The sequence below is a fragment of the Bordetella genomosp. 13 genome, assembly GCF_007679965.1.
Classification (GTDB): Bacteria; Pseudomonadota; Gammaproteobacteria; order Burkholderiales; family Burkholderiaceae_B; genus Bordetella.
This window is the reverse complement of the sequence record NZ_VEHL01000001.1, coordinates 505,546-560,812: the sequence shown is the minus strand read 5'-3', so window position 1 is coordinate 560,812 and position 55,267 is coordinate 505,546. Positions and strand designations below refer to the sequence as shown.

54 protein-coding genes (1 of these 54 cut by a window edge) are annotated in these 55,267 nt (G+C 69.0%); 25 read left to right on the top strand and 29 right to left on the bottom strand.

All coding sequences use genetic code 11. The features are described 5' to 3' along the window. Window positions 1–13: 13 nt before the first annotated feature. The 5 genes from FS845_RS02655 to FS845_RS02635 all read right to left on the bottom strand — a co-directional run bounded on the left by FS845_RS02655 (window position 14) and on the right by FS845_RS02635 (window position 3,274). A complete protein-coding gene (locus FS845_RS02655) occupies window positions 14–514 on the bottom strand; it encodes a SycD/LcrH family type III secretion system chaperone (RefSeq protein WP_144630580.1) in 501 nt (166 codons plus the stop codon). Between the two features lie 43 nt (window positions 515–557). After that, window positions 558–854 (bottom strand): hypothetical protein, encoded by a 297-nt coding sequence (locus FS845_RS02650; protein WP_144630579.1) that lies wholly within the window; start codon window positions 852–854, stop codon window positions 558–560. 56 nt (window positions 855–910) lie between these two features. Beyond that, complete coding sequence (locus tag FS845_RS02645) at window positions 911–1,534, bottom strand: hypothetical protein (protein ID WP_144630578.1); 624 nt, start codon at window positions 1,532–1,534, stop codon at window positions 911–913. Between the two features lie 167 nt (window positions 1,535–1,701). Beyond that, window positions 1,702–2,325 carry a hypothetical protein gene (locus FS845_RS02640; protein ID WP_144630577.1) on the bottom strand — a complete coding sequence of 208 codons (624 nt, stop codon included), beginning with the start codon at window positions 2,323–2,325 and terminating at the stop codon, window positions 1,702–1,704. A 97-nt stretch (window positions 2,326–2,422) separates the two neighbouring features. After that, entirely contained in the window at window positions 2,423–3,274 is an 852-nt protein-coding gene (locus FS845_RS02635; RefSeq protein WP_144630576.1) for a hypothetical protein, read from the bottom strand. A 284-nt stretch (window positions 3,275–3,558) separates the two neighbouring features. Between FS845_RS02635 and sctW the strand changes: the two genes are divergently transcribed. The 8 genes from sctW to FS845_RS02595 are packed head-to-tail and all read left to right on the top strand — an operon-like array spanning window position 3,559 to window position 9,951. Further along, on the top strand, window positions 3,559–4,659 hold the full coding sequence (gene sctW, locus FS845_RS02630; protein WP_144630575.1) for a type III secretion system gatekeeper subunit SctW: 1,101 nt from the start codon (window positions 3,559–3,561) through the stop codon (window positions 4,657–4,659). Next, the gene (locus FS845_RS02625) at window positions 4,656–5,048 is read left to right on the top strand and encodes a hypothetical protein (protein WP_144630574.1); all 393 of its coding nucleotides are present in this window, start codon (window positions 4,656–4,658) and stop codon (window positions 5,046–5,048) included. The genes sctW and FS845_RS02625 overlap by 4 nt, the downstream gene beginning before the upstream one ends. Before the next feature lie 12 nt (window positions 5,049–5,060). Beyond that, window positions 5,061–5,468, top strand: a complete 408-nt coding sequence (locus FS845_RS02620) for a hypothetical protein (protein ID WP_144630573.1) — start codon at window positions 5,061–5,063, stop codon at window positions 5,466–5,468. Next, entirely contained in the window at window positions 5,465–5,827 is a 363-nt protein-coding gene (locus tag FS845_RS02615; protein WP_144630572.1) for a hypothetical protein, read from the top strand. The genes FS845_RS02620 and FS845_RS02615 overlap by 4 nt, the downstream gene beginning before the upstream one ends. 8 nt (window positions 5,828–5,835) lie before the next feature. Beyond that, a complete protein-coding gene (gene sctV, locus FS845_RS02610; RefSeq protein WP_144630571.1) occupies window positions 5,836–7,929 on the top strand; it encodes a type III secretion system export apparatus subunit SctV in 2,094 nt (697 codons plus the stop codon). Window positions 7,930–7,939: 10 nt separating this feature from the next. Next, window positions 7,940–9,379 (top strand): type III secretion system inner membrane ring subunit SctD, encoded by a 1,440-nt coding sequence (sctD, locus tag FS845_RS02605; protein WP_144630570.1) that lies wholly within the window; start codon window positions 7,940–7,942, stop codon window positions 9,377–9,379. A gap of 20 nt (window positions 9,380–9,399) precedes the next feature. Beyond that, window positions 9,400–9,675, top strand: coding sequence for a hypothetical protein (locus FS845_RS02600; RefSeq protein ID WP_144630569.1), 276 nt, complete (start codon window positions 9,400–9,402; stop codon window positions 9,673–9,675). A 9-nt stretch (window positions 9,676–9,684) separates the two neighbouring features. Beyond that, window positions 9,685–9,951: an EscF/YscF/HrpA family type III secretion system needle major subunit gene (locus FS845_RS02595; protein ID WP_144630568.1), complete on the top strand. Its 267-nt coding sequence runs from the start codon at window positions 9,685–9,687 to the stop codon at window positions 9,949–9,951. A 105-nt stretch (window positions 9,952–10,056) separates the two neighbouring features. Here the strand turns inward: FS845_RS02595 and FS845_RS02590 are convergent, their stop codons facing one another. After that, entirely contained in the window at window positions 10,057–10,497 is a 441-nt protein-coding gene (locus FS845_RS02590; RefSeq protein ID WP_260986112.1) for a type III secretion system chaperone, read from the bottom strand. Window positions 10,498–10,651: 154 nt separating this feature from the next. Between FS845_RS02590 and FS845_RS02585 the strand changes: the two genes are divergently transcribed. Continuing rightward, window positions 10,652–11,584 (top strand): hotdog domain-containing protein, encoded by a 933-nt coding sequence (locus FS845_RS02585; protein ID WP_144630567.1) that lies wholly within the window; start codon window positions 10,652–10,654, stop codon window positions 11,582–11,584. 19 nt (window positions 11,585–11,603) lie between these two features. Here the strand turns inward: FS845_RS02585 and FS845_RS02580 are convergent, their stop codons facing one another. The 7 genes from FS845_RS02580 to FS845_RS02550 are packed head-to-tail and all read right to left on the bottom strand — an operon-like array spanning window position 11,604 to window position 18,880. Beyond that, entirely contained in the window at window positions 11,604–12,353 is a 750-nt protein-coding gene (locus FS845_RS02580) for an aspartate/glutamate racemase family protein (RefSeq protein WP_144630566.1), read from the bottom strand. A 16-nt stretch (window positions 12,354–12,369) separates the two neighbouring features. Continuing rightward, window positions 12,370–13,389, bottom strand: a complete 1,020-nt coding sequence (locus FS845_RS02575) for a Bug family tripartite tricarboxylate transporter substrate binding protein (RefSeq protein ID WP_260986111.1) — start codon at window positions 13,387–13,389, stop codon at window positions 12,370–12,372. Continuing rightward, window positions 13,370–14,536, bottom strand: coding sequence for an FAD-dependent monooxygenase (locus FS845_RS02570; protein ID WP_144630565.1), 1,167 nt, complete (start codon window positions 14,534–14,536; stop codon window positions 13,370–13,372). The genes FS845_RS02575 and FS845_RS02570 overlap by 20 nt, the downstream gene beginning before the upstream one ends. Continuing rightward, on the bottom strand, window positions 14,533–15,006 hold the full coding sequence (locus FS845_RS02565) for an acyl-CoA thioesterase (protein ID WP_144630564.1): 474 nt from the start codon (window positions 15,004–15,006) through the stop codon (window positions 14,533–14,535). Before FS845_RS02565 ends, FS845_RS02570 begins: the two co-directional genes overlap by 4 nt. Next, a complete protein-coding gene (locus FS845_RS02560) occupies window positions 15,003–16,682 on the bottom strand; it encodes an AMP-binding protein (RefSeq protein ID WP_144630563.1) in 1,680 nt (559 codons plus the stop codon). The genes FS845_RS02565 and FS845_RS02560 overlap by 4 nt, the downstream gene beginning before the upstream one ends. Before the next feature lie 20 nt (window positions 16,683–16,702). After that, window positions 16,703–17,599, bottom strand: a complete 897-nt coding sequence (locus tag FS845_RS02555; protein WP_144630562.1) for a VOC family protein — start codon at window positions 17,597–17,599, stop codon at window positions 16,703–16,705. A gap of 21 nt (window positions 17,600–17,620) precedes the next feature. Beyond that, window positions 17,621–18,880: an alpha/beta hydrolase gene (locus tag FS845_RS02550; protein ID WP_144630561.1), complete on the bottom strand. Its 1,260-nt coding sequence runs from the start codon at window positions 18,878–18,880 to the stop codon at window positions 17,621–17,623. 182 nt (window positions 18,881–19,062) lie between these two features. On the opposite strand from FS845_RS02550, the gene FS845_RS02545 reads away from it, so the two are divergent. Then, window positions 19,063–19,779, top strand: coding sequence for a TetR/AcrR family transcriptional regulator (locus FS845_RS02545; RefSeq protein WP_260986110.1), 717 nt, complete (start codon window positions 19,063–19,065; stop codon window positions 19,777–19,779). Between the two features lie 132 nt (window positions 19,780–19,911). On the opposite strand, the gene FS845_RS02540 is transcribed toward FS845_RS02545, so the two are convergent. From FS845_RS02540 to FS845_RS02520, 5 genes are all read right to left on the bottom strand, one after another. Then, window positions 19,912–20,619 carry an ABC transporter ATP-binding protein gene (locus tag FS845_RS02540; protein ID WP_144630559.1) on the bottom strand — a complete coding sequence of 236 codons (708 nt, stop codon included), beginning with the start codon at window positions 20,617–20,619 and terminating at the stop codon, window positions 19,912–19,914. A 70-nt stretch (window positions 20,620–20,689) separates the two neighbouring features. Continuing rightward, window positions 20,690–21,496 (bottom strand): ABC transporter ATP-binding protein, encoded by an 807-nt coding sequence (locus FS845_RS02535; protein WP_144630558.1) that lies wholly within the window; start codon window positions 21,494–21,496, stop codon window positions 20,690–20,692. After that, window positions 21,489–22,352: a branched-chain amino acid ABC transporter permease gene (locus FS845_RS02530; protein ID WP_144630557.1), complete on the bottom strand. Its 864-nt coding sequence runs from the start codon at window positions 22,350–22,352 to the stop codon at window positions 21,489–21,491. Before FS845_RS02530 ends, FS845_RS02535 begins: the two co-directional genes overlap by 8 nt. Window position 22,353: 1 nt before the next feature. Further along, entirely contained in the window at window positions 22,354–23,235 is an 882-nt protein-coding gene (locus tag FS845_RS02525; protein WP_144630556.1) for a branched-chain amino acid ABC transporter permease, read from the bottom strand. Between the two features lie 198 nt (window positions 23,236–23,433). After that, on the bottom strand, window positions 23,434–24,588 hold the full coding sequence (locus FS845_RS02520) for an ABC transporter substrate-binding protein (RefSeq protein WP_144630555.1): 1,155 nt from the start codon (window positions 24,586–24,588) through the stop codon (window positions 23,434–23,436). 399 nt (window positions 24,589–24,987) lie between these two features. On the opposite strand from FS845_RS02520, the gene FS845_RS02515 reads away from it, so the two are divergent. Next, entirely contained in the window at window positions 24,988–25,302 is a 315-nt protein-coding gene (locus FS845_RS02515) for a hypothetical protein (protein ID WP_144630554.1), read from the top strand. Window position 25,303: 1 nt separating this feature from the next. On the opposite strand, the gene FS845_RS02510 is transcribed toward FS845_RS02515, so the two are convergent. From FS845_RS02510 to FS845_RS02490, 5 genes are all read right to left on the bottom strand, one after another. Next, window positions 25,304–26,287 (bottom strand): spore coat protein U domain-containing protein, encoded by a 984-nt coding sequence (locus FS845_RS02510; protein WP_186332129.1) that lies wholly within the window; start codon window positions 26,285–26,287, stop codon window positions 25,304–25,306. Next, a complete protein-coding gene (locus FS845_RS02505) occupies window positions 26,284–28,623 on the bottom strand; it encodes a fimbria/pilus outer membrane usher protein (RefSeq protein WP_144630552.1) in 2,340 nt (779 codons plus the stop codon). Before FS845_RS02505 ends, FS845_RS02510 begins: the two co-directional genes overlap by 4 nt. A 12-nt stretch (window positions 28,624–28,635) precedes the next feature. Then, a complete protein-coding gene (locus tag FS845_RS02500) occupies window positions 28,636–29,355 on the bottom strand; it encodes a molecular chaperone (protein WP_144630551.1) in 720 nt (239 codons plus the stop codon). Window positions 29,356–29,371: 16 nt separating this feature from the next. Next, the gene (locus FS845_RS02495) at window positions 29,372–29,899 is read right to left on the bottom strand and encodes a spore coat U domain-containing protein (RefSeq protein WP_144630550.1); all 528 of its coding nucleotides are present in this window, start codon (window positions 29,897–29,899) and stop codon (window positions 29,372–29,374) included. A 227-nt stretch (window positions 29,900–30,126) separates the two neighbouring features. Continuing rightward, entirely contained in the window at window positions 30,127–30,693 is a 567-nt protein-coding gene (locus FS845_RS02490; protein WP_186332128.1) for a YcxB family protein, read from the bottom strand. 185 nt (window positions 30,694–30,878) lie between these two features. Between FS845_RS02490 and FS845_RS02485 the strand changes: the two genes are divergently transcribed. Next, the gene (locus tag FS845_RS02485) at window positions 30,879–31,343 is read left to right on the top strand and encodes a hypothetical protein (RefSeq protein WP_144630548.1); all 465 of its coding nucleotides are present in this window, start codon (window positions 30,879–30,881) and stop codon (window positions 31,341–31,343) included. Window positions 31,344–31,467: 124 nt separating this feature from the next. Here FS845_RS02485 and FS845_RS02480 read toward each other — a convergent pair whose 3' ends face one another. Both FS845_RS02480 and FS845_RS02475 read right to left on the bottom strand, forming a co-directional pair. Next, window positions 31,468–32,229: an SDR family oxidoreductase gene (locus FS845_RS02480; RefSeq protein WP_144630547.1), complete on the bottom strand. Its 762-nt coding sequence runs from the start codon at window positions 32,227–32,229 to the stop codon at window positions 31,468–31,470. A gap of 26 nt (window positions 32,230–32,255) precedes the next feature. After that, window positions 32,256–33,059: an SDR family NAD(P)-dependent oxidoreductase gene (locus FS845_RS02475; protein ID WP_144630546.1), complete on the bottom strand. Its 804-nt coding sequence runs from the start codon at window positions 33,057–33,059 to the stop codon at window positions 32,256–32,258. A gap of 123 nt (window positions 33,060–33,182) precedes the next feature. Here FS845_RS02475 and FS845_RS02470 point away from each other — a divergent pair, with 123 nt between their 5' ends. Continuing rightward, complete coding sequence (locus FS845_RS02470) at window positions 33,183–34,130, top strand: GlxA family transcriptional regulator (protein ID WP_144630545.1); 948 nt, start codon at window positions 33,183–33,185, stop codon at window positions 34,128–34,130. A 15-nt stretch (window positions 34,131–34,145) separates the two neighbouring features. Here the strand turns inward: FS845_RS02470 and FS845_RS02465 are convergent, their stop codons facing one another. Beyond that, window positions 34,146–34,913: a DUF899 domain-containing protein gene (locus tag FS845_RS02465; protein WP_144630544.1), complete on the bottom strand. Its 768-nt coding sequence runs from the start codon at window positions 34,911–34,913 to the stop codon at window positions 34,146–34,148. Between the two features lie 119 nt (window positions 34,914–35,032). Here FS845_RS02465 and FS845_RS02460 point away from each other — a divergent pair, with 119 nt between their 5' ends. Both FS845_RS02460 and FS845_RS02455 read left to right on the top strand, forming a co-directional pair. Then, a complete protein-coding gene (locus tag FS845_RS02460; protein ID WP_144630543.1) occupies window positions 35,033–36,253 on the top strand; it encodes a helix-turn-helix domain-containing protein in 1,221 nt (406 codons plus the stop codon). Window positions 36,254–36,262: 9 nt separating this feature from the next. Beyond that, window positions 36,263–36,892, top strand: coding sequence for a DUF6923 family protein (locus FS845_RS02455; RefSeq protein ID WP_144630542.1), 630 nt, complete (start codon window positions 36,263–36,265; stop codon window positions 36,890–36,892). A gap of 31 nt (window positions 36,893–36,923) precedes the next feature. On the opposite strand, the gene FS845_RS02450 is transcribed toward FS845_RS02455, so the two are convergent. Beyond that, window positions 36,924–37,820 carry an AraC family transcriptional regulator gene (locus FS845_RS02450; protein WP_144630541.1) on the bottom strand — a complete coding sequence of 299 codons (897 nt, stop codon included), beginning with the start codon at window positions 37,818–37,820 and terminating at the stop codon, window positions 36,924–36,926. Between the two features lie 152 nt (window positions 37,821–37,972). Between FS845_RS02450 and FS845_RS02445 the strand changes: the two genes are divergently transcribed. The 7 genes from FS845_RS02445 to FS845_RS02415 all read left to right on the top strand — a co-directional run bounded on the left by FS845_RS02445 (window position 37,973) and on the right by FS845_RS02415 (window position 47,100). Then, window positions 37,973–38,728: an SDR family oxidoreductase gene (locus FS845_RS02445; protein ID WP_144630540.1), complete on the top strand. Its 756-nt coding sequence runs from the start codon at window positions 37,973–37,975 to the stop codon at window positions 38,726–38,728. Window positions 38,729–38,954: 226 nt separating this feature from the next. Continuing rightward, entirely contained in the window at window positions 38,955–40,292 is a 1,338-nt protein-coding gene (locus tag FS845_RS02440) for an NtaA/DmoA family FMN-dependent monooxygenase (RefSeq protein WP_144630539.1), read from the top strand. A gap of 35 nt (window positions 40,293–40,327) precedes the next feature. Continuing rightward, a complete protein-coding gene (locus FS845_RS02435) occupies window positions 40,328–41,971 on the top strand; it encodes an ABC transporter substrate-binding protein (protein ID WP_144630538.1) in 1,644 nt (547 codons plus the stop codon). Beyond that, window positions 41,968–42,957 (top strand): ABC transporter permease, encoded by a 990-nt coding sequence (locus tag FS845_RS02430; RefSeq protein ID WP_144630537.1) that lies wholly within the window; start codon window positions 41,968–41,970, stop codon window positions 42,955–42,957. Before FS845_RS02435 ends, FS845_RS02430 begins: the two co-directional genes overlap by 4 nt. 49 nt (window positions 42,958–43,006) lie before the next feature. Then, window positions 43,007–43,888, top strand: coding sequence for an ABC transporter permease (locus tag FS845_RS02425; protein WP_144630536.1), 882 nt, complete (start codon window positions 43,007–43,009; stop codon window positions 43,886–43,888). Continuing rightward, window positions 43,885–45,705, top strand: coding sequence for a dipeptide ABC transporter ATP-binding protein (locus FS845_RS02420; RefSeq protein WP_144630535.1), 1,821 nt, complete (start codon window positions 43,885–43,887; stop codon window positions 45,703–45,705). Before FS845_RS02425 ends, FS845_RS02420 begins: the two co-directional genes overlap by 4 nt. 15 nt (window positions 45,706–45,720) lie before the next feature. Continuing rightward, a complete protein-coding gene (locus tag FS845_RS02415; RefSeq protein WP_186332127.1) occupies window positions 45,721–47,100 on the top strand; it encodes an LLM class flavin-dependent oxidoreductase in 1,380 nt (459 codons plus the stop codon). Window positions 47,101–47,116: 16 nt separating this feature from the next. On the opposite strand, the gene FS845_RS02410 is transcribed toward FS845_RS02415, so the two are convergent. Further along, window positions 47,117–48,058 (bottom strand): LysR substrate-binding domain-containing protein, encoded by a 942-nt coding sequence (locus tag FS845_RS02410; protein WP_144630533.1) that lies wholly within the window; start codon window positions 48,056–48,058, stop codon window positions 47,117–47,119. A 101-nt stretch (window positions 48,059–48,159) separates the two neighbouring features. Here FS845_RS02410 and FS845_RS02405 point away from each other — a divergent pair, with 101 nt between their 5' ends. Both FS845_RS02405 and FS845_RS02400 read left to right on the top strand, forming a co-directional pair. Continuing rightward, on the top strand, window positions 48,160–51,726 hold the full coding sequence (locus FS845_RS02405) for an ATP-binding cassette domain-containing protein (RefSeq protein WP_144630532.1): 3,567 nt from the start codon (window positions 48,160–48,162) through the stop codon (window positions 51,724–51,726). 196 nt (window positions 51,727–51,922) lie between these two features. Next, on the top strand, window positions 51,923–52,999 hold the full coding sequence (locus FS845_RS02400) for a WG repeat-containing protein (protein ID WP_186332126.1): 1,077 nt from the start codon (window positions 51,923–51,925) through the stop codon (window positions 52,997–52,999). Between the two features lie 70 nt (window positions 53,000–53,069). On the opposite strand, the gene FS845_RS02395 is transcribed toward FS845_RS02400, so the two are convergent. After that, window positions 53,070–54,089, bottom strand: a complete 1,020-nt coding sequence (locus tag FS845_RS02395; RefSeq protein WP_144630530.1) for a LacI family DNA-binding transcriptional regulator — start codon at window positions 54,087–54,089, stop codon at window positions 53,070–53,072. A gap of 216 nt (window positions 54,090–54,305) precedes the next feature. Between FS845_RS02395 and FS845_RS02390 the strand changes: the two genes are divergently transcribed. Further along, window positions 54,306–55,267 carry the 5' portion of a Bug family tripartite tricarboxylate transporter substrate binding protein gene (locus FS845_RS02390; protein ID WP_144630529.1) on the top strand. The gene runs 7 nt beyond the window's last position, so the window shows 962 of its 969 coding nt (coding positions 1–962); the start codon lies at window positions 54,306–54,308; its stop codon lies beyond the right edge, outside the window.

The window sequence follows — 55,267 nt, the reverse complement described above, 5'->3', positions numbered from 1 at the left end:
TGGGTTCTCGTGCTTATTGCATCCGGGCCCGGACGGCCTGCAGCATCGCCGCGGCGCGCGCCCGGGTGGCGGAATGCGCCTCGCCCTGCGCAAGCTCGACGGCCATGGCCAGCGACTCGGCGGCTTCGGGAAGGCGCCCCAGCGCCAGCAGGCATTCGGCGCTGTGGTAGGCCGGCGCAGGGTCGTCCAGGCGCATCATCGCCACGATCATGTACTGCCGCAGCGCGTCCTCGTAGCGGCCCAGCATCTGGGCCGCCCCGCCGAACGCCATCTGGTAGCGCGCGTCCATGTGGTTGTAGGCCGTGACCTGGGCGAACGCCTTCATGGCATCGGAGTACTTGCCCTGCTGGTACAGGGCGTGGCCGTATGCGTACAGGGCCTCGCATTCGTCCTCGGTGATGTCCATGGCCTGGCCCAAGGTACCGCCGCTGCGCCACAGGGCGGCCAGTTCGTCGACCATCCTGGCCGCGTCCTGCGGGGTCAGGTCCGCGCCGGTATCCGGGTTCGTGCTCATGTTCTACGCCTTGTCGAAGTCGTTTGCGGGGCGGAGGGACGCATCAAACCATCGGGCGCGGACGGCGGGCGCCGCCGCCGCTGCGCGCGGCGTTGGCGAAGCTGGCGCGCGCCAGTTCCTCGCCCACTTCGCGGTCGATGTCCTCCAGGTCCTTGCGGAACTGGGCTTCGGCCTCGGCGGCTTCCTTCGGGCCGAGCTGGCCGGCCAGCACGGCGCGGGCCTTCTCGGGGTCGAGGCCCTGCGAGAGGAAGAATTCGTTGCTGGCATCGAGGCTGCGTTGCGCCTCGGCCACCAGAGCCTCGGCTTCGCGGATGATCTGTTCGGGGGTCTTCTGCGACATGATGTTCCTGGATATCGATGAGTGATCTGAAAACCGAATCGAGCCGTGGGGCCGGCTCAGCGCATGTTGCCGATGATGCTGGAGCGGCTGTCCTGCATCTTCTTGACGAAGTTGGTCATGACGTCGAACGCCTCGTTGCGCTTGTTCGACAGGCTTTGCAGGCGCAGCATGTCCATCTGCTGCGAATTGCTTTCCGCGTCGATCATCCCCTTGATCTTGGTGATGGCGGCGTCGATCTCGCCCTTGGTAGTGCCGCCCGCGAACACGCTGGTGCCGGTGATCAGCTTGCCTTCGTTGCCGTCCTTCGTCTCGCCCGTGTCGGGGGTGCGCTGGCCGGTGCGGCTGGTGAAGCCCAGGTCGGACAGGCCGGCTTCCTGGACGGCGTCGTTCAGCGGCAGCTCGATGCTGTTGATTTTCTCGGCGTTCCAGCCGCCGATGGTGTCGCCGGCCTTGGCGTCGGAGTTGAACTGCGACTGGGCCTTGGTCAGCGTGCTCAGCACGTTGTTCAGCTTGGCGATCTGGTCGTTGCGGCTCTGCACCGACTTGATCTGGTCGGCCAGCTGGGCATCCAGCAGGCGGGTGCGCTCGCCCTGCACGGCCATCAGGGCCGTCTCGATATCCATGCTGGAGATATCGATGTTGGAAACCAGCATGTTGCCGCTGACGCCGGAAGTGCTCATGGTGGATCTCGCTTATTGAGGTCTGGATCGCGCACGAGGCGCGGTTCGGTCATGACTGCGGGGCCGCCGGCTTTTCCCTTCATGGGGCCGGCGCCCCGCAACTGTCTGGTAAGTAACGGCCGCGCGGTTCGGGTTCCCTGCGCGCTGCGCTGTTTTTGCCCGCGCCCTCAGCGCATGTTGCCGATGATGCTGGAGCGGCTGTCCTGCATCTTCTTGACGAAGTTGGTCATCACGTCGAAGGCCTCGTTGCGCTTGTTCGACAGGCTCTGCAGGCGCAGCATGTCCATCTGCTGGGAGTTGCTTTCCGCGTCGATCATGCCCTTGACCTTGGTGATCATGGCGTCCAGGTCGCCCTTGGTGGTGAAGCCGCGCAGCCCACCGTCCAGCATGACGGCATTGCCGTTCTCGTCGACGCTGTTGGTCAGGGCCGGGCCCACCGTCTGCAGGCCGGGCGAGGTGATGCCGGCTTCGATCAGCGAGGTGTTGACCTGGCGCTCCAGGGGCCAGCTCTGGTCCTTGCGCCAGGCCTTGTCGCCGGTGCTGTCCAGGTTGTCGGTGGCCTTGGCGTCGCCCGGGAACAGGCCGGCGGCCTGCGTCAGGCCGCTCAGCACGTTGTTCAGCTTGGCGATCTGGTCGTTGCGGCCCTGCACCGCCTTGATCTGGTCGGCCAGTTGGGCGTCCAGCAGGCGCGTGCGCTCGCCCTGCACGGCCATCAGGGCCGTCTCGAGGTCCATCGACGAGATGTCGATGTTGGAAACCATCATGTTGTTGCCGACGCCGGAAGTGCTCATGGTGATCTCGCTCTCTGGTCTTGAAGGGCCGTACCGGCCCCGGAGTGTCTGGTGAGTAACGGCGGCACGCGCCGAGTTCCCTGTGGCGGCGGGCGCCTCAGCGCATGTTGCCGATGATGCTGGAACGGCTGTCCTGCATCTTCTTGATGAAGTTCGTCATCACTTCGAAGGCCTCGTTGTTCTTGTTGGTCAGGCTCTGCAGGCGCAGCATTTCCATCTGCTGGGAATTGCTGACGCCGTCGACCTGGCGCTTGAGGTCGTCCACAGAGGTGCGCAGGTCCTTCGCCTTGGCCGTGTTGTCGGCGATGCTCTTGTCCGCGTTCTCGATGCTGGCCTGCAGCGTGGTCGCACGGGCGTCCGCGGCGGCCTTCTGGCTTTCCAGGCCGCTGATCTTGCTGCCCAGTTCGTTCACCCACGTCTGCACCGTCTTGCCCTTGGCGTCCATGGTGTGGTTGCCGTCGACGTTGCGCGGCGCATCGGCGCCGGTGGGGATGGTCAGGCCGGCGGCCTGCACCTGGTCCCAGGTCTTCCAGGACAGCGCGCCGTCATCGCCCTGGCCATACGACAGGCCGTAGAAACCCTCGGGATCGGGACACTTGCTGGCGCTCAGGCGGGACTGCAGGTCCTTCAGCTCGGCGATCTGGGTGCCCAGCGAGGCCGATTCCGCCTGGGTGGCGGACAGCGAGGCGGTGTCGGCCCCCTTCTGGCTGGCCAGCGCGACGTTCTGCTGGTCCAGCTCATTGGCCTGGGTCTGATTTGCCGTGATCTGATTATTAAGATCGGCGATCTGCTTGTTTTTCGCGTTGACCGAGTCCAGTTGCGAGCGCAGCGAGCTCTCCAGCAGCTGGGTGCGCTGGCTCTGCACGGCCATCATGGCGGTTTCCAGGTCAACGGACGACAGGTCGATGCTGCCGATCTGGCCGGTATTGCCTACAGCGAAGTTGCTCATGTTCGATTCCGGTTGCATGGGGTGGAGGGGCCCCGGGCGGCGCCCGCGCAGGGCTGCCTGGCAGCGCATGACGGTTGAGTAACGCGTCCCGGGCAACGGTTCCATCGCCCGCGACCAGCGGCGCGTCCCATCTGCGCGGCCCGCCGTGGCGGCGGGCGGCCAGCGTGGCCCGGCCAGCGTGGCGAAGACCCGGGGCATTCCTTTTTTCGCCGGACGACGGAACCATTCCGTCCGAGGCGTTACTACCGCATGACCGGGCACGCCGCCCCCACGCCCGTTTCGCCATGAATCGCATCGACGGACCGCTCTCGAACGGATTTACCTCGCTCGCCGCGCAGGCCAACGCCGGCCAGGCGCAGTCGCGCGCGGGCACGCTGATGGGCGAGACGGCCGTGCAGGTCGAAGGCGAGTTCTCCTTGGCCGACTCGGCCGAGGAGCTCAGCCTGCACATGGCCGAGAAGACCGAGGACAAGCACCACTCCGAACGCAAGGTCAAGGGCGACCGGCCGCTGGAACTGCTGGACACCAGCGAGATCGTCGACGCGCTGTCGCACGGCAAGGACGGCGACGCCCAGCAGAAGCTGGAAGAACTGGTCAAGAAGCTGATGACCGGCCAGGGCTCGCCGCGCCAATTGGCCGGCCAGGCGTTCGGCGACATCTCGCAGCAGTACCTCGGGCTGCAATACGCCCTGCGCCAGGGCGAACGCGACGGGGCCGATCCCGCCATCCTCGAGGCCATCCGCGATGCGCTGGCCGACATGGAGATCGAGAGCGGCCCCGAGATCCGCGCCGGCCTGAACAGCTTGCAGAGCGCCGGCGAGTTCGCCGACGACGCGGCGGGGGTGCAGCAATTCCAGAGCACCTACCGCGACCTGGTGCTGGGCGAGCAGACCTTGTCCAAGACGCTGGACCTGGCGCTGGAGCGCTTCGGCGGCGAAGACGTCGGCCGCGGCCTGGCCCAGCTGACCGCAGCGCTTGGGCACGACCTGGCCGCCGCGCGGCCGTCCACCGATGCCAACCGCCTGCAGGCGCTGGTCAGCGACCTGTACCACCTGGAAGTGGCGGCCACGGTGCTCGACAGCTGCCACGAGCTGTCGGGCAAGCTGCAGCAGACTACCGGGCGCGGCCTGGACGCCACCCGCCTGATGCGCGACCTGGTGTCGGTCAGCAACGAGAAATGGGTGTCCGAGTCGCGCTTCACCAGCATGGCCATGCAGCACGGCGTCTCGTCCATCGAGGGACGCATCTCATTCCACGCCGGGATCAAGACCATGCTGCGCGAGCTGCCGGTGCAGATCTACCCCGACAGCGACACCCGGCTGTCCATCATCAATGCCTCGCAAGCCGCGCTGGACATTGCCATCGACGAGGAAGACCAGCAATGAGCAGTCCGGAACTCACCCTGCGCCAGTTCGGACAGGCGGCCGGCTTCGACGACCTGTCGTTCGACGCGCGCGGCCACGCCGTGCTGCAGGCCGGCTCCGGCCGCCAGATCGGCGTGGAACGCACCGCCGGCCGCGACGTGATGGTCTACCTGACGCACCCGCTGGACTACGACGCCGGCGCGTGGCTGCTGCGCGCCTGGAAACGCGCCCACCACAGCCGCCTGGAAGACTGGCCGGTGCAGGCCGCGCTGCGCGAATCGCCCGACGGCCAGCGCCGCCTGGTCGCGCTGGTGCGCGTGCCCGAGTCCGAATTCACGACGCTGCGCCTGAACCAGGCCCTCGAAACCCTGTCGCGCTGGATGGATGCCGTGCGCGACGACGCCTATTGACGAGGACCGACCATGTCCGACCTGCGCATCAACGGCCTGGCCTTCGACCGCGGCATAGACGATATCGTCTATGCCGGCAAGGACACGGGCACGCGCCAGCTGCCCGACCGGCAGGACCTGCCACCCTCGGCCGACGGCGTGCGGGCCCAGCTCAGCCAGCTGCTGGACAAGCCCAACACCGACCGTTTCCTGGACGAGGCCCTGAAACCCGCCATCGGCAACCGAGAACTGCTCAGTCCGGGCAGGTTCTCGCAGGCCCTGGCGCAGGCGCAGCAGGCGCTGGCGGACGCCGCCGAACGGGCCCAGCAGAACGGCGACGATGCCGGCAAGGTCCTCAACCGCGCCGTGCGCCTGCTGAAGGAAGAAGCCGGCCTGCGCGAGCTGATCGCCATGTATCGCAGCGTGCTGTACCAGGGATGAGCGCCGCCCCCGCCCTGAGCCCGGACGGCGCCGAACTGATCGGCCTGCTGTCCTATATCTATCTGGAAAACGACCGCCCCGAAAAGGCGGCCGTGCTGCTGGCCGCGCTCGAGGCGCTGGAACTGGCCGCGCCGCGCCAGCGCGTCACCCTGGCCCTGGCGCAGCTGCGCGCCGGCAAGCCCGACACCGCCCTGGCCACGCTCGAGCGCGTGGCCCTGCAGGGCGGCATGGACGCCGCCTTCCACCTGGTGCGCGCCCAGGCCCTGCTGGCGCTGGAGCGCCGCCCCGAGGCAGCCGCCGCGATGCGCGCCTACGTGGCGATGCGCGGCGCCGGCGCAACCCCCAATACCCCTCGCTGAAGGCATCGATGCAAGCCCTCAACCGCGCCGTCGCCGTCGTCACCAGCCGCAACGACATCGTCCTGGCCGTCCTGATCGTGGCGATCATCTTCATGATGATCCTGCCGCTGCCCACCACGCTGGTGGACGTGCTGATCGGCGCCAACATGACGCTGTCCGCGATCCTGCTGATGGTGGCCATGTACCTGCCCTCGCCACTGGCGTTCTCGTCGTTCCCGTCGGTGCTGCTGGTGACCACGCTGTTCCGCCTGGGCATTTCCATCGCTACCACCCGCCTGATCCTGCTGCAGGGCGACGCGGGCCACATCATCGAGACCTTCGGCAACTTCGTCGTGGGCGGCAACCTCATCGTCGGCCTGGTGGTGTTCCTGATCCTGACCATCGTGCAGTTCGTGGTCATCACCAAGGGCGCGGAACGCGTGGCCGAAGTGGCGGCGCGCTTCTCGCTGGACGCCATGCCGGGCAAGCAGATGTCGATCGACGCCGACCTGCGCGCCGGCACCATCGACATGGACGAGGCCCGCAAGCGCCGCACCATCGTCGAGAAGGAAAGCCAGCTGTACGGCGCCATGGACGGCGCCATGAAGTTCGTCAAGGGCGACGCCATCGCCGGCCTGATCATCGTGGCCGTCAACCTGCTGGGCGGCATCCTGATCGGCACCATGCAGCGCGGCCTGTCGGCCGGCGAGGCCGTGCAGGTCTATTCCATCCTGACCATCGGCGACGGCCTGATCGCGCAGATCCCGGCCCTGTTCATCGCCATCTGCGCGGGCATCATCGTCACGCGCGTGCAGACGGGCGACGGCCCGTCCAACGTGGGCAAGGACATCGGCGCCCAGATCCTGGCCCAGCCGCGCGCCCTGCTGATCGCCGCGGCCATCGCCGTGGGCATGGGCCTGATTCCCGGCATGCCCACGCTGACATTCGTGGCGCTGGCCGCGGTGGTGGGATCCATCGGCTTCGTGCTGATGCGCGGCACGCGCAAGGTGGTGGACGAGAAGACCGGCGAGATCACCGAGATCCCCGCGCTGCAGGCCGACGGCAAGCCGCCCGCGGCCAAGGCCAGGACCGACGGCAGCGCCGAGTTCGCGCCCACGCTGCCGCTGATGATCGACGTGGCCGCCGCGCTGCAGAAGCACTTCGACGCCAATGAACTGAACGAAGAACTGCTGAAGATCCGCCGCGCGCTGTATTTCGACCTGGGCGTGCCCTTCCCCGGCATCCAGCTGCGCTTCAACGAGGCCCTGCCCGAGGACAGTTACCACATCATGCTGTCCGAGGTGCCGGTGTCGCAGGGCAAGCTGCGGCCGGGCCACGTGCTGGTGCGCGACACCGAACAGAACCTGCAGGCGCTGCAGGTGCCGTACGAAACCGACAAGCGCTTCCTGCCCGGCGTGCCCACCATCTGGGCCGACGCCAAACTGTCGCCCACGCTGGCCGGCGCGGGCATCCCGTTCCTGGACGCGAATCAGATCCTGACCTGGCACCTGGCCTTCGTGCTGAAGAAGTATTCGTCGGACTTCATCGGCATCCAGGAAACGCGCTTCCTGCTGTCGGCCATGGAAGACCGCTATCCCGACCTGGTGAAGGAAGCGTTGCGCGTGATGCCGGTGCAGAAGATCGCCGAGATCATGCAACGCCTGGTGTCCGAGGACATCTCGGTGCGCAACCTGCGCGCCGTGCTCGAGTCGCTGATCGAATGGGGCCAGAAGGAAAAGGACTCGGTGCTGCTGACCGAGTACGTGCGCGTCTCGCTCAAGCGTCACATCAGCTACAAGTACTCCAGCGGCCAGAACATCCTGCCGGCCTACCTGCTGGCGCCCAACGTCGAGGAGACCGTGCGCGGCGCGATCCGCCAGACCTCGGCGGGCAGCTACCTGGCGCTGGACCCCTCGGCCAGCAAGAAGCTGGTCGAGAACATCAAGCGCGCCGTGGGTGACCTGTCCGGCACCTCGCGCAAGCCCGTGCTGCTGACCTCCATGGACATCCGGCGCTACCTGCGCAAGATGATCGAGCAGGACCTGTACGAACTGCCCGTGCTGTCCTACCAGGAGCTCACCCAGGAGATCAACGTGCAGCCGCTGGCGCGGGTGGACCTGTGAGGACGGAACGATGAGCCCGCAAGGCCACGCCAAGGCCGCCCCCTCGCCGGACGTGCTGGAACTGCGCGTGCTGTCCGGCCTGCACCGCGAAGCCAGCTGCGTGGCGGAGGACGGCGCGCTGCTGGGCGCGGATCCCGCCTGCGACGTGGTACTGGCCGACGAAGGGCTGGGCGCGCAGGCGGCGAGGCTGCGCATCGGCGCCAATGGCTGGGACCTCGCGCCCGGCCAGGGCGCGCCGGCCGGCGCCGCCGAGCCCGCCACGCCCTTCAACCAGCCGATGCCGCTGGGCCCGGTGTGGGTCACCGTGGCGCGCCGCTCCGACCCCTGGGCGGCGCAGCCGGTCGCGGCCAACGATGGCGATGCGTCCGGCGCGGCGCTGATCGGGGTGTCCGTGGCCGCTGCCGCGGCGGCGGGTGCTCCTGCGGATGGCGACCCGGCGGACGGCGCGCAGGCAGGCGCCTCGGCGGCAGGTCCCGCATCGACCGGCTCGACAGGCAGCGCCGCCGCCGATGGCCGCCCCGCCATCCCTGCCCTGCCCCGCCCCCGCAAGCGCGACAACTGGCCCCTGGTGCTGGGGCTGGCCGCCGTGGTGCTGACCATCGTCGTGGCGATCTGCATGGCGTGGCTGCTGCCGTCCACGCCCAGGAAGGCGCTCGAGCGTCCCGACCCGCGCCAGGCCGCCGAGCGCTCCATCGGCCAGATCACCGCCGCGCTGGAGCGCCTGGGCCTGGCCTCGCGCCTGCACGTGGCCATGTCGCGCGACGGCACCGTGCTGGTCAGCGGCTGGGTGCGCAACGCGGCCGAGCAGGACCGCGTCGCCTCGGCCCTGTCGCAGATCTGGCCCATGCCGGCGATGCGCGTCAGCGCCGAGGACGCCGCCGTCAACAGCGCCACGGCCACGCTGAAGGCCTTCGGCGTGCGCTATGCCGCCCGCTACGACGGCGACGGCCGCATGACCATCCTGGGCATCGCGGCCAGCGCGCGCGAGCGCGCCTCGGCGCTGGACGCCGTGCGCGCCCAGCTGCCGGGCATGACGGTGCTGGGCAACGACATCGCGCTGGCGCCCGACGTGGCCGACGCCCTGGCCGCGCGGTTGGCCGAGGCCGGCCTGTCGGGCATCGCGCTCGCCTGGAAAAGCGACCGCCTGGAAGCCGGCGCGGGCGGCCTGGACGACGAGCAGCTGGCGCAGCTGCAGGACGTGGTGGCGCGCTTCAACGCCACGCACCTCGACGTGGTGGCCCTGGCCAGGCCCGCCGCAGCCAGCCGCCAGTTCGCCGACAGCGTGCCGTTCGGCATCCGCAGCGTGGTCGGCGGCCCGCAACCCTTCGTGGTGCTGGAAGACGGCAGTAAATTGCTGGTCGGCGGCACGTACAGGCAGTACCGTCTGACCGCGGTCGAACCCAGGCGCCTGGTCTTCGACGGCCCGCGTCCGGCCATCGTGCTGCGCTGACCTCCCTCTCCGGATCCGACATGACCCTAGCCCTGACCGATCTCGAATCCCGCCTGGCCTCGGCCGACGGCGTGGCCCTGCGCCACGCGCTGGCCGGCCGGGCGGCCGCGCTGGAATCGCGCCTGCGCGCGGCCATCGCCGCGGGCCTGCCGCGCGAGCAGTTCCCCGCCTTCGAGGCCGCGGCCAATGCCGCCGCGGCCGCGCAGTCCGTCCTCGCCTCCCAACCCCCGGCGCAAGACGCGGCCCAGCCGGCCTCGCTCTTCGCATCGGCTTTCCCGTCGTTCCCCCCTCGCTAAGGAGCCGCCATGGCGCTCAACGGTATCTCCGGCTCTGCCGGCCTGAACTTCAACAACGTCAACAACACCGTCTACGACAGCATCCGCACGCAGGAAACCAACCTGCGCCAGACCCTGTCGACCATCAGCACCGGCGCCGACGGCAGCGTCTCGCAGGCCGACATGCTGGCCATGCAGCAGCAGATCTCGCAGTGGACGATGATGGTGGAAGTGCAGAGCACCATCACCAAGTCGATCTCGGATTCGCTGAAGGGCGTGATCCAGAAGTCGTCCTGATCGCTTCACGCCGGGCGGCGTGAAAAAACGAAAGGGCCTTGCGCGGCACGCCGCGCAAGGCCCTTGTCTCGTCAGGCTATTCCGCCGGCCTTGAACGACGATGCGTCAAACAGGCAGGAACATCGCCGGATTGAAGGAACTGGGCGCCGGCGCGGCCGGCTCGCGCGCCAGCCTTTCGGTCCAGGCATCGGCCTGGTTCAGCAGGGATTCCACCGCGCCCAACAATCCGACGGCGCTGCACTCGGGCAGCGGCAACGCCAGCTGCATGTGCACCTTGCCGTCAGGGCAGCGGCACACCACCGCGCCGCGGCCGGCCTGCATGAAGTTCGCCTTGGCCATCAGGTCGGCGCATCCCTGCGCATTGCCCGCTTCGGGCAGCACGCACGACAGCAGCACCTGGCCGCGCGCGCCCATGTGGATCAGCTGCACCACGTGCCGCCCGTCGAAGACGAGCTGGCAGAGCTCCGCGCTCGTCGGGGCCAGGCCGGGCATGCCCAGGGCATGGCCGAACTCGGAGACTATCCGCGCAAAGGTCGGATCAGGCACAGGACAACTCAGGATGGGCAAAAGGAGGGGTTCCAGGATTGTAGAGGCATATCTCAACATTGCAGGCATTTGTTTCATATCAGGATAGCCGCAGTGGTGTAACAATGCAGGGGCTTGAACATCACCCGTTTCCCTGCACGCGCTGCCTCTCTCAATGTCCGACGCCTCTTCCCTCATCCTGCGCCAGGTCCTGCGCGGCCTTGCCCTGAATCGCGAACCCGGCTGGAACTTTCCCGGCAACTTCTTCGAACTCTCCTTCGACGAATTGGGCACCACCGACGCGCGCCTGTCGCTCCAACCCGGCCCCCATTGCATCCTGCCCGACGGCCAGGCCAGCATCGCCGCGGTCTGCATCCTGGCCGACGTCGCGCTGGCGATCGCCATGCGCGGCCACGCCGGCTATGCCATGCGCATGGCCACGGTCACGCTGGCGCTGCAGTTCACCGGCGCGCCGCGCCGCGGGCCACTCGAGGCCGTCAGCCACTTCGACGGCCTGCACGACGGGCTGGCGCGCAGCCAGGGCCTGGCGCGTGCCGAGTTGACGGCCGGCGGGCAGCCGCTGTGCACCGTTCACGGCAGCTTCCAGATGCTGGACGACCGCAGCGACCTGCCGCCCATCCCGCTGCGCAAGCGCGGCGTCTCGCCCGAGCCGCAGATGTTGACGCCCGACATGCTCGATACGCACGAACGCGCCATCTACGAGCATGCGCGACAGGCCGTGGAACCCGGCGCCGAAGGCTTCGAACAGCGCTTCTGGGGCATCCGGCCGCACGCGCATCCGGGCGGCGCCACCGGCATCCTGGAGAACGGCCCGCACGTAGGCAACCGCGTCGGCCATACCCAGGGCGGCCTGACCTTCGCGCTGGCCGCGCAGACCGCGCAGGCCGCGCTGGGCGACGACTGGAACATGGTGGGCATCTCGACCTGGTACGTGCGCCCCGGCACGGGCGCCGCGCTGCGCGCCGCCGCCGAGATCGCGCATCAGGGCGGCACCACGGCGGTGGTGAAGGTCGATGTGAAGGACGAGGACGGCCGCCTGGTGCTGGCCGCGATGGCGAACCTGTCGCGCAGGGCTGCGCAGGCGTAGGCCTGCGCCTACGGACAGTTCAACGGGGCGCCAGCAGCGCCCCGGCGCCAGGGACCACGGGCTCCAGGCCCAGCAGATCCAGCATGCGCCACACCGTGCAGGCGGCGGTCGACACGACGGGAACGTCCATCGTGTCCTGCACGATCCGCAAGGCGGCCAGGGAAGGCATCTGCACGCAGGCGGACAACACCACGGCATCGACCCCTCGCGTGTCCAGCCGCTTCACGTCTTCCACCAACTGCATCGGATCGCGCCGACCGACCTCGAGGTTGTCGGGAATCTCGAAGCTCATCGCATCGACGACTTCGATGCCTTCATGCTCGATGTAGGCGACGACCTGATCCGTCAAAGGCCGCATATAGGGCGCCATGAGGGATATCCTGCGCGCGCCGATGCTGTGCAGGCCCTCGATCAGCGCGCCCGCGGACGTCATCACGGGCGCCTGGCACTGGTTGGCGCGCGCCGCCTCGCCCAGCTCCAGCTCGGTACGGCGATGGGTTCCGGGACCCATCGCCATGATCGCCACCAGGCATGCCGTACTGATCACGTCCATGCGCGCATCGGCGAGCTCCGCCGCGCAGCGCAGTCCTTGCCGATTCATGGCTTCGAGTTCTTCGCGGGTCACCTTGTGCATCCGCATGCGGCTGCTGTGGAAGGTGAACGTGTCCGGGCGTATGGCCTCGCGCGCGCGGAGCATCGCCGGAATCTCGGTTTCCATGGTGGTATTGGAGCTGGGGACGATCTGGCCGATTCGATAAGGGCGTGCCATCGGAGGTTCCTTGCAGTCAGTCGAGGGAAATCTTGGCCTGCTTTACGATCTCGGCGTATCGGGCGGAGTCCTGTTGCTGCGCCAGACCGACGCCTGCCGCGTCCACCGGCCACGCGTCGAAACCGAACGTCCGGAAGCGCTCCTGGACGGCGGGAGCCTTCACCGCCTGCGCGATGGCGCCATTGAGCTGCCGCACGACGCCATCGGGCGTGCCGCGCGGCACGAACGCCGCCACCCAGGTCTTGAGCTCGAAATCCGCCGGGCCGCCCGCCTCCGAGACGGTCGGCACCTCGGGATACCGCTCGAGCCGCCCGGGCGCCGCCAGCGCCAGCAGCCGGACACGCTTGGCCTGGTACAGGTTCTGCACCGTGGCCGCCGTGCCGAAGGCCCAGGCCACCTCGCCATTGGCCACGGCGGTATACAACTGCGGCAGTTCCTTGAACGGCACATGCGTCATCGTGGTGCCGGTCTTCTGCTGCAGCACGGTCGAGCCGATGTGCGCCACGCTGCCGACGCCCCAGCTGCCGTAGGTGAGCTGGCCGGGCTGCTTGCGGGCCGCCTCGACCAGGTCGGACACATTGCGCCATGGCGAGCTGGCCGACACGACGATGAAGAAATTCGTCGTGTATATCGGAGCCGCCGGAACGAAATCGCGCTCGGCATCGAAGGGCATCTTGCTGTAGAGGTGCCGTTGCAACGTCATGTGCGTGTTGTCGACCACGGCGATCGAATAGCCGTCCGCGGCCGATCGCTTCACATCCCCGATCGCCAGCCAACCGTTGGCGCCCGGCTTGTTCTCGACGATGAATGGCTGCTTCCATCTGGCGGCAAGCTGCTCGCCGATCATGCGGACGATGGCATCCGGGCCACTGCCTACCGAATACGGCAGGACGGCCCGCACGTTGTGACCGGGATAGTCCGCGGCCTGCGCATGGGACGCGCTCGCGCAGGACATCAGGCCAATGAACGCGACGACCAGAGTTTTCTTCATGTCTCCCCCACTTTCGAATGGGTAGTTATCGGATGGCTTGAGCATCCTTGCGATGGGCCTGGCGCTCGATGCGAGCGTCGTAGGCCGCCGTGAAAACGGGATCGCGTTTCCGCAGGTCCTCGTGACTGACTTGCCCGGTGCGCCGCATGTAGTCGTAGGCGAACGACACAGGATCCAGATGCATCCTGTCGGCGACGTTCTCGTACCAATCGAGGCTGCGGGACGCCGCTGCCTGGAAATTCGTGGAGGACGTGCGGCGCAAGGATTCGAAGACCGCGAACGCGGCGGGCACGTCGTCCGGGCATTGCTTGAGCCCCTGGTGCAGCGCGATCGCGTCCTGCATGGCCATGCGCGTGCCCGATCCCAAGGAGAAATGCACCGTGCGCAGCGCATCCCCCAGCAGCACGATATTGCGATGCGTCCAGTGCTCGTTGCGCACGACCTTGGCCTCGAACCACAGCGAACGATTGCCCAGCAGTTCATTGGCGCCGAGGTCGTGCCGGAACACGTCGGCGCAGTAGCGCCGGCTTTCCTGCTCGCTTGCGTCGTTCAGGCCGGCGCGGCGCCAGGTGTCGGGATCCACCTCCACCAGGAAGGTGCTGAGCTCCGGGCTGTACTGGTAGCTGTGCGCGATGAAGACCCCATGCCCCGTCTGGCGGAAAATGAGCGAGACCGGATGGAAGCGTTGCCGCGTGCCGTACCAGGCAAACTTGTTGCGGCGCTGCTCGAAGCTGGGCTGGAAGTGCTCAGCGAACTGTGTCCGGACAAGGCTGTTGGAACCGTCGGCCGCCACCAGCATGTCGACCTCTTGCGCCAGGCGGTCCACATCGTCTATCCGGCGGTCATGCTGGATGCGCACGCCTGCCTCCAGGCAGGCGCCTTCCAGCACCTGCAGCATGTCCAGGCGCGCCGTGCGCGAGAAATGGTTTCCCTGTACCTGGATGCGTTCGCCGCGATGCACGATCTCCATGTAGTCGCACCGCTCATGATGCGCCACGAAGGTCTTGAAGAACTCCGGATCGGCTTCGCGCAGGAAGCCCAGGCCGATGTCCGAGAACACCACGCCCCAGCCATACGTCGCCCCTCGGGGGTTCTGTTCGTAGATCTGGATGTCGCAGTCGGGGTTGTGCTTTTTCGCCAGCAGGGCGAAATACAGGCCGGCGGGGCCGGCGCCTATGATGGCGATCTTCATCGATCGGGACTCCGGGTGGCGGCGGCCTGACAGGCCGCCTGGTAGGCAAGCAAGGCGTCGCGCATGGCGCCCGGCACCGGGATGGCGCGGCGCTCGCCCCGCGCCACGCAGATCGGGGTCAGCCGGGCATCGAACGCCGGTCTGCCCTGCACGCTGCCGGCGATCAGCAGGGTGTAGGTATGCTGGCGCACCTGTTCGACGGTGACGGTCATGTCGAACACGTCGTCGGGCCACAGCGTTGCCTGGAAGTCGAACGTCAGCCCTCGGGTAGGCGTACCGAAACCGTGCTCGTCCTTGGTGCGTTGCGGCGTGTCGCCCAGCAGTCGCTCGTAGAAGAGCTCCGCGGCCGAGATGACGTACTCGCCGAACGTGACGGTGTACACGACACCGGCCGGATCGCAATCGCCCCATTTGACGCGCCTGCGGATGACGAGCGGCGTCGCGCTCACAACGTATTCGGTGGCGATCATCGGCGCGGCCCCGCAGCGTGTGCCGCCTCGTCATTGAGCATCTGCGCGATCGTCATGCGTAGCGCCGCCTTGTCCAGCTTGCCGACCTTGGTCACGGGAAACGCATCGATCGTCTCCACACGTTCGGGGCATTTGTATTTGGCCAGTCCGCGGGCCACCAGGAAATCGAGCAACTCCTGCACGGTGGGAGCCGACCTGCCCGGACGCGGCACGATGAAGATGCAGCCCTTTTCTCCATACAAGGGATCCGGCATGGCCACCAGGCGAGCCTCGGAGACCGCCGGATGCGCGCCGACCAGGGCCTCGACCTCCTCGCAACCGATCTTCTCGCCCCCCCGATTGATGTTGTCGCGAAGACGCCCCTGAAAGGTGAGGTATCTGCGGCCGCCTTCGATGGACTGGGTCATCATGTCGCCCGTCCGGTAGTAGCCGTCAGAGGTGTAGGCCTGCTCATTGGCCTGCGGCGCATCGAAGAATCCGGGCAACGTCGCCGGGCCACGGAAACAGAGCTCACCCATCCGGCCCGGCTCGACCTCGTTCTCCGTTCCAGGCTCCAGCAAGCGGATCTGGTCGTGCGGGCTGCCCGTCCAGCCTTGGGTCCGGTGGCGGACGTGGGCAGGCGCACTGGGAGGAGAGCCCAGCAGGAGCCCCTCGGTGATGCCGAAGAGATTCGAGCAGGGAACGTTGAGGTGCGCCTCGAGGCGATCGGCCGCGCTCATCGTGGTGAACAGGCGCAACGAGGAAAGATCATGGCGGGCGAGCTGGTCGTACGCCATCAGCTGCGGCGCGATCGGGCCGATCGAGATCGCTCGCGTCACCCGGTGCGTCTCGATGAGCTCGAGCATGCGGACCACGTCCACGCGCGGCATCAGCACGGCCGACAGCCCCATGGAGATCACGGGCATCAGCACATAGACCTGTGCGGCGTTGTGCAGCAAGGGAAGCGCCCAGATCATCCGGTCGTCCTCCCGCAGCTGGTACATGTCGGCGCAAGCCCGGGCATGCGCCAGATACTCGGTATGGAAACGCGGAATGATCTTGGGCACGCCCGTGGTGCCGCCGGAAAGCTGGAACGCCAGCACGTCCTCGGCGCCGGGCGGCTGTCGGGCCAGGCGCGCACGGGCGTGCGCCAGGGGCATGCCGTCGATCAGCGCCTGCAGCGAGACGCCATCCGACGCCGCGCCCCTGGCCACCACCAGATGTTGCAGGCTGCCGTGCGCGTCCATCATCTCCCTGGCGAACGCCACGAGATCGAAGGCGCTGAAGTCGGCCTGCACGAAATATCCACGCGCCCCCGCCTGACGGACCAATTGGCCGATTTCAAGCGCGCGATGCTGGGGCAGCGAGCACACCGGCACGATGCCGGCCTTGTAGCAGGCCAACAATGCAAGCACGGTCTCCAGGGTCGTCCCCATCTGGAAGATGACGCGGTCTCCCGGGCTCAGGCCAAGCTCCAGCAGTGCCGCGCCCAGTCTTTCGCTGCGCTGGTCCAGGTCCGCGAAGCCTACGCTGCCTTCATCGGTGATGATGGCTGGCAGGTCCCCGCAGCGCTGCGCCGTCTGCCGCAATGCCTGCCCGACGGTTTGCGGCCGCCACGCGCCGGATTCGAAATAGGCATGGGCCTGTGCGTCGGAATGGTAGATCACGCCCTCTATCGGGAAGCGTATGTCTCTCATGTGTTGTCTCCTGGCCCACCTCAGGCTGCCGCGGGTTCGATTCTCACGTGGTCTCGGTCCATGACAGTGATGGTGCCGGTCACGCCACCGGTGAACAGGCCATACCAGACGGCGGGTTTCAAGCCCAATGCCTTGCGGCGAAACTCGATGGGACCCTCGCTCTGGATGCAGTCGAAATGGTCGCGCGACACGACCGCGCAGTCGTCCCGCGACGCCGCGTCACGCACGAACGAAGCGAATTCGTCCACGCGCGGCACGAAGATCCGCACGCCGGGTTCGCAATCTTCCGCGGAAAGGATCGATGCTTCGAGCAGCGCGGCCTTGCGCGCCCAGACGTCGTCGATGTGGGTGATGCGCCCGCCCGCCGCGAACGCCGCGTCTTCCGCCTCCATCGCCGCCTGCAGCGTCAGGGCCGCATCCACCGCGTCGACGTGCGCCAATGGCCGCAGCTTGCGCGTGAACTCGATGAAGTAGCCATTGGGATCGCGTACGTAGATCGATTCGATGACCTCATGGCGGGTTTCCGCCGACACCTCCAGCCCGGCCTGTTCGAGGCGCTGCTTCCAGGCCTTGATTTCTTCCTCGCTCTGGGCCAGCCACGCGGTGTGCGTCGCATCGCCCACGTGATCGTCCGGCAGCGGACGCATGGCGCGCCGCTGGCCGACGGCCGCGGGCTCGTCGCAGCCCAGGTAATAGAAGAAGGCGATGGTGCTGCCATTGCCGCTGTCGAAGAAGAAATGCAGGAAGTCGGGATGGCTCGCCGGCCCCCATCCGCGTGCGGAAATGACGTGGACCAGGGGCAACCCCAGGATGTCCCGATAGAAGTGCACCGTCTCGCGCAGGCGCCAGGTCGGCCGGGCGGTGTGATCGACGCCATGCAGCCGCAGCGCAGGGGGCGTAACTTGGTAGGCATTCATGCGGTCGCTCCGCGGTAGGGGTTACAGGAAACGGGACGCCAGCCAGTCGGCCAGCGCCCGGCCGGCCTGGTAGCGGCCGGGCTCGTCCTGGTCTTGCAGGGCACGGCCATGGTGGTCGCCCTTGATGCGCAGGTGCTGTTTGTCCCCTGCGGGTATCGCGTCATGGATGGCACGGACATCGGCCGGAAAACAGGCCTGGTCGCCCGTGTACTCGATGATCAGCGTAGGCTGGGAGATCGATGGGGCCGTCCTGGCCAAGGCCGCGTTCGACGCCAGGCCCGACCAGGTGGAAAGCCAGCTCTCCGGCGTGCAGAAGCGCGCGAATCCGACCGCGCCGAAGTTCGAGGCGTAAGGATCCCTGCCCCAGAGCGAACCGGGATGCCGGTCCGAGGGATCCAGGCTCAGGTCCAGGCAACGCAGGTCCGCGTCCGTGCGCCAGACGGTCATCACAGGGGTATGCGCCGCCCGGCGACGCTGCTCGGCCGAGATGTCCATGCCGCTTTTGACCTGCTCTCGCGCCTGCAGGCGCGCCGCGATGATCTCGCGCGCCGTCGCATCCAGGCGCGCCACCCGTTCACGCTGGGCCTGGCGATAACGGCCGATGAATTCGGAGGTGTAGCGAGCCTGGCCGGAAGGCTGGTAACCGTTGGCCGGGCTCAAGGGATCGAGCTCGGGAACCACCGACAGGGCATCGCCTTCGTCGGCCACGGACGGATCGATACACCCCATCAGCAAGGCGCCCTGCCCAGGGTGCGGACCTACCAGCACCATGCCGTGAACCGCGGGCATGTCCAGCTCGTCCAGGCCGGTGCGCTTGCCGCCCGGTGTCCGGGCGATGCGCTGCGGACCTTGCAGCGCCGCCTGCTGCGCGTACAGACCGTACAGGCCGGCACCACCGGAATTGCCCAGCAGGACGATCCGGCCAAAGCCCTGCTCCCTCAGGAAGCGCATGCCCGCGGCGACGTCGTGCAACGCGGTCTCGTGCTCCAGCCGCAGGTCGTTGCCGACCGAGCGCGCCCCTTGCGACCACGCCGCGCACCCGGCCGCGACGATGTCGGGGATGAGGTAGTGGCACGCCATGAACTCGCGGGGGTGCATCACGCAGACCACCGTGTCGGGCCGCTGCCCGGCAGGCAGGTAGAGGGAGCCGGACGTCGCCGCGCCATCCCCGGTGCGCAACACGACGTTGCGGGTGGAGGCGCCAGCCGGCAGGTCGCGGGGATTCCAGTCGGTGTTGAGGAACCCCGCGTTAACCCGGCCCGAATGCTTTTCGTGTGTCATGCCCGTGTCTCCCGCAGCGCGGTCTCGATCTTGGATTTGACGTATTAGACAAATTTTCGACGCTACTGTCAATTTAATGTCGAAAATTTGACGCTACCGTCAATTCGGCGAAAATGTCGGTCCATTGAATGCGGCTGGACGGCGGTCGACGCAGCCCCGCCAGCGAACGAGGACATGCCATCGTGACCGATGTATCGAACAAGCCGACTTTGAAGGGGGACGCGCTTCGCGGCGCGATCCTCGATGTGGCAGCCAAGCTGTTCATCGAACGAGGGTCGGCCGGGACCAGCATCCAGGACATCGCGGAACGCCTGGGGTTGAGCCGCACCGCGGTCTATTACTACTTCAAGAGCAAGGACGCCATCCAGCGCGCCTTGACCGAAGAGGTCCTGGACGACGCTCGCAAACTGGCGGGCGACACGGTGGCGCGCGACGACCTGGACCCCGTGTCGGCGCTGCGGGCGCTGGTGACGCAGCATGCCGAATTGATCCTGTCGAGGCCCGCCGAGTTTCGCGTCGCGGACCGTACCGAGGCCGACATGACGCGCAAGCAGCGCACTACCGTGCACGGCGCACGCCGCAACGTGCTGGAGAACTTCAGCAGCGTGATCGAGCGTGGCATCCGGGAAGGAAAGTTCCGGATGGTCGATGCCCACGTCGCCGCGTTCAGCCTGATCGGCATGTGCAACTGGTCCGCCTGGTGGTACAAGCCGGACGGCCGCTTGAACGGTTCGGAAGTGGCCGCCATCATGGCCGAAATGGGCGTCAACGCCTTGCTCAGGGACGAGGCGCGCCGATCCGGTGAACCCGCCGATGCCAAGGAATGCCTGCGCCTCGTGCGCGAGGACCTGGACTATCTCGAGAAGGTGCTGTTCGTCGCCGATCCGCCGGGCGTCTGACACGCTCCGCCTGGGCGTCCCGGCGGCTTGCCCCGACAAGAAAAAACCCCCGGCGCACGGAGCGATCTCCGGCGTTCGGGGGTTCGTACCCACGGGGCGGCGGACCGTGCCGCTGCCCGCACGAGGCGGGCGTCAGGCGCCCAGATAGGCTTCCAGCACGCGCGGGTGGTTCAGCAGCTCGCGGCCGCCGCCCGACAGCGCCATCGCGCCGTTCTCCAGCACGTAGCCGCGTTGCGCGATCTTCAGCGCCTGGCGCACGTTCTGCTCGACCAGGAACAGCGTCAGGCCATCGTTGTTGATGGCGCGCAGCGATCGGAAGATCTCCTGCACCACGATGGGCGCCAGGCCCATCGAAGGCTCGTCCAGCAGCAGCAGGCGCGGCTTGGCCATCAGCGCGCGGCCGATCGCCAGCATCTGCTGCTCGCCGCCCGACAGGTTGCCTGCGATGCCGGACAGGCGCTCGTTCAAGCGCGGGAACAGGTGCAGCACGTATTCCAGCTCGGTCGCGGCCGCCTTCAGGCCGCGGCGGTAGGCGCCCAGCTCCAGGTTCTCCCGCACCGTCATGGTGGTCAGGATGGCGCGGCCTTCCGGCACCTGCACGATGCCGCGCGCCACCACGGCGTGCGGCGCCAGGCCGGTGATGTCCTCGCCTTCGAAGCGGATGCGGCCGGCGCGCTTGGGCAAGAGGCCCGACAGCGCCAGCAGCGTGGTCGACTTGCCGGCGCCGTTGGCGCCGACCAGCGCGGTGATGCCGCCGGCCTCCAGCGTCAGGTCGATGCCGCGCACGGCCTCGATGTGGCCGTAATGGACTTCCAGTCCCTGGACTTCCAACATGCTCATTGGTGTACCCCCTTGGCGCTGCGCGCCATCCCCCCGAGGGGGAACCCGCGCTTGGGACGGTCCGGCGCACTCATCGCACTTCCCCCATGCCAGCGGCAGCGTGCGCAGCCTCTTCCTCGTCGTCGTCCTCGCGGCCCAGGTAGGCCTCGATCACCTGTTCGTTGTTGCGGATGTCCTCGGGGCCGCCGCAGGCGATGATCTTGCCGAAGTTCAGCACCGCGATGCGCTCGCATAGCCCCATGACGAAGCGCATGTCGTGTTCGATCATCAGGATCGTGTAGCCGCGGTCGCGGATGGCCAGGATCTCGCGCATCAGCTCGGCGCGCTCGCCGGTGTTCATGCCGGCCACCGGCTCGTCCAGCAGCAGCAGGCGCGGCTCGGTGGCCAGCGCGCGTGCCAGTTCCAGGCGGCGCTGCTCGCCGTACGACAGGTTGTCGGCCAGGTCGTTGGCCTTGTGGTCCAGCTTCATCCACGACAGCAGTTCCAGCGCGCGCTCGCGGGCGCGCGCCTCGTGCTGGCGGTACTTCGGCAGGCTCAGCAGCAGGCTGCCGAAGCCGTAGTCCATGTGCCGATAGGCGCCCACCACCACGTTCTCCAGCAGCGTCATCTCCTTGAACAGGCGGATGTTCTGGAACGTGCGGGCGATGCCCATGCGCGTGATTTCATGCGGCTTGCGCCGCAGCAGGTTGGCGCCTTCGAACGTGATGTCGCCGGCCGTCGGGGCCAGCAGCCCGGTGATCAGGTTGAACACCGTGGTCTTGCCCGCACCATTGGGACCGATCAGGCCGAAGATCGCGCCCTGCGGCACGCTCAGGTTGACGTCGTGCAGCACGTGCAGGCCGCCGAAGCTCTTGGAAATGTTCTTGAGCTCAAGCATGGCGGCCTCCCTTGCGCATCCAGCGCGAGAAGCGCGCCGGATCCCAGATGCCCTGGGGCAGGAACAGCACGATCAGCACCAGGATCAGTCCGTTGACCACCAGGCGGAAATCCGCGAACCCGCGCAGCATTTCCGGCAGGATGGTGATGATGAAGGCGCCCAGCACCGGGCCGGCCAGACCGCCGATGCCGCCCAGGATCGCCATGGTCAGGATCTCGACGCCGCGATCGAAGCCGTACTCGTTGGGGCCGATGAAGAAGGTCAGGTGCGCGTTCAGCGCGCCGGCCAGGCCCGCGATGGCGGCGCCCGCCACGAAGGCCAGCATCTTGCTGGAACGCAGGTCGATGCCCATCAGCGAGGCCGCCGTCTCGTCGCCACGGATGGCGTCGAACGCGCGGCCCACCTTCGAGCGGCGCACGCGCCACAGCACCAGCAGCACGATGACCACGGCCAGCGCCACGTGCCACCACTGCGTGAGCTGCGGAATGCCGTTCAGGCCCAGCGCGCCGCCGGTCAGCGACTCGGTGTTCAGGATCGCCACCCGCACGACCTCGCCGAAGCCCAGCGTGGCCATGGCCAGGTATACGCCCGACAGCCGCAGCGTGGGCAGGCCGATCAGCGCGGCCACCAGCGCCGGCGCCAGCATGCCGCCGGCCAGCGCCACCGGAAACGAGGCCTCGTAGTTCATGGTGAGCAGGGCCGCCGCGTAGGCGCCGATGCCCATGAAGGCCGCGTTGGCCATGGCCAGCATGCCGCAGGTCAGCGTCAGCCAGATGGACAGCGCCAGCAGCGAGTTGGTGCCCAGCGTCAGCACCAGGTTGCCGTAGATGGCCCAGAAGTTTTCAAAACCACCCATGTCATGCCTTCCGTTGCGCGACTTTGCCGAACAGGCCTTGCGGGCGCAGCAGCAGGATCAGGAACAGCAGACCGAACGCGACCGCATCGCGCATGGTCGAGCCGATGTAGGCCACCGACAGCACCTCGGCGAAGCCCAGGAACAGGCCGCCCAGCATGGCGCCGCGGATGTCGCCCATGCCGCCCAGGATGATGACCGCGATGCCCTTGTGCAGCATCGGCTGGCCCATCAGCGGGAACAGCGCGTTCGAATACAGGCCGATCAGCACGCCCGCCAGGCCGCCCAGGCCGGCCGCCGCGAACGACGTGATCAGGAACAGCTTCTCGACGTCGATGCCCAGCAGCCAGGCTGCCTTGGGCGACTCGGCCACGGCGCGCATGGCGCGGCCGAACTGCGTGCGGCGCATGATGATCATCAGCGCGGCCATCAGCACGACCGACAGCAGGATGATGCACAGCTCGATGACCGTGACGTGCAGGCCCGCGATCTCCAGCACCTCTTCCGGCACCGTGCCCATCGGGAAGCGCAGGTTGCCGGCGCCGAACAGGGCCTGTGCGCCGTTGTTCAGGATGATGGCCACGCCGATGGTGGCGATCATGGGGATCAGGTGGGGCGCATTGCGCTTGCGCAACGGCTTGAGCACCAGGAAGTCGACCAGGGCCCCGACCAGGCCGGCCACCACCACGGAGGCGATCAGTCCGGCCCACAGCGGCAGGCCCGCGTGGCTGATGACGACCAGCGCGGCATACGCGCCCACCATGAAGACCGCGCCGTGCGCCAGGTTGATGACGCCCAGCACGCCGAAGACCAGCGTGAAGCCGAGCGCGAACAGCGCGTACACGCAGCCCAGCGACAGGGCGTTGACGAATTGTTGTTCAAGCATGGGAATTCCGGAGGAAAAACAGCGGCGAAAAAACAGCCAAGCGGCAGAAGGCCCCGCACCGCGCTTCGGTTCGCTACTCCCGCGGGAGCGCTTTTTTACCTTGGAAGCGGCGGTATCTCAAAATGCCGCAGGGCGGCGCTTCCGCCGCCCAGACGTTGTCCACCCGCCGTCCGGCAGCGGGTGGGCGTGGTTACCGCCTTACTTCTCGATGACGTACTTGCCGTCCTTGGTCACGCTGACGATCGGCGCCTGCTGGGCGTCGTAGCCGGCGGGGTTCTTGCCCGAACGGTCCATCGCCTGGCGGAACTGGAACGCGCCGGTGGCGCCGGTCCACTTCACGTCCGGCAGCGCATCGCGCAGCGCGGTGCGGTCCTTGGGCAGGTCGCCCGACAGCTTGATCTTCTTCAGACCCTGGCTGACGATGTACATCGCGTCGTAGGCCTGGGCCGAGAACTGGTCGGGCGCGGCGCCGTACTTCTTGGTGTAGGAGTCGATGAACTTGGTGTTCTCGGCCGTCTTGTTCTCGATGGACCAGGGGCTGCCGATCCACAGGTTGTTGGACGCGCCGCCGGGAGCCAGGTCGAAGATCTTGACCGAGTTCATGCCGTTGCCGCCGATGACCGGGATGTTCATGCCCAGCTGGCGGGCCTGCACCATGATCGGGCCGCCTTCGGCCAACAGGGCCGACAGCACCAGGGCGTCGGGGTTGGTGCCCTTGATCTTGGTCAGCTGGGCCTTGAAGTCGACGTCGCCCTTGGCGAAGGTCTCGGTGGTCGTCACCGGCACCTTCTGGTCTTCCAGGGCCTTCTTGAAGTTGTCGTAGCCGCTCTTGGTGAAGACGTCGTCGTTGCCGTAGAGCACCGCCACGTTCTTCATGCCGGTCTTGCGGCGCACGGTGTCCAGGGTGGCCGGCAGCACGTCGGCTTCGGTCACGGAATTGCGGAACACGTAGTTGCCGATGGAGGTGATGCCGTCGGCCGTGTTGGACGTGCCGAAAGCCACGGTCTTGGCGGCCTGCGCGATCGGGTCGGCGGCCTGGGCCGAGTTCGACAGCGTGGGACCGAACACCATCAGGACCTTGTCCTGGAAGATCAGTTTCTTGAAGACGTTGATGGCTTCTTCTTTCTTGCCCTGCTCATCTTCGACCACCAGCACCAGCTTGTCGCCGTTGATGCCGCCGGCGGCGTTGATCTCTTCGGCCGCCAACTGGAAGCCGTTGCGGATCGAAATGCCGTACTGCGCGGCGCCGCCGGACAGGGCCTCGGCAACACCCAGCTTGATGTCGGCGGCCTGCGCGGCGCCCATCGCGCCGAGAGCCGCCAGGGCCAGGGCGAGTTTGGTCATGGATCTCATGGAAGCGTCCTTTGGATAATGGGTGTCTCGGTATTTTTTCGCCGGCCGTGACGACGGCGGCGTGCAGCTGCCGGCCCTGAAGCCCGGGCTGCGGGAGGGGTGATATTACTCTCCTTTTGTAGCCGACCGAAACAAGAACCCCGAAGACCGTTGCAGGAAGCCACTTCCCGGGCCGCGCCGCCCGCAACGCCATGGCTGGCGCGGCTTTCCGCCGGGCCGTATGCGCCGGGCTTCATGGAAAACCCTAGGCCGCACCGCCGATATTGGGGCCGTGTCCGCCACGCAACGGCCGAACACGTAACCCGGGGATTCTGGGAGAATCCCGCCATCGCGGCCGCCATCCGCGCAGCGTCTCCCCGCCCCGCCCTCCCCGTCATGTCCACGAACCGCAGCATGCCCATGCATGCCCTACGCTGCCTGTGCCTGGCCGCCCTGGCCGCGGCATCGGCCGGCTCCGCCGCGTCCCGGGCCGCCACCTTCCCCACCAACGCCGTCATGCAGGTGCAGTTCACCATCGCCAGCGTGTGCGCCGTGGCGCAGGCGGCGCAGGCCGACGCGCCCCGCGTGGCCTGCCTGCATGGCGATCCCGTCCACGTCGCCGCCAACCACGGCCAGCCGCAGCCCGCCACCGCTCTGCCTGCCGACGACGCGGACCCTGCGTCCGGCGATGCGTCCAGCACGGCCACCCAGGACGTCTGGATCGTCACCTTCTAGCTCAGAAATAGACCGTGGCCAGTACCGTGTCGGTGTAGGTGCCCGGCACCGGCGCGGCCTGGGGCTGGATGCTCCCGTACACCGTGATCACCTCGTCCAGGCCGGTGCCCGTGCGCGTCACGCGCGACGTGCCCAGCGTGCCGTCGCCCCACGGCGTCGTGCGCGCGGGGTCCAGATACAGCTGATACGGCACCAGCTGCTGGCCGCCCTGCCGCATCATGTTGCGCGCGGCCACGGTGCCGTTGCCGCCGCCGTTCAGCGCGATGGCATAGGCATCGTTGTTGGTGCAGCGCACGCTCAGCGACGCGGTCGCGTTCACCGTCGTGGCCAGCAGCCCCTGCGATCCGAAGTTCATCGGCGAGGCGCTGATGGTGCAGTCGTTGATGACGTTGGCGGAGATCTGCGGCGTGAAGGTGTAGGTCGAGGGCGCGGTGGCGCAGCTCGGCTGCGGCGTCAGGATGCCCCAGTAGCCGTAGCGCATGGTGGCCACCAGGCTTTCGGTGTAGACGGTCGTGGCATTGTTCACGGTCGGCACCGTGGTCTGGTTGGGCGTCACCTGGGCATTGATCGTCACGATCCGCGTCGCGCTGGTGCCCAGCACGGGCTGCGTCATCGTGAACGAGATCGGCGTGGTGCCCGTCGCCGTCGAGCCCCACAAGGGGCTGTAGTTGGCGTTGGCGCTGTCGGCCACGCGGTATTGCAGCCGGTTGCCGCCGTTGCCCAGGGTGCGCGGATTCTGGCTGGCCGAGGCCGACCCCGTGGCCAGGTTCAGGCATACCTGCGTGTTCGGCTCCAGGTTCAGCAGCCCCCAGTTGCAGGTGACCGAGATCGTGCCCGAGCTGGTGAAGGCCACGTTGCGGATCGGGCTGACCGACGGGATCACGATGGGCGTCATGGTCGCGGTGCAGGTCTGCGCCTGCGCCTGCCGCGCATGGCCGGCCAGCGCGGCGCACAGCGCCAGCAGCAGCCATGCGTGGCGCCTCATGGCCGGCCCGCCGTGGGCACGCAGTCCAACGGACCTATCGTGGGCAGCGATCCATCGGCCGGCCGCTGGTAGCGGAAGCTCGCGACGCATGCGAGGTCCTTGCCCTCGACCCGCACGGTGTTCCGCTCGACCAGGCCATCGACGAACGCGATGCCGTCGTAGCCCACCACGGTCTCCTTGCCGCTCTGCTCGTGGCGCACGCGGCTGCCCACCGCCGGCGGCTTGCCGCCGGGCCCGCGCAGGATGATGGACGCGGCCGAGTAGCGGTTCATCTCGAAACGCGCCAGCACGCCCGACAGCGCCTGCGGCACGACCTCCTGCCGCGTGCTGCCGATGCGCGCGTCGGCGGGCAGCGCCAGGGTGTCGATGGAGATTTCGTTGCGTTGGTACGCATTCAGGTTGGGCACCACCAGATAGCCGCTCGAACCGGTATGGCCGATGCGGCGGTTCTGGCTCAGCACCGGCACGCCGGCCACGCCGTCCGTCGACACCAGCGCGAAGCCGTCGTAGATCTGCCGCGAGGCCTCCACGTGGCCATCCATCACCACCACGCCGCCGCTCATGTCCAGCGACAGCTGCGTGCGTCCGTCCAGCTGCTGCGCGGTGGCGGTCGCCTGCCCGTAGCGGCCCAGGTACTGGCCCCAGGCCTGGCGGTAATCGACCACGCCCGCGCTGCCCGCCTGCACGCCCCAGCCCCAGCCGCCGCCGTAGTCCGGCGTGCGCGTCGCGCCCACGTTGTACGTGTCGCGTCCGCCCTGCCGGCCCGCGGTGGCGGTCGCGGAGATCCCATCGTCCAGGCCGATGCTCACGCCGAGGAAGAAGCCCGAGGAGTCCGGGCGATTGAAATCCTTGAACGCGTTCAGGTTGAGCGTGATGCGCTGGCCCGCGTTGACGGCATACGACAGCGAGCCGATCTCGGACTTCTCGATGCCCGGATAGCGCAGCCCGATATAGCTCACCGCCACCGTCTGGCTGCGCCCGATCGGCATGGACAGCGTGATGCGGTCGTTGGCGTCCGGGACCGGCGTGCCGTCGCCGCTGGCCAGGTCGCCGTAGTCGGCGATCTTGCGCAGCGCGCGCACGTCCAGCGAGAAATCCGGCCGGATGTACTGGTAGCCCACGCCCGCCTGGGCGCCCTGGAAATCGCCCGTGCTGGCGGCCAGCGAGGCGTCGATCACTCCGGCCGATCCGAGCCGCACCATGGCGCCGCCGCCCAGGTTGTAGACGTCGCGGGAAGCCTCGGCATGCGCCTCGACGGTCAGCGCATCGCTCACGCCGTAGCGGTACGTGCCGCTGCCCGCGGGCCGGGGCTGGTAATCGAACGAGCGCAGGCCGTAGTTCCTGCGCAGGAAACCCACGTCCACCGAATAGCCCGACAGGCCTTCGGACAGCAGCCGCGAGTCGATGTAGATGGGCAGCGAGGTCGAGATGGGGCGGCCCAGCGCGTCGCGCGTCACGATGCTGGCCACGCCCGCCCCCGTGATGCCGGGCACGTTGTTGACCACGAAAGGGCCGCTGGGCACGTTGCCCGAATACTGGCGGATGTTGTTCACGTAGACGTCCACCGCCGAAGGCACGGCGGCGGAACCGCTCAGCAGGGGCAGCGGGAACGTGACCAGGTCCGGGCGCAGCGAGAAGTTCTTGCGCCATTGCAGGCCGCCCAGGCGCACCGAGCGCGACCAGTCCAGCGAGCCGGATATCATGTCGCCGACCTGCGTGGTGCGCAGCGTCTGGGCGTCCGAGGAGGCCCAGTACGTGTCGAACCGCGTGTAGCGCCGCAAGGGGCCATACAGGTAGCCGATGCCGGTGTTGCTGAACGCGCCCGAGGGCGCGAACCAGCGCGCCTCGTTCCACACGGCCAGGCTGCCGTCCCTGCCCGTCAGCGCGTAGGCGTCGTAGTTCAGCAGCAGGCCGCGGCCCGAGGTGGCGGGCGGCGTGGGCTGCAGGCCGCGCGTGTCCAGGCCGAACGGCTTGCGCAAGCGGTCCGGCGCCTCGATGCTGACGCTCTGCGTGGCCGCGTCGTAGCGGTAGCGCAGCCCGGGAATGGCGTCGAGCGCGACGTCGCCGCCCTGCCGCACTCCCGTGCCGTCCAGCTTGATGCCCAGGCTGTCCAGGTCCGACGGCAAGGCATACAGGCGGCCGTTGGCCTCGCGAAAGCGCGATATCAGCGTGGTGGCCTGTCCATTGATACTCACGGTCAGATATACCTCATGGGCGGCGGGATATGGCGAGGGCTGTGCTGCCCGCGCCTGCCCGCCGCTCGCCAGCGCCAGCCACAGCGCCACGCCCCATGCATTGCCCCGTCGCACGCGGCCGTTGCGGGTCGGCGCTCGCATCGCGGCCGGCCGTCAGCGCCTGCGTTCGGCGGTCACCGGCGCCTCGATGGGACTGGCGTTGATCCGCGCCTGGATCTTCATCGCGCCCGCCAGCGCCACGTCGTTGCCCAACGGGATGCGCCAGCGCCGCGTGCGGCCCGCCAGCGCATAGCCCATCAGGCCGCGATTGAGCTCGTAGGCACGGCCGCCAGCCAGCAGTTTCACGGCGCTGATCTGGGCGCGGCGATTGCCGCGATTGGCTACCTCGAGCTGCCAGCCGTCCGGGCCCGGGTGCAGCGTCCAGTTCAACTCGGGTCGCCCTTCGGCGGCCGGATTGACGAAGATCGGGACGGAGTAGCGCAGGCGCACGGTGACGCCGCTGGCAGGCAGCTGCGAGGGCGGCGCGATCTCGTCGACCAGCATGCGGTAGGTCTGCTCCGAAGACGCCGCCTGCGGCTTGACGCGCAGCAGGCGGATGATCTGCTGCCCACCGGGCGGCACCTGGATCAACGGCGGGCTGGCCATCAGGTCCGCGGTGGCCGACAGCTTGTCGTCGTCCAGCGTCTGGTCCCAGCCGAACACCCGCACCTGGCCGTACAGCGGCTCGCTGCCCGCGTTGGTCAGCGTGATCGCGGTGGCGGTCTCCTCGGCGCGCAGGTCTATGGTGACGGGCGATATCTGAAGATTCGCCGCGCCCGCGGAAAGGCTGGCCGCCGCCAGCCCGGCTGCCAGCCATGCAGTCGGTCTGCTCATCCTGTGCAGACGCGGGTCAGAAGTAGACGGTCGCGGTGACGCTGGTCTGGTAGGTGTCCGGACGCGGCGTGGACTGCGCGGCCACCTGGCCGTACACGGTGATGGTCTGCGCCGTGCCGGTTCCGGTGCCGGGCACGGTATTGGTGTCCTGCGTATTGCCCCAGATCACCGTACGGCCTGCGTTCTGGTACAGCTGGAAGCCGACCGTGGTGGCGGTGTTGCCGGTGCCCGTGCCGGCCAACAGCCGGGCGGCGATGGTGGACCCGGTGACCGTGCCCGCGTCCAGGCCGATGTTGTACGGCGTGGTGTTGGTGCAGGTGACGGTGAGCGTGCTGGTCTGGTTGACCGGCGTGGCCAGCACGCCGGTGGAGCCGAAATTCAGCGGCGCGGCGGCGATGGTGCAGTTGGCCGCGATGGTGAGCGTCACCGCCATGTTGGCGGTGGCCGTGCCGTTGGTATACACCGCCGCGTGGGCGGCGGGGCCCAGCGCGGCCGCGTAAGCGCCGGCCAGCGCGAGGACAGCGATCTTGCGCACAGATTTCATGGTCGTCTCCTACGGCGAAGCGTGGGAGCGGATATTCGCCATCCGCGTTGCTAGAGGCTCTCGGATGCTGCTGTTCTACAGCTTGTATCTTTTATCCGTGACTTCGCGCCTTGTGCTTGTTCTGTGCGCAAGTGCAAATCTGGCACAAATTTTCCGCCATTGGAATAGTGGATTGCGCCCTTATGGTTTCAATATTTCACACGGCGCCGCGATCGCCGCCGGCCGGTTCACGAAGGATCGCGGGGCGTCAACCCGTACCGCGCCCGCGCCGCGTCGACCCTGGCGCGCGCCAGGGCAAGCGCCTCCTGGCGCGCCGCTTCGGACGGAATGGCGCGGCGCGGCAGCAGGATGCCCTCGCGCCGGGAGATCACGAACAGCAGCAGCGCCGGCGTCTCGACGATCCGCTGCACGCCGGCCCAGGCCACGCGCGTGTTCACGTTGTCGTTGCCGGCCCATATGCCGTCCTGGCCCAGTTCCACCGCCACGTCCTGGCCCGCCAGCGCGGTGCGGCCATAAGCCGGTGCGCAGAACAGCCATCCCAGCACCTCGGCGCGAAACCAGATCAACAGCAGGCAGCCCACCAGAATGGCATAACCCGACCAGGGAAACCCGCCGGTGGCCAGCAGCCGCAGGCCCGGCAGGCGCTGGTGGGGCTCGAGCGTCCACATCATGAATCCGACCATGCACACGAGCCAGGCCACGCACCAGGCCAGCCGCCGCGGCATCGACGGCCGGGCCAGCGCGATGCAGGCACGCACGAAATCGACCCGCTCGTATCGATAAGTGAACCGCACGTCCAAACCCTCCCGATGGCCAGCGATTTTTGCGTATTCGTCCTGTCGCACCTGTAACAGTCCGCGAAACTTCGTGGCTGATACCATCGCCGCACGCTGAAGCCAGGCCTGCGCGCGCGGCGCCGCCGTGACGCCGACCGGCCCGAATCCTCACGAACCGTCCTCGTCGGACAGGAGGCCCACGCATGACCCGCCGTACCACGCTCGCCTGGACTGCCGCCGCTGTCGCGCTCTGCGCCGCATCCTCCGCGTTCGCCCAATCCGACCGCGAGGTCGTCGAGACCACCGTGTCCCGCAGCGCCAACGTGTGCCCGGGCCACAGCAAGGACCGCACGACGCCCACCGTGAAGCTGGTGCCCGTGGGCGCGCTGCGCGTGCTGCTGGATCAAGGCTTGGTCATGTGCCCGGATCGCCGCCTGGATGCCGAAGCGCCCGCAGCGTGGTACGGACAGTACGGCGTGTTCACCTGGAATCCCGAGGTGGACGGCGCCGGCAAGGCGATCGCCGCGCAGATCGACAGGATGACGCGCGACGAGTCATTCCCGGCCGAGACGCTGGTGTGGAATGCCAAGGGTGAAGCGCTGAAGAACCGGACGGTGCCGGCCTTCGAGCCGCGTCCCGGCGCGGCGGTACGCCAGAAGGTGTATTGAGGCCTGACGGCCGGCGCCGACGCGCCGCCTTCGGTACCAATGCAGGACGGCCCGCGGATGCATCCGCGGGCCGTCCTGCATTGGCCGCCGGCTTTTACGATCCGCGGCGTCGTGGTCGTCGCCCTCAGCCTATCGGAATCGGCTCGTCCACCAGCATCTGGTTGAATTGCTCGACGAACGCGTGCTCGCCCGGGCCGGGGTTAGCCCGCATGATCTGCACCGCATCCACCAGCACTTCGGTCTGGGCGTCGGCCAGCTTGTCCATGGTCTCGGCGATGAAGGCCTCCAGCGGCATGGCGCGCGGATCGCCGCTCTTGTGGATCAGGTCGGTGTCCACCCACGGCGGCGCGATCTCCAGCACGCGCACGCTGGTGTCGCGCAGCATGAAGCGCTGCGACAGCGTGTACGAATGGATGGCCGCCTTGGTCGCCGAATACAGCGCGGTCGTGGCCAGCGGCACGAAGGCCAGCACCGAGCTGTTGTTGATGATCCAGGCCTCGGGCCGCTGCTTCAGGTGCTCGGCGAACGCCGCGGACAGGCGCACCGGCCCCAGCAGGTTGGTGTCGACCAGCCGCATGGCTTCGGCATCGTCCAGCACGCCGCCCGCGTCGTCGAACGGCATGATGCCGGCATTGTTCACCACCACGTTCAGGGCGGGATACCGGGCCATCACGTCGTGCGCCACGCGCTGGATCTGCTCGGGATCGGTGATGTCCAGCTCGACGCTGTCCATGCCCGGATTGGCTTGCACGACCTGCTCCAGCAGGGCCTTGCGGCGGCCCGCGATGATGACCTGGTTGCCCAGCTTGTGGAAGGCTTCGGCCAGGCCGCGGCCGATGCCCGATGCGCCGCCGGTGATGAGGATGGTGTTGCCGGTGAGTTTCATGGTCGCTGCTCCTGTTGGATAGGCATTCATTGCGCGGCGAGATAGCGCGGCGCGACGGTGTTGCTGGAAAGCTGGGTGGACAGCGCCTGCCGGGCGGCCTCATACGCGTCCCACCGGGCGCCGTCGTGCAGCGACGGAATGGTGATGGCCTCGCCGCGATCGAAGCCCACCAGCGCCGCGTCGACCAGGTCCTCGGCACGCATCACGATGCGTGCATCGAGGTTTTCGACGGGCAGCCCGCCCGTGGCCCAGAACTCGGTGGCCGTGGCGCCGGGCAACACCGCCTGCACCTGCACGCCCTTGTCCGCCAGTTCGTGGCGCAAGGATTGGCTGAACGCGGTGACGAAGGCCTTGCTGCCGCCATACACGCCATTCAGGACTTCGGGCGCCACGCTGACAATGGACGAGATGTTGATGATCGCGCCGCGTCCGCGCGCCACGAAGCCGGGCACGGCGGCATAGGTCAGGCGCATCGGCGCGGTGACGTTCAGCGCGATCATCCGCGTCATCTGCCGCACGTCGCTGTCCAGCAACGGCGTATGGGTGCCGATGCCGGCGTTGTTCAGCAGCAGCGTCACGCTGGCGTCGTGCCGCAGCTTGTCTTCCACCGTGGCCAGCGACGCAGCGTCGGCCAGGTCGGCCGGGAACACCTCGATGCTGCGGCCCGTGCGGGTGGTGATGTCATTGGCCAGCGCATTGAGCCGGTCCCGGCTGCGCGCCACCAGGATGAGGTCGTAGCCGCGCTGCGCCAGCCGCTGCGCGTAGAGGGCGCCGATGCCGGAGGATGCGCCCGTGATCAGCGCCGTGCCCAGGGATGTCTGCTTCGTCATGGAATGCTCCGTGTCGTTTCGGTTGAGGTTCGGTGATGCGATGGAGGCATTCTGACGCGGGATGCATTTGTCTCAAATGACGTTTATAGTCATGTTTTAAGACACTCCCTTCGGGAATCGGACATGCACCGCATCGGCTACATCCTTTCCGACGGCTTCCAGATCATGGCGCTGGCCAGCCAGGCCGCGTTCGAATTCGCCAACCTGGTCGTCGCCGAACCGTTCTACGCCATCGAGAACTACTCGGCGCCGGGTGGCCAGGCACGCACCACGCTGGGCGTATCGCTGGCCACCCGGCCGCTCACCGCGCGCAGCAGCGCCGATACATGGATGGTGGCGGGCGCCATCGATCCGCTGGGCCACCTGCCCGGCGCGCAGGAGCTGGCATTGCTGCGCAAGGTCAGCGCCCGCGCGCGGCGCACCGCCGGCCTGTGCACCGGCGGCTTCGTGTTGGCCGAAGCAGGACTGCTGGATGGCCGCCGCGCCACCACGCACTGGGCCCATGCCGATACGCTGCAGCGCCGCCATCCCGCCATCCAGGTCGAGGCCGACCGTATCTTCATCGTGGATGGCCCGTACTGGACCTCCGCCGGCATGACGGCAGGCCTGGACCTGGCGCTGGGCATGGTCGAGCAGGACCTGGGCGCGGACGTGGCCCGTTCCGTCGCGCATGGCCTGGTCATGCACCACCGCCGCTCGGGCGGACAGTCGCAGCATTCCGAGATGCTCAAGCTGGCGCCCAAGTCCGACCGCGTCCAGGACGCGCTGGCCTACGCGCGGCAGAACCTGGCGCGGCCGCTGGGCGTGGAAGAACTGGCGGCCGTGGCGCATCTCAGCCCGCGCCAGTTCAGCCGCGTGTTCACCGCCGAAACGGGGCAGTCACCCGCCAAGGCCGTCGAAGGACTGCGGCTGGAATCGGCTCGCCTGATGATCGAGCAAAGCCGCCATTCGCTGGACGTGATCGCTCGCGAGACGGGGTTCCGCGACCGGCGCCACATGCGCGAGGTCTTCCTGCGGGGCTTCGGCGTGCCGCCCCAGGCGGTGCGGCGCGAATCGCGCGAGGCGGCCTGAGCCAGGCTCGCCGCGTCAGCCGCCGTACTCGTCATGGCGACGCCACCAGGTGCCGGTCTCGCCCTCGTCGCGTCCCCGCGGCGCGCGGTCCAGCCATGGGTACATGCCCCACAGCGCATCCACGCCTCGCGCGTAGGTCGAGTACGTGTGATAGACGACGCCGTGCTCGCGCACGAAGGCGCTCATGCCGGGCCGGTCGCGGAAAAACGCGGCGAGATCCGTGCCGCACGCGGCCGCGAATTCGTTTTCCTTTTGCGCCACCTCGGCGGGATCCATCGGCAGCTCATGCCGCCCGAAGTTGTAGTCGACGTCGCCCGTACGCTGTTGCGCCTCGGTGAAGGACACGTTGAAGTCGAAGTTGAAGTCGCCGCCATGCGACGAAGCCCACGGAAACGACCAGCCCATGCGCTGCCGGTATGCCAGCAGCTTCGCCAGCGGCGCGCGCGACACCGCCATCAGCGTCACGTCGTGGTGCGCCAGATGCACGGCGATCCCGTTGAAGCCGTCGGCGATCGACGAACACGAGGGACAGCCCGCCTTGTAGTCGGGGCCGAACATGAAGTGATAGACCAGCAGTTGCGTGCGGCCCTGGAACAGGTCCGCCAGCGTCGCCTCGCCGTGCTCGGTGTCGAAGCGGTAGGTCTTGTCGACCGGGACCCAGGGCAGCTGCTGGCGGCGCCGCGCCAGCTCGTCGCCGCGCCGCGTCAGGTCCTTCTCGGCCTGCAGCAATTCCAGGCGGGCGGCCAGCCATTGCTCGCGCGTGCCGGTCGGGTGCGTCGTCATGATGCGTCCTCCGTTGAATGCCCTCGGGCGTGTGGACGGCCCGCGTGCCGCGGCTGCCTGCGTGCTAGATTAGGCCGGGTCGCCAGACGGCGGGGAGTGACAAATGTGGCGGGATTCCGATGGACCACGACATCTCGGCCGCGGCGCGCGCGCTGTCGGCGGCTGATCCGCTCGCCGCGCTGAACCGCGTCGCCCTGCGCGACGACGCGCCGGCGCTGGCGTTGCGCGGCATCGCGATGGCGCAGCTGGGCGACCTGGAGCGCGCACGCACATTGGTCCGCGCGGCCGCGCGCGCCTTCGGATCGGCGCAGCCCGTGGCGCGCGCCCGCTGCGCCGTGGCCGAGGCCGAGATCGCCCTGGCCTCGCGCGACCTGGGGTGGCCGGCGCAGGCCTTGAAGGCGGCCCGCGCCACGCTGGCCGCACACGGAGACCGCCTGAACGCCGCTTACGCGCGCCACCTCGAGATCCGCCACCTGCTGCTGACGGGCGACCTGCAGACGGCGCAGGACGCCCTGGCCGGCTTCGATCCTTTGCCCCTGCCGCCCGCCATCCAGGCCGCGCATCACCTGGCCTCGGCGGGGCTGGCGCTGCGGCAACTGCGCGCACGCGATGCCCGCGCGGCCCTGGACCGCGCCGCCGACGCCGCGCGTGACAGCGGCATCGCCGCCCTGCAGGCCGAGGTCGACCACGCGCGCGCCCTGCTGGCCGCGCCCGCGGCCACCCTGCTGTCGCGCGGCGACGCGCGGCCCCTGCCGCTGGACGAGGTGGAAACGCTGCTGCAATCGCCGGCCTTGGTGGTGGACGCGTGCCGCCACCTCGTCTGCGCCCCGGGCCAGGCCGTCTCGCTGGCGCGGCGTCCGGTGCTGTTCGCCCTGGCGCGCACACTGGCCGAGGCCTGGCCGCGTCCCGCGCCGCGACAGGCGCTGATCGCGCAGGCCTTCCGCACTCGCTACGCCGATGACACGCATCGCGCCCGCCTGCGAGTGGAGATCGGCCGGCTGCGCACCGCGATGCATGACCTGGCCGGCATACAGGCGGTGCCAGGCGGGTTCACCCTGGTGCCGCGCGCGGCATGCGACGTCGCCGTGCTGGCGCGTCCGACGGACCAGCCGCATGCCGCCGTGCTGGCCTGCCTGGCCGACGGGCTGCCCTGGTCCAGTTCCGCCCTGGCGCTGGCGCTGGGCGCCAGCCAGCGCACCGTGCAGCGCACGCTGGAAGCGCTGGCGGCACAAGGCCGGGCGCAGGCATTCGGACGTGGCCGCGCGCGCCGCTGGAGCCTGCCCGCGGCGATGGAAATCGCGACGCCGTTGTTACTCCCGCTACCGTTGTCCGCGCACTAGCATGGCCCCATGGACACGACCAAAGCCGAAATCATCCGCGAGTACGGCCCCTTCCCGGATGTGGCAGACATACATGGGGTCTCCTATGACGGCAGCCGGGTGTGGTTCGCCACCGGCCATAGTCTGTGCGCGCTGGACCCGCAGAGCGGGCAGGTGGTGCGCACGCTGGACGTCGCCGCGCAGGCGGGCACGGCGTTCGACGGCAAGCACCTGTTCCAGTTCGTCGGCGACCGCATCAAGAAGCTCGATCCGCGGACCGGCGAGGTGCTGGACGACCTGCCCGCGCCGGAAGGCGGCAACTCGGGCATGGCCTGGGCCGAGGGCTCGCTGTGGGTGGGGCAGTACGCCGCACGCCGCATCCATCAAGTCGATCCCGACACGGGCAGGATCCTGCGCACGCTGAATTCGGACCGCCACGTCACTGGCATCACCTGGGCCGACGGCGACCTGTGGCACGGCACCTGGGAAGACGACGCCAGCGAATTGCGCCGCATCGATCCCCGCAGCGGCGAGGTGCTGCAGGTGCTGCAGATGCCGGCCGGCACCGAGGTGTCTGGGCTGGAGGCGGGCGGCGACTGCTTCTATTGCGGCGGAAGCACCAGCGGCAAGCTGCGCGCCGTACGGCGGCCGGCGCGCTAGGCCGCCGCGCACGCCGACGAACGAGGCCGTTTCACGCCGCCATCGCGCGCGTCCTGCCGCGCGTGGCGCGGGTGTCGCGCACCGGCGGCTGGCCGAACAGGCGGCCGTATTCGCGGGTGAACTGCTGCACGCTTTCATAGCCCACCGCGAACGCGGCGCTGCTGGCCGTCACGCCCTCGGCCAGCATCAGCCGGCGCGCCTCGATCAGGCGCAGCTGCTTCTGGAACTGCAGCGGCGACAGCGAGGTCGTTGCGCGGAAATGCTGGTGGAACGACGAGGCGCTCATGCCGGCCACGGCGGCCAGCCGCTGCACCGGCAGCGGCTGCGCATACTGCTCGCGCAGCAAGGCCACCGCACGGCCCACCCGTTGCGCATGGCTGCCCGGCCAACCCAGGCGGCGGATGGCAGGGCCATGCCGCCCCATCAGCAGCCAGTAATGAAGTTCGCGCACCAGTTGCGCGTGCAGCATCGGCACCGACGCCGGCCGGTCGATCAGGCGCATCAGCCGCAGCGCGGCGTCGGCCACCTCGGCATCGGTGGGCTCCACGCCCACGGGCACGTGCCCGGCGCCACGGCTGGCCTGCATCTGCGCGGCAAGTTCCGCGATCAAGGCCAGGTCCAGCTCCAGCACGAGCGAGAAATACGGCGCCGCCGCGCTGGCCCGGGTGATCTGGCTGACAGTGGGCACGTCGGCCGTGATCAGCAGCGAATCCCCCGCCGAGAACGCATAGCCCTGCGTGCCCATGGTGACGTGCTTGCTGCCCTGCAGGACCAGGCACACCATGGGACGCGAGATCGCGTACACCAGGCCGCTGCGCGCGGTGGCGCGCACGGTCGTCAGCCCGGGGATCGGGGTCTGCGACACGCCGTCGGCATTGGCGTGGAATTGGGAATGGACGCGGACGGCGTCGAGCAGGGCGGCGGTCATGGCGGCTAGCCTACCGCGTTGCCGCGGGCCGTGCACCTGTCGGAAACCGCCATCCGCGCGCCTTGGAGGTTTAGGCAAAGAACGCCGATTTTCCGGCAACGCCGACCCGTCCCGCCGCCGCACACTGGAGTCCTTTTCAACAGGAGCCTCCCATGACCAAGATCACCCTCATCACCGGCGCCAGCCGCGGCCTGGGCCGCAACACCGCACTGAACGTCGCCCGCCGCGGCGGCGACGTCGTCATCACGTATCACAGCCGCGCCGACCAGGCGCAGGCCGTCGTGGACGAGATCCAGGCCATGGGCCGCCGGGCGATCGCCCTGCAGCTGGACGTGGGCGACGCGGCCGCCTTCGCATCGTTTGCCGCTCAGCTGCGCGATGCATTGCGCGCCACCTGGTCGCGCGACACCTTCGACCATCTGGTCAACAACGCCGGCCATGGCGACCACGCCGCCCTCGCCGACACCACGGTCGCGCAGTTCGACAGGCTGGTCGACGTGCACTTCAAGGGCGTGTTCTTCCTGACGCAGGCACTGCTGCCGCTGCTGGCCGACGGCGGCCGCATCGTCAACCTGTCCACCGGCCTGACCCGCGTGTCCGCGCCGGGCTGGTCCGCCTACGCCGCGGTCAAGGGCGCGGTGGAGGTGCTGTCCGTCTACATGGCCAAGGAGCTGGGCAGCCGCGGCATCGCCGTCAACACCGTCGCGCCGGGCGCCATCGAGACCGACTTCTTCGGCGGCGCGGTGCGCGACACGCCGGACTTCAACCAGTTCTTCGCCGGCATCACCGCGCTGGGCCGCGTGGGCGTGCCCGACGACATCGGCCCCATGATCGCCAGCCTGCTGGCCGAGGACAACCGCTGGATCAACGCGCAGCGCATCGAGGTGTCCGGCGGACAGGGCATCTGATCGCATCGATGCCATGCCTGCGCGCATGAGCAAAGACGCATAAACAAACGCGCATAAACATAGGCGTGATCCGTGGGGAATTTTTCGCGTTTCACGCCTTTTTTCAGGGGCATTGCGCGGTTCCGGCATACCGATAGAAGAGATCGGTCTGATCCGGCTATTGAGCTATCCCGACGCCGCATTCACCATTCGAGGACATCTGAACAGCCTCGAACGGAACACACGAATGCCGGCGAAGAAGCGAGAACTGCACCTTGGTGTGAACCTGCACGGCGCGGGCGGACATGCCGCCGCCTGGCGTTGGCCCGGCACCAATCCGAATGCGTTCTACGACATCGAACATTACGTGCGCGCCGCGAAGGTCGCCGAGCGCGGACTGCTCGATGCCGTGTTCCTGGCCGATCGTCCGGCCATCCCGTGGGACCTGACGCGCCAGCCGCCCACCAACGGCCTGGAGCCCACGCTGGTGCTGGCCACCATCGCCCGCGAGACCTCGCGCATCGGGCTGATCGGCACCGCATCGACCACCTACAACGAGCCCTACAACCTGGCGCGCCGCTTCCAGTCGCTGGACGTGATCAGCCAGGGCCGCGCGGCCTGGAACGCGGTGACGACGTCCGACTCGGCCACGGTGGCCAGCTTCGGCGGCGCCGAGCAGGGCCGCGCGCAGCGCTATGACCGCGCCGAGGCGTTCGTGGAGGTCGTGCTGGCCCTGTGGGACAGCTGGGACGCGGATTCCGTGATCGCAGACCAGGCCTCGGGCATCTTCTGCGACACCGGCCGCTTGCGGCCCGTGCGCGCCGCCAACCGGCATTTCGACGTGACCGGCGTGCTGACGCATCCCGGCTCGCGGCAGGGCCGTCCCGTGCTGGTGCAGGCCGGCGGCTCGGCCGAAGGACTGGACCTGGCCGCGCGCAACGCGGACGCCGTGTTCTCGGCGGCGGGCGACCTGGACACGGCGCTGCACGAAGGCCGCCGGCTGCGCGCGCTGGCCGCGCAGCGGGGCCGCGCGCAGGCGCCGTTGATCCTGCCCGGCCTGGTGACCTTCATCGGCGGCACCGAAGTCGACGCCTTGCAGCGCAAGGCCCGCATCGACGCCCTGCTCGATCCCGAGAACGCGCTGCGCGCGCTGGCCGGCCGCATCCAGGTGCCGGAGTCGAAGCTGAAGCTGGACGAACCCATCGCCGCCGAACTGCTGCCGCCCTTCGAATCCCTGACCGCCTCCATCGGCCATCACCGCACGATCGACCGCCTGGCGCGCGCCGGCCTGACCGTGCGCCAGATACTGGCCAGCGTCCAGGGCGGCGGCCATCGCGTGCTGGCGGGCTCGCCGGAACAGATCGCGGACGACATCGCTGCATGGTTCGACAGCGGCGCCGTCGACGGCTTCAACATCATGCCGGACGCGCTGGAGGACGGCCTGCCCGCCTTCGTCGAACACGTCGTGCCGCTGCTGCAGCGCAAGGGCCTGTTCCGCACCGAATACCGCGCCGACACGCTGCGCGGCCACCTGGGACTGCCGCTGCCGCAGCCCGCGCCCGAACTTGCCGACACGCTCGGCTGATTCCCCTACGCCCCTTCCGCTGGAGACCGTTATCCATGTCGCGCCCCGCCGACTCGACCGCATCGTTGGCCTTTCCCCTGCGCACCGCCGCCGTCATCCTCTCGCTGCTGGGCGGCGTCCCGGCCGCGCACGCCGCCGGCGAGCCCACGCGAGGCGGCATCATCCAGTACGGCCATCTGCAGGAGCCGCCATGCCTGTTCGGCGGCTGGGTGCAGCAGTGGTATCTGCAGCGCCAGTTCAGCGACAACCTGGTGTCGCGCACGGCGGACGGCAGGATCGTGCCGTGGCTGGCCACGTCATGGACGATCTCCGACGACCACAAGGTCTACACCTTCGAGATCAAGCCCGGCGTGAAGTTCACAGACGGCACGCCGCTGGATGCGCAGGCCGTCGTGGACAACTTCACCGGCTGGCTGAGCAAGGACCCGGATCGCCGCAACAACGCCTCGAACCTGTACTTCGGCGAACAGTTCAAGACCGCCACCGCGGCCGGTCCGCTGACCGTGCGCATCGAGTTCAACCAGCCCTACTACCCCTTCCTCAACGTGCTGTCGCATTCGGTGCACGGCATCCTGTCGCCCACCGCCCTGAAGCAGGGCCTGAAGGTGAACTGCGAGAAGCCGGTCGGCTCGGGTCCCTTCATCGTCGAGAAGTGGAACCACGGCCAGGACGTGGTGTTCCGCCGCAACCCCGACTACAACTCGGCCCCCGCCGACGCGAAGCACCAGGGCCCCGCTTACGTCGACGGCCTGGTGTGGAAGTTCCTGAAAGAGCCGACGGTGCGCTATGGCTCGCTGCTGTCCGGCGAGTCCGACGTCATCTACGACGTGCCCGCCGTGAACTGGCAGGAGGCCAACAAGCGCTACACCGTGCAGCAGCACATCACGGGCGGGTCACCGCTGCGCTTCCAGCTGAACACCGCGCGCGCGCCGTTCGACGACGTGCGGGTGCGGCGCGCCTTCGCGCAGGCCTCCGACCGCAAGGGCGCGGTGCAGGCCGCGTTCCTGGGTTCGGTGCCCTTCGAGGGCAACGGCGCCCTGGCGCAGAGTTCGCCCGAGTACACCAGGGAGCTTGCCGACGCCTATCCGTACGACAGTGTCCGGGCCGGCAAGCTGCTGGACGAAGCCGGCTGGACCGCACGCGACGCGCAGGGCATCCGCACCAAGGACGGGCAGCCGCTGGTGGTGCGCATCGCCTATTCGGTCTCGCACGTCACGCCCGACGGCGTGCAGGCCTTGCAGATCATCCAGCAGCAGGCGCGCGAGACCGGCTTCGACGTGCGGCTGCTGCCCACCACGCAGGCCGAGTGGTATGCGGGCAAGAACCGCGGCCCGAACGACTACGAGATCCAGCCGGCCTACTGGGTGGCCTCGACCGCCGAGATCTTCCGCGTGTCCTGGCGTTCCGACGAGCCCGGCCGCGTGAACGCCAACAATGCCTCGCGCTTCCAGGACCCCGCGCTGTGGAAGCTGATCGACGAGGCCGACCAGACCTTCGACGACGCCCGGCGCACGCAGCTGTACAGGCAGGCCGAGCGACTGATCGTGGACAACGCGGCCGTGGTCGGATTCACCGTGCTGCCCGTCACCATCGCCTCCGACCCGAAACTGAAAGACGTCTGGCTGGCCCGCGGCGCCGTGGGCGAGCCCGTCTTCTCCGACGCGTACTTCGAAAAATGAACACCGCCATCACTGACGCACCGACGCCCGACACCCGCGGGCCCGCCTGGCCGACGCTGCGCTGGCTGGCGCGCCGGCTACTGACCGTCGTGGCCGTGCTATGGGCGGCCGCGACCTTCACCTTCCTCATCCAGAGCCTGCTGCCGGGCGACAAGGCCAGGCTGATCATCAACCTGGCCGCGGGCAACCTGACCAATCCGACGCAGGCCGAGGTCGACGCGGTCAACGCCCGCTACGGCTTCGACCAGCCACTCGTGGTGCAGTACCTGCGCTACCTGGGCGGCCTGGTGCGCGGCGACCTGGGCGCCTCTTACCAGCAGCACACGCAGGTCGCGGACATCATCGCCGCCCAGATCGTGCCCACGCTGGTGCTGACTGCCAGCGCGCTGGCCACCGCCTGGCTGATCGCGGTGGTGCTGACGGTATCCGCGGCGGGCCGGCGCAACGCCTGGGCGCGGCTGTCCGGCAACCTGCAGGTGGTGCTGGCCACGCTGCCGCCCTACTGGATCGGCACGATCCTGCTGGTCGTGTTCGCCATCCAGCTGCAGGTCTTTCCGGTCGAGGGCCGCAACACGCTGGCGGGACTCGTGCTGCCCACGCTGTCGCTGGCCTTGCCGCTGGCCGGCTTCCTTGGGCAGGTGATCCAGGACGAGTACACCCGCGTGCTGGAGCAGCCCTTCGTCACGTCCGCGCGCATGCGCGGCATGAGCGACCTGGGCGTGCGCCTCAGGCACGTGCTGCGCCATGCCGTGCTGCCCGGCGTGACGCTGTCGGGATGGGCCATCGGCAAGCTGTTCTCGGGCGCGGTGCTGATCGAGGCCGTCTTCGCACGGCAGGGCATCGGCGGCGTGCTGGTCACGGCCACGGCCGCGCGCGACATCCCGCTGGTGTCCGGAATCATCCTCGTCTGCGCCGGCATCTACCTGTTGGCCAACCTGCTGGTGGATCGCCTCTACCGGGTCGTCGATCCCAGGATAAAGCTATGACATCCCCACTGCACTCGCCGCCCCGCCACGTCCTTGCCAAGGATCCGACATGACCGACTCCACACTTGCCGCGAGACCCCTGCCCGCCTGGACGCGCCTGCGGCTGCGCGGCATCGTTCCGGCCGGCATTCCGCCGGGAGTGTGGCTGGCGCTGGGCGTCATCGCCTTCTTCCTGGTGGCCGCCATCTCGCCGACCGTGCTGCAGACCCACGGGCCCTACAAGCTCGACCTGACGGCGACGCTGCAGCCGCCGTCGTGGAACCACCTGCTGGGCACGGACCAGGCGGGACGGGACCTGTATTCGCGCGTGGTCGAGGGTGCGCGGCAGTCCCTGTCCATCGGCCTGGGCGCCACCGCGTTGAGCATGGCGATCGCGCTGGCGCTCGGCGTGACGGCCGGGCTGTCCAACCGCGTCGTCGACACCGCCATCAGCCGTTTCCTGGACGTGCTGTTCGCGTTTCCCACGCTGTTCCTGGCGCTGCTGTTCGTCTCGGTGTTCGGCACCACGGTGGGCACGCAGATCGTGGCCGTGGGCATCGGCACCGCGCCGGGCTATGCGCGCATGATCCGCGGCCAGGTGCTGGCCGTGCGCGGATCGGGCTACGTCGAAGCGGCCCGCGCGCTGGGCCATCCGTACTCCCGCGTGATCCGCCGCCACATCCTGCCCAATGCGCTCAGCCCGCTGGTCGCCATGCTGACGCTGGGCGTGGGACAGGCCATCGTGTGGGCATCCGGCCTGGCCTTCCTGGGCCTGGGCGTGGCGCCGCCCGCGCCGGAATGGGGCGCACTGCTGGACGCGGGGCGCAACTACATCACCCGCGCGTGGTGGCTGGAAGTCATGCCCGGCCTGGCCATCGTGCTGTTCGCGCTGTCGATGACCGTGGTGGGCAGGCACCTGCAGCAGCGCCTGGAAGGCAAGGTGGAATCATGAGCGCGCCGGGCCGCCCCAAGGGCGAATACCGGAGTGCGCAGCACGACGGTACCCCAGTGAACCCGCCGGGCCGCCCCAAGCGCGAATACCGGAGTGCGCAGCACGACGGTACACCCGCCGTGGACACGGCGCACGAGCACCCGGCCGCGCCGTTGCTGGAAGTGTCCAGACTGCGTGTGGCCTTCGGCCAGGGCGCGTCGGAGCGACCCGTCGTCAAGGGCGTGTCCTTCACCGTCGCCCCCGGCAGGTGCCTGGCCATCGTGGGCGAATCCGGCTCGGGCAAGAGCGTGACCGCGCGCTCGCTGGTCGGCCTGGCCGGCCACGGCGCGCGCGTGCAGGCCGACGCCCTCGCCTTGCATGGCGAAGACCTGCGCGGGCACGACGACGCGCGATGGCGCCGCCTGCGCGGCGCGCGCATCGGCTTCGTGCTGCAGGATGCGCTGGTGTCGCTGGATCCCCTGCGCAGAGTCGGCCAGGAAATCGGCGAGGGCCCGCGGCTGCACGGCCTGGCGCGCACCCGCGCGGAGCGCGACGCCAAGGCCATCGAGCTGCTGCGGCAGGTCGGCGTTCCCGAGCCCGAGCTGAAGATACGGCAGTTGCCGCACGAGCTGTCGGGCGGCCAGCGCCAGCGCGCGCTGATCGCGTCGGCGCTCGCGCTGGACCCGGCCCTGCTGGTGGCCGACGAGCCCACCACCGCGCTGGACGTCACCATCCAGGCGCAGATCCTGGACCTGCTGAACGAGACCCGCGCACGCGGCAAGGGGCTCATCCTCATCAGCCACGATCTGGCGGTGGTGTCGCGCATGGCCGACGAAGTGCTGGTGATGCGGCACGGCGAAGTGGTCGAGCGCGGCCCCGCCGGCCAGATCTTCCGCGATCCGCGCCACGACTACACGCGCAGGCTGCTGGCCGCCGTCCCGTCGGCGCACTCGCGCGGCGCGCGGCTGGCCGAGGCCGGCGCGCCGCGGCTGGCGCGCACCGAGCCCCTGCTGGCACGCGATGCCGCCGTGCCCGCGCAGGAGGCAGCCACGCCCCTGCTGCATGCGCAGGGCCTGGTCAAGCGCTTCACCGGGCCCGACAAGGTGACGCGCACGGTGGTGCGCGACGTGTCCTTCACCCTGCATGCCGGCCAGACCCTCGGCGTGGTCGGAGAATCCGGCTCCGGCAAGTCCACGCTGGCGCGCATGGTGCTGGCGCTGGAAACGCCCAGCGAGGGCCACGTGCTGATGAACGGCCTGCCCTGGACCGCGCTGTCCGAGAACCAGCGGCGGCCGACCCGGCGCGACATCTCGGTCATCTACCAGGACCCACTGAGCTCCTTCGATCCACGCTGGACCGTGGAACGCATCATCGAGGACAGCCTGCCGCACGAAGAAGGCGGCACGGGGTCCTACCGGACCGCGCGGCGGCGCGCGCGCGTGGGCGAGCTGCTCGACCTGGCCGGCCTGCCGGCCTCGTACCGCGCGCGCCGGCCGCTGGAACTGTCCGGCGGACAGCGCCAGCGCGTGGCCATCGCGCGCGCCATCGCGCCGCGCCCCCGCATCATCGTCTGCGACGAGCCGGTCTCGGCACTGGACGTGTCCATCCAGGCCCAGGTGCTGGACCTGCTGCTGGACCTGAAGACACAGCTGGGCGTGAGTTACCTGTTCATCTCGCACGACCTGGGCGTGGTGCACCACGTCAGCGACCGCGTGCTGGTGATGAGCAACGGCCGCGTCGTGGAACAGGGCGACGTCGACGACGTCTTCCTGCGCCCCAGCGATCCCTACACGCGCCGCCTGGTGGCGGCCATCCCGCGCCTGCGGCGCGCGGCCTGAACGGAGATTCCCGACATGAAAGAACTGATCTTCAACGCCTTCGTGATGAACACGGCATCGCACATCCAGCACGGCCTGTGGCGCCATCCCGAGGCGCGCCAGGCCGAGTTCGACGACGTGCGGCTGTGGATCGACCTGGCCAGGACGCTGGAAGCCGGCCTGTTCGACGCCATGTTCTTCGCCGACGTGGTGGGCCTGTACGGCCCCGTCAACGGCGACTACACGGTGAACGTGCAGGAAGGCCTGCAGATTCCCAGCAACGACCCGTCGGTGCTGCTGTCCGCGCTGGCGGTGAACACCGAGCACCTGGGCTTCGCGCTGACCAGTTCCGTGCTGCAGGCCCATCCCTTCGAGTTCGCGCGGCGCGCCTCGACGCTGGACCACATCACGCGCGGCCGGCTGGCCTGGAACATCGTCACCAGCACTCAGGAGAATGCCGCGCGCAACTTCGGCTTCGACCGATTGACCGAGCACGACGAGCGCTACGAATGGGCCAGGGAGTACCTGGAAGTGGTCTACAAGCTGTGGGAAGGCTCGTGGGAAGACGATGCGCTGAAGAAGGACAAGCGCGGCGTCTTCGCCGACCCGGCCAAGATCCACAAGATCCACCACGTGGGCAAGCGTTATCGCGTCGAAGGCCCCCACCTGCCGTCGCCGTCGCCCCAGCGCACGCCCGTTCTGTACCAGGCGGGTTCATCGCCGGCGGGCCGCGCCTTCGCCGCGCAGCACGCCGAAGGGCAGTTCATCGCCGCGCCGAATCCGCAGGCCGCGCGCGACCTGATCACGGAAACCCGCCAGCTGGCCCAGCGCCACGGACGCGACGGCAACGACCTGAAGTTCATCCAGGGCTTTTCCTTCGTGCTGGGCAGCACCGAGGAAGAGGCGCGCCGGCGCGAGGCCGAGCTGGACGCGCACATCAGCATCGACGGTTTCCTGGCGCATTCCAACGTGGGCGTGTCGCAGGACACCGGCAAGCCCTATCCGCCCGACATGCTGCTGGCCGACATCCGCACCAACGGCGGACGCAGCCACATCGAATGGCTGCGCCGCGCCACGCCTGGCCGCGAACCCACGGTGGCCGACCTGGCCCGGCTGGTGTCGCGCCGCCATGCTCGCCTCGTCGGTACGCCCGAACAGATCGCGGGCCAGCTGGAGGTGTGGCAGGCCGCGGGCATAGACGGCGTCAATGTCATCAACTGGATGATCCCGGGCTCGTACGAAGTGTTCAACGCCGAACTGCTGCCCGTGCTGCAGAAGCGCGGCCTGGCCAAGCGCGAGTACCGGCCGGGCACGCTGCGCAACAAGCTGTTCGGACGGGATCGCCTGCGGGACACGCACCCGGGCGCGTCGTACCGGCGTCTGTACTCGTCGGCCGTGGCGGCGGCCGCGGACTAGCCCCGCGCAGGCGCCGCTACCCCCGCGCCTGCGCCTCGCCCAGCAGGAACTCCACCAGCGCCGGCAGCGCGGCATCGTGCGGACGATGCGGCCGCATGCGCATGACGTAGCCCCACGAGCCCGGCAGGCGCAGGCCGCCCATCAGCGGCACCAGCCCGCCGCGCGCGATCTCGTCGTCGATCAGCGGCAGGCGGCCCAGCGCGATGCCCACACCCGCGACCGCGGCGGACACCACCGTGCTCAGGCCACTGAGCACCAGGGGGTCCTGCCAGTCATGCGCGGCCAGCCCCAGGCGCTCGTGCCAGACACGCCAACCCGTCTCGGGACTGGCCACGTGCTTCTCCTCCAGCCAGCGATGGCGGGCGAAAACGGCGGGGTCGGCGCGCTGGCCCTCGGGGATCAGCGCCGGGCTGCACACGGGCACCACGCTTTCCGTCATCAGCGGAATGTCGCCGGGTTCCGCCTGGCGCGGCGGCCCCCCTGCGCGCACGTGCAGGAAGGCCAGGTCGAGATCCTGCTCGATCCAGGCCGGGTCCTGGTTGGCGTGCAGGTAGACCTGGACGTCGATGCCGGGATGCGCCTCGATGAAACGGCCGATGCGCGGCGCCAGCCACAGGGCCGCCAACGACGGATTGGCCGAGATGTTCAGGCGGCTGGGCCGGCGCCCCCGAGCGGCGGCGCGCACGTTGCCGCAGGCGGTGGCCAGCAGGGTCAAGGCCTGTTGCACGGAAGCGAGCAGGTCGGCGCCGGCCTCGGTGGGCTCCGCGCGCCGCGTGGTGCCGCCGCGCCGCAGCAGCGCCACGCCCAGGTCGGTCTCGAGCGCGCGCAGCTGGTGGCTGACCGCGCTCTTGGTCACGTTCAGTTCCGCGGCGGCGCGACTCAGGCTGCCCAGGCGGGCGACGGCTTCGAAGGCGCGCAGCGCGGCCAGGGGCGGCATTCTGTCGAGCGGCGGAGACATGGGTGCAATTTAACTCAACCCTGCATCGAAAAACCATCGATCCCCGCGCCCGCGCGAGGGCGGCCACAATGGCGGCATACGGAATCATCGAAGGACAGGACATGTATTTCGACTATCGGCTCTGGCAGTTCACCGCGGGCATGCGCGGCCGCATGGCGGGCGGCGTGCTGCTGGGCCTGCTGGCCCTGGGCGCGGGCATCGCGCGCTACGTATTCCTGGGGCAGATGCTGGCCGCCGTGTTCGCCGGCCAGCCCTGGCCGGCCTGGGCGGTGCCGGCCGCCTGGGCCGCGGCCATGGTGGTGCTGCGCGCGGGCCTGGATCATTGGCGCGGCGTGCAGGCCAACCGCTGCGCGGCCGCCGTGCAGCAAGTGCTGCGCAGCCGGCTGTACGACCGCATCGTGGCGCTGGGCCCCGCGTGGTTCGCCAACCAGCGCACCGGCGGCGTCATGCTCACCGTGGTCGACGGCGTGGAGCAGTTGCAGACATTCTTCGGCCAATACCTGCCGCAGGTGGCCATCGCGGCCGCCGCCCCTTTCGCCATCTTCGCGGTCATCGCGTTCTGGGACGTGCCCACCGCCCTGGTGCTGCTGGCCGCCGCGCTGTTCGCCCTGTTCGGCCCCATGGCCGTGCACATGCTGGACCGGCGCGCCAGCCTGGCCCGCTCGAAGTCCCTCAAGGACTTCGGCGAGGACTTCCTGGATGCCGTGCAAGGCCTGCCCACGCTGAAGTCCTTCGGCCAGGGCAAGTCGTGGGGCCGCCGATTGGCCGACCGCGCGCGGCGCCTGTCCGAAGGCACGATGTGGGTGCTGTCGGTCAGCCTGTTGACGCGCGGCATCAGCGATCTGGGCGTGGCGTTGGGCGCCGCGCTGGCGCTGACCTTGGGCGCCTGGCGCGTCACCACGGGCGACATGAGCGTGGAAGCCCTGCTGATCGTGCTGATGGCCGGCACCGAGATCTTCCGGCCGCTGCGCGACCTGCGCGCCGTGCTGCACCGGGGCATGCTGGGCCAGTCGGCCGCGGCCAGCATCCACGCGCTGATGGACGCCGAGTCCACCGCCTCGAAGCTGGCCGCGCAGGGCCTGGACACGCCTGCGGCGCAATTGGCCCCCACCATCGAATTCGACGACGTGGCCTTCGCCTACACGCCCGAGCGTCCCGCCCACCAGGGCCTGCGCTTTCGCATCGAGGCGGGCGAACACGTGGGCGTGGTCGGCCCCAGCGGCGCCGGCAAGTCCACCATCGTGCGCCTGCTGCTGAAGGAAGCGCTGGCGCAATCCGGCGCGGTGCGCGTGGGCGGCCGCGACGTGCGCGAACTGGACGCGCAGGCGCTGCTGTCGCGCATCGCCGTGGTCAGCCAGGACATCACCCTGTTCCACGGCACGCTGGACGAGAACCTGCGCCTGGGCCGTCCCGACGCCACGCACGAGCAAGTGCGGGCCGCGGCGCGCGCCGCCAACATCGACGACTTCGTCATGGCGCTGCCCGAAGGCTACGCCACGCGTATCGGCGAGCGCGGCCTGCAGCTGTCGGGCGGCCAACGCCAGCGCGTGGCCATCGCGCGCGCCCTGCTGCGCGACGCGCCCATCCTGGTGCTGGACGAGGCGCTGTCGTCCGTCGACACCGAGAACGAAGCCCTCATCCAGCAGGCGCTGGACCGCCTGATGGCGGGACGCACCACGCTGATCCTGGCGCATCGCCTGGCCAGCGTGGTCGGCGCCGACCGCAGCCTGGTGCTGGACCAGGGCCGCGTGGTCGAGCAAGGCACGCACGCCGAGCTGATGCAGCGCCGCGGCCTGTACTACACGCTGATGCACGAGCAGGACGCGGCCCGCCGACGCGCCGCGGCGCCGTCCGCGCGCGGCGACGAACGGATGGGGAACGTCCCGTCCGCGGGCGCCATCGCGACGCCGCACGCCGGCCCCGCGCAACGCGCGCTGGACGCGGATGCCGAGCAGGTGAACTGGCGGCAGACAGTGGCCACGCTGCTGGCCGTGGTGCGTCCCTGGCGCGGCACGCTGGTCGCCACCATCCTGCTGGGCGTGGCCCGCGTGGCCGCCTACGTCGGCGTGGGCGTGCTGAGCGCGCTGGTGGTGGCCGCGATCCGCGACGGCCGCGACACCGGCTGGCTCGTCGCCGGGCTGCTGGTGGCCGCGCCGCTGGCCGCGCTGTTCCACTGGCTGGAGTCCTGGCTGGCGCATGCCATGGCGTACCAGTTGCTGGGCGACATGCGCGTGAAGCTCTACGACAAGCTGGAACGGCTGGCGCCCGCCTACCTGCTGCAGCGCCGATCCGGCGACCTGGTGTCGCTGGCCACGCAGGACGTGGAGATGATCGAATACTTCTACGCCCATACCATCGGCCCGGCCGTCGTGGCGGTGCTGGTGCCGCTGACCGTGCTGGGCTTCCTGGCAGCCTACAGCTGGCCCGTGGCGCTCGCGCTGCTGCCCTTCCTGGCCTATGCCCTGCTGTCGCCCATCCGCGGCCGCCGCCGCATCGACGCGCTGGGAGACAAGGCGCGCGGCGCACTGGGCGAGATGAGCGCGCACATGACCGACACCATCCAGGGCCTGGCGGAACTGACGGCCTTCCAGGCCACCGGCCACCGCCGCGTGCGCTTCCTGGAAGTGGCCCAGCGCTATGCGCAGCGCCGCCTGGCGCTGCTGCGCGACCTGTCGGCGCAGACCGCCTGGTTCGAGATGGCGATGGGCCTGGGCGGCCTGGCCGTGGCCGTGGTCGGCGCGCTGCAGGTGTCCGCGGGCACGCTGTCGGCAGGCATGCTGCCGCTGCTGATCCTGATTTCGCTGGCCACTTTCCTGCCCGTCTCCGAGATCTCGCAGGTCAGCCGGCAACTGGCCGACACCATCGCCGCCTCGCGCCGGCTGCACGTGGTGTCGCACGAAACCGAGCCCGTGACGGACGGCCCGCTGCCCGCGCCGCACGCGCCGCAGGGCCTGTCCATCGCGTTCGAGGACGTCAGCTTCGCCTATCCCGGCCAGCGCGGCGACGCGCTCAAGCAGCTGGCTTTCACCGTGCCCGCGGGCGCCACGGCCGCGCTGGTGGGCGCGTCCGGCGCGGGCAAGAGCACCGTGGCCAGCCTGCTGCTGCGCTTCTGGGACCCGCGCGCCGGCGCCATCCGCGTGGGCGGCGTGGACGTGCGCGACATGAACCTGGACGCATTGCGCGATTGCGTGGCGCTGGTCACGCAGGACACCTACCTGTTCAACGACACCCTGGAGAACAACATCCGCCTGGCTCGGCCCGACGCCAGCGCGGCCGACCTGCAGGCCGCGCTGGAACAGGCGGCGCTGGCCGACTTCGTGCGCACGCTGCCCGAGGGCCTGGCCACGCGCGTCGGCGAGCGCGGCATGCAGCTGTCGGGCGGGCAGCGCCAGCGCATCTCCATCGCGCGCGCCTTCCTGAAGAACGCGCCGCTGCTCATCCTGGACGAGGCCACCTCGCACCTGGACACGCTGTCCGAGCTGCAGGTGCGCGCCGCGCTGGATGTGCTGATGCAGCACCGCACTACGCTGGTCATCGCGCACCGCCTGTCCACCATCCAGGACGCGGACCTGATCCTGGTGCTGCAGGACGGCCGCCTGGCGCAGGCCGGCACGCACGAGGCGCTGCTGAAGCAGGACGGGTTCTATGCGAGAGCCAGCGCGCACTGAAGGTATGCCGCAGGGCGTGCGCGGCCACCACGGCGTGCCGCATGCTTCGCCTCTGCGGGACCGCTTCGCATGCCTCGACGCGGGCGGCGCCGGGCTTCGACACGTGCCACCGACCGTAACGGCCGATTCCAACTGTTACCCAGGCCGGCGCCACGGCTTGGCAGAATGGCATCCCCTTCCCACGCCGGCCACGTCCATGCCCAAGTTTCCCGCCAGGCCCTCGACCGACTCGATGTTCCGTCGCTGCCTCGCGCCGCACCTGCTGGCCGGGCTGTCGATCGTGGCAGCCGGCATGGCCGCGCAGGCCCAGCCCGCGGAGGGCGCCGATGCCGCCGAACAGACCGTGGAAGACGCGGCAGGCCCGGCGGCCGATGCCGCGGCGGCCGCCGGCGATGCCCCGTATGCGTCCTCGCCGGCAGACGGGCTCCAGGACGCCGTCGGCGTGCCCAATGGCGACGGCACCTACAGCACGTACGCCGATGCCTTCTGCGCGGGCTACGCCACGGCCTTCCGCAAGCACGGCGGCGACAAGGCCATGGAGCCCGCCTGCCCCGAGGAACCAATCGAACCGCTGGAACGCTCGGCATCCGAGAAGGGCGAACGCGCGGGCAAGGCCTCCGCGCAGGCCTACGTGCAGTTCCAGAAGCAGCAGCAGGCCAACAAGGATCGGGCGGCCGGCAAGCCCTTCCTGTCCGGCTTCTACGACAAGTCGCAGGATGGCTGGATCAGCAACGAACCCGGCTATTACCGATACACCTCGTTCGACGGCGCCCCCTATGCCTCGATCTCGAAAGAGGACGGCGGCGGCATGGGCGTGATCGACAGGAGCGGCCGCATCCTGGTGCCCCTGCAGTACGGCGGTGTAGGCTTCGAACGCTCCCGCAGCGTCATCCTCGTGCACTCCGCTTCAGGCAACAAGACAGGCCTGTACGACCTGCAGGGCAACCTGCTGCTGGAGCCCGAGTACGACGCCATCGACGTCATCGACGCCAAGCGCCTGCTGACGCGCCAGGGCGAGCGCTATGACGTGCGCGACCGCCAGGGCAGGCTGATCTTCTCCAGCGACAAGCCCATCATCCCGGCCGGCGAAGACCGCTACTGGTACATGGACCAGCCCCAGCGCTGGGGCATCCTGGACGAGCACGGCAAGCCGCTGGTCAAGCCCGAGTTCACCTATACCTCGTCCTTCAAGAACGGCAAGCTCACCTCGCAGAAGGACGGCGGCGAGAACTACGTCGTCCATCGCGACGGCCGCGTCGTCAAGCTGCCCTGACGCCGCGTCAGGCCGCGCGGCGTCACGCAACGCTCACCGACAGCATCACCGCGCTGCCACACCCGCCAGCTCACGCGCTGTCGCGCCTGACGATCTCGAACCCGATCCGCACCACGGCCTGCGGCGGCGCTTCGCCGTTGACGCGCGCGGCGATCATCTGCGCCGCCTGCGCGCCGATGGCCGCGCCGTCCACGTGCACCGACGTGATCGAGGGCAGCATCGACGCGGCGAACTCCATGTCGCCGAAGCCCACCACCGACAGGTCCTCGGGCACGCGCAGGCCCTGCGCCAGCGCTTCGGTGATGACGCCGCTGGCCATGAGGTCGGACGTGCAGAACACCGAGTCGATGCCCTCGCCCTGCTGCAGGCGCCTCAGGCCTTCGCGGCCCTGCGCGTGCGTCGTCGGCGCGGGCAGGTAATGGATCACGGGCTCGGGCAGGCCCAGTTGCACGGCCGTGCGCGCGAAGCTCTGCGCGCGCCGGTGCGCCCGCTCGTCGTCGCCGCACAGCACCGCCTGCCGCGTCTTGCCCGACTCGTGCAGATAGCGGCTGACGGCAGCGCCGATGTCGTCGTGCGACAGGCTCAGCAGCATGTCGATGGGCGTGTCGGTGGTATCCCAGGTCTCGACGATGGGGATGCCCGAGGCCTTCAGCAGCGCGCGTCCCTGCTCGGAATGCATCACGCCGGTCAGCACGATGCCGTCGGGCCGGCGGCCGATGATGGCGCGCAGCAGCGCATCCTCGCGCGGCGCGTCGTAGCCGCTCTGGCCCACCATCAGCTGGAAGCCCTTGGCCTCGAGCGACCGCGTCAGCGCGGTCAGCATGCCGCCGAACAGCGAACCCGCCACGGTCGGCACCAGCACCATCACCAGGTTGCTGCGCGACAGCCGCAGGCCGCCCGCCATCAGGTTGGGCACGTAGCCCAGCGCGCGGATCGCGGCGTTGACCTTCTCCAGCGTGCTGGGCGAGACGTGCTGGGGCGTGTTGATGACGCGCGAGACCGTGATCATCGACACGCCCGCCGCACGGGCGACGTCGCGCACCGTGACGCTGGCGCGAGGGGAGGATCGGGCGGATTTGTCGGACGGCATGCAGGCGTTTCGTTGGAGAAAGCGAGGCGAAATCCCCGCACCCGCGGGGCCACCAAGACTAACCGGTGACGGCGCCGGGCGCCGCCCCAACCGCCTGGGGTTTCCCCTGATATCGCGTCGTCCTGCTTGTTCTACACTGCCGGATACCTTGGATGGTAACGTTACCAATCCAAATGGTAACGTTACCAAAACATAAATACCTTCGAGGAGACAGCAATGAAACGCAACGCGTTCAAGTGGATTGTGGCCGCCAGCCTGATGGCCGCCGCCGGCCTGGCCCAGGCCTGGCCCGACAAGCCCGTCACGATGATCGTGCCCTTCCCGGCGGGCGGCGCCACGGATTCGGTGGCCCGCGCGCTGGCCAACAAGATGGGCGAGCAGCTGCAACAGTCCTTCGTGGTCGAGAACAAGGCCGGGGCCACCGGCACCATCGGCGCTTCGCAGGTCGCTCGCGCCGCGCCCGATGGCTATACCTTGCTGGTGACCTCGCTGGCCCCGCTGGTCGTGGCGCCCCACCTGATGAAGATTCCGTACGACCCGGCGCAGGACTTCACCTACCTGACCGTTGCCGTCCAGACGCCCAACGTGCTGGTGGTCAGCCCGAAGATCGCACCCACGGTGAACAACGTCGACGACGTGCTGAAGCTGCTGAAATCCAAGCCGGGCGAGCTCAGCTTCGCCAGCTCGGGCGCCGGCTCGTCCGACCACCTGACCGCCGAACTGTTCTGGCAGAAGACCGGCACCAAGGGCCTGCACGTGCCCTACAAGGGCGGTGCGCCGGCCATCCAGGACCTGCTGGGCAGCCAGGTCGACATGTCCTTCCAGAACGTCAACGCGGTGCTGCCGCACATCAAGTCGGGCAAGCTCAAGGCCATCGCAGTCACCGGCGACAAGCGTTCGCCCGTGCTGCCCGACGTGCCGACCTTCGCCGAGGCCAAGGTGGCCGACCTGACCGTCTACGCCTGGCAGGCCGTGGTGGCGCCCAAGGGCCTGCCTGCGGACGTGCGCGGCAAACTGTCCGGCGCGCTGGGCGCCGCCCTGAAGGACCCGGCCGTCAGCAAGCCCTTCATCGACCTGGGCCTGGAAGTCGTCGCCAATTCGCCCGAGGCATTCGCCAAGTTCCAGCAGCAGGAAAGCGCGCGCTGGAAGACGGTGATCCAGACAGGCAACATCACGGT

Bases quoted from the DNA above. Each gene is read 5' to 3' on its own strand.
- FS845_RS02570 (WP_144630565.1), bottom strand. From the start codon at position 14,536: ATGAAGATCGCCATCATAGGCGCCGGCCCCGCCGGCCTGTATTTCGCC.
- FS845_RS02410 (WP_144630533.1), bottom strand. From the start codon at position 48,058: ATGTCTCCGCCGCTCGACAGAATGCCGCCCCTGGCCGCGCTGCGCGCC.
- FS845_RS02585 (WP_144630567.1), top strand. From the start codon at position 10,652: ATGTCCGACGCCTCTTCCCTCATCCTGCGCCAGGTCCTGCGCGGCCTT.
- FS845_RS02440 (WP_144630539.1), top strand. From the start codon at position 38,955: ATGCCGGCGAAGAAGCGAGAACTGCACCTTGGTGTGAACCTGCACGGC.
- FS845_RS02395 (WP_144630530.1), bottom strand. From the start codon at position 54,089: ATGCCGTCCGACAAATCCGCCCGATCCTCCCCTCGCGCCAGCGTCACG.
- FS845_RS02510 (WP_186332129.1), bottom strand. From the start codon at position 26,287: ATGAGGCGCCACGCATGGCTGCTGCTGGCGCTGTGCGCCGCGCTGGCC.
- FS845_RS02650 (WP_144630579.1), bottom strand. From the start codon at position 854: ATGTCGCAGAAGACCCCCGAACAGATCATCCGCGAAGCCGAGGCTCTG.
- FS845_RS02620 (WP_144630573.1), top strand. From the start codon at position 5,061: ATGTCCGACCTGCGCATCAACGGCCTGGCCTTCGACCGCGGCATAGAC.
- FS845_RS02625 (WP_144630574.1), top strand. From the start codon at position 4,656: ATGAGCAGTCCGGAACTCACCCTGCGCCAGTTCGGACAGGCGGCCGGC.
- FS845_RS02640 (WP_144630577.1), bottom strand. From the start codon at position 2,325: ATGAGCACTTCCGGCGTCGGCAACAACATGATGGTTTCCAACATCGAC.
- FS845_RS02450 (WP_144630541.1), bottom strand. From the start codon at position 37,820: ATGACCGCCGCCCTGCTCGACGCCGTCCGCGTCCATTCCCAATTCCAC.
- sctW (WP_144630575.1), top strand. From the start codon at position 3,559: ATGAATCGCATCGACGGACCGCTCTCGAACGGATTTACCTCGCTCGCC.
- FS845_RS02480 (WP_144630547.1), bottom strand. From the start codon at position 32,229: ATGAAACTCACCGGCAACACCATCCTCATCACCGGCGGCGCATCGGGC.
- FS845_RS02500 (WP_144630551.1), bottom strand. From the start codon at position 29,355: ATGAGCAGACCGACTGCATGGCTGGCAGCCGGGCTGGCGGCGGCCAGC.
- FS845_RS02645 (WP_144630578.1), bottom strand. From the start codon at position 1,534: ATGAGCACTTCCGGCGTCAGCGGCAACATGCTGGTTTCCAACATCGAT.
- sctD (WP_144630570.1), top strand. From the start codon at position 7,940: ATGAGCCCGCAAGGCCACGCCAAGGCCGCCCCCTCGCCGGACGTGCTG.
- FS845_RS02415 (WP_186332127.1), top strand. From the start codon at position 45,721: ATGAAAGAACTGATCTTCAACGCCTTCGTGATGAACACGGCATCGCAC.
- FS845_RS02475 (WP_144630546.1), bottom strand. From the start codon at position 33,059: ATGACGAAGCAGACATCCCTGGGCACGGCGCTGATCACGGGCGCATCC.
- FS845_RS02455 (WP_144630542.1), top strand. From the start codon at position 36,263: ATGGACACGACCAAAGCCGAAATCATCCGCGAGTACGGCCCCTTCCCG.
- FS845_RS02530 (WP_144630557.1), bottom strand. From the start codon at position 22,352: ATGGGTGGTTTTGAAAACTTCTGGGCCATCTACGGCAACCTGGTGCTG.
- FS845_RS02520 (WP_144630555.1), bottom strand. From the start codon at position 24,588: ATGAGATCCATGACCAAACTCGCCCTGGCCCTGGCGGCTCTCGGCGCG.
- FS845_RS02565 (WP_144630564.1), bottom strand. From the start codon at position 15,006: ATGATCGCCACCGAATACGTTGTGAGCGCGACGCCGCTCGTCATCCGC.
- FS845_RS02655 (WP_144630580.1), bottom strand. From the start codon at position 514: ATGAGCACGAACCCGGATACCGGCGCGGACCTGACCCCGCAGGACGCG.
- FS845_RS02400 (WP_186332126.1), top strand. From the start codon at position 51,923: ATGCCCAAGTTTCCCGCCAGGCCCTCGACCGACTCGATGTTCCGTCGC.
- sctV (WP_144630571.1), top strand. From the start codon at position 5,836: ATGCAAGCCCTCAACCGCGCCGTCGCCGTCGTCACCAGCCGCAACGAC.
- FS845_RS02470 (WP_144630545.1), top strand. From the start codon at position 33,183: ATGCACCGCATCGGCTACATCCTTTCCGACGGCTTCCAGATCATGGCG.
- FS845_RS02505 (WP_144630552.1), bottom strand. From the start codon at position 28,623: ATGCGAGCGCCGACCCGCAACGGCCGCGTGCGACGGGGCAATGCATGG.
- FS845_RS02540 (WP_144630559.1), bottom strand. From the start codon at position 20,619: ATGAGCATGTTGGAAGTCCAGGGACTGGAAGTCCATTACGGCCACATC.
- FS845_RS02425 (WP_144630536.1), top strand. From the start codon at position 43,007: ATGACCGACTCCACACTTGCCGCGAGACCCCTGCCCGCCTGGACGCGC.
- FS845_RS02430 (WP_144630537.1), top strand. From the start codon at position 41,968: ATGAACACCGCCATCACTGACGCACCGACGCCCGACACCCGCGGGCCC.
- FS845_RS02420 (WP_144630535.1), top strand. From the start codon at position 43,885: ATGAGCGCGCCGGGCCGCCCCAAGGGCGAATACCGGAGTGCGCAGCAC.
- FS845_RS02460 (WP_144630543.1), top strand. From the start codon at position 35,033: ATGGACCACGACATCTCGGCCGCGGCGCGCGCGCTGTCGGCGGCTGAT.
- FS845_RS02445 (WP_144630540.1), top strand. From the start codon at position 37,973: ATGACCAAGATCACCCTCATCACCGGCGCCAGCCGCGGCCTGGGCCGC.
- FS845_RS02485 (WP_144630548.1), top strand. From the start codon at position 30,879: ATGACCCGCCGTACCACGCTCGCCTGGACTGCCGCCGCTGTCGCGCTC.
- FS845_RS02465 (WP_144630544.1), bottom strand. From the start codon at position 34,913: ATGACGACGCACCCGACCGGCACGCGCGAGCAATGGCTGGCCGCCCGC.
- FS845_RS02525 (WP_144630556.1), bottom strand. From the start codon at position 23,235: ATGCTTGAACAACAATTCGTCAACGCCCTGTCGCTGGGCTGCGTGTAC.
- FS845_RS02600 (WP_144630569.1), top strand. From the start codon at position 9,400: ATGACCCTAGCCCTGACCGATCTCGAATCCCGCCTGGCCTCGGCCGAC.
- FS845_RS02575 (WP_260986111.1), bottom strand. From the start codon at position 13,389: ATGCTCAAGCCATCCGATAACTACCCATTCGAAAGTGGGGGAGACATG.
- FS845_RS02560 (WP_144630563.1), bottom strand. From the start codon at position 16,682: ATGAGAGACATACGCTTCCCGATAGAGGGCGTGATCTACCATTCCGAC.
- FS845_RS02595 (WP_144630568.1), top strand. From the start codon at position 9,685: ATGGCGCTCAACGGTATCTCCGGCTCTGCCGGCCTGAACTTCAACAAC.
- FS845_RS02550 (WP_144630561.1), bottom strand. From the start codon at position 18,880: ATGACACACGAAAAGCATTCGGGCCGGGTTAACGCGGGGTTCCTCAAC.
- FS845_RS02435 (WP_144630538.1), top strand. From the start codon at position 40,328: ATGTCGCGCCCCGCCGACTCGACCGCATCGTTGGCCTTTCCCCTGCGC.
- FS845_RS02515 (WP_144630554.1), top strand. From the start codon at position 24,988: ATGCATGCCCTACGCTGCCTGTGCCTGGCCGCCCTGGCCGCGGCATCG.
- FS845_RS02615 (WP_144630572.1), top strand. From the start codon at position 5,465: ATGAGCGCCGCCCCCGCCCTGAGCCCGGACGGCGCCGAACTGATCGGC.
- FS845_RS02635 (WP_144630576.1), bottom strand. From the start codon at position 3,274: ATGAGCAACTTCGCTGTAGGCAATACCGGCCAGATCGGCAGCATCGAC.
- FS845_RS02555 (WP_144630562.1), bottom strand. From the start codon at position 17,599: ATGAATGCCTACCAAGTTACGCCCCCTGCGCTGCGGCTGCATGGCGTC.
- FS845_RS02405 (WP_144630532.1), top strand. From the start codon at position 48,160: ATGTATTTCGACTATCGGCTCTGGCAGTTCACCGCGGGCATGCGCGGC.
- FS845_RS02535 (WP_144630558.1), bottom strand. From the start codon at position 21,496: ATGCTTGAGCTCAAGAACATTTCCAAGAGCTTCGGCGGCCTGCACGTG.
- FS845_RS02580 (WP_144630566.1), bottom strand. From the start codon at position 12,353: ATGGCACGCCCTTATCGAATCGGCCAGATCGTCCCCAGCTCCAATACC.
- FS845_RS02495 (WP_144630550.1), bottom strand. From the start codon at position 29,899: ATGAAATCTGTGCGCAAGATCGCTGTCCTCGCGCTGGCCGGCGCTTAC.